The organism is Amycolatopsis sp. NPDC004368, from assembly GCF_053602515.1.
This window is the reverse complement of sequence record NZ_JBSGDT010000044.1, coordinates 1-54,530: the sequence shown is the minus strand read 5'-3', so window position 1 is coordinate 54,530 and position 54,530 is coordinate 1. Positions and strand designations below refer to the sequence as shown.

Sequence of the window (54,530 nt, the reverse complement as noted above, 5' to 3'; positions counted from 1 at the left end):
GTGCCTTCGAAGCTTCTTCGATGGCGCCCTTCGCCTTGCCGGCGCTCTGGGCGAGTTTGTCCAGCTTCTCGACGACCTGAGCGATCCGGGTGCTGATCTTCTCCGCGAGAATCCCTCCCTCGACCACGGTGTCGGCGATGAAGGCCGCGATCGTGCCGCCGAACGTGCACCAGGAGGCTGCGAGCGCGGCGATCGCCTTGACTATCAAGTCGCCCACGAAGGACGAGATCATGTCGCGGATCAAGCCGCGCTCGGTGCCGACCAGAGCGCCGGCGATGTTCATCGCCGTGGACGCGCCCTGGGCCTGGCCCGCGGCACCGCGCAGCGTGGCGACGTAGCCCTTGGCCATGTTCTGGTAGGCCTGGCCCCCGGAGCTGTTGAATTCGGGAGCCACCTTGGCTGCGGCCCGCTCGTACTGACCGGCGCTGGTGGTGAGCTGCTTCGAGATGTTCGTCCAGGTCACCGACTTGGCCGTGATCTCTTCGGGGTTGCCCGCGAGTTTGTCGAGCCCGTCTTTCAGGAAGCTGATGTGCTCGATCAGCCAGCCGACGCCGGCACTCGCGAGCGAACCCAGTGGGTCCATCGCGACACCGAGCAGGTCCAGCGCGTCGGTGGCGACGTCCATGCCCAGGTTGAGCCAGTCTCCGTTGCGAGCATCGGTGATGGTCGAGGCGGCGTCGCTCAGGATGCCGGCGCCCGCACCCTGGGCATTGAGGTTGTCCCACTCGTTGCTCGACGTGCCCATCTGCGTCACGAGCCCACTCGACGGCTCCGTGGTCGCGACCAGCGGGTTTTCCTGGGTCTCCGTCATTGCGGGAGCTCCTTGCCGAACGAGTTGACCTTGTCCTTCGTGCCTTGCTCGTTCGTGTCGTAGTGGTCGTGGGCCTGCTGGAGCTTGTCGGCGATGGTGTCGGCGCACGACGCGACCTGGCCGATGAACTCCGTCGCGGACGACAGGTACAACTGCAACGGGAGGGCGAACGCCTGCCCCACGATGCCGAACGCCCAGTCGTTGAGGGCCTGCCCGGACGAGGTGGCCTCGGCGGCTGTCTTCACACCCGCCCCGATGTCCTGCACCTCACCCTTGTGCGTCTGCAACGCCGTGAGGTTCACCTGCTGCGTACCGGCCATCAGAAGCCCCTCCCCAGGATCGAGCCGCCGTTGTAGTAGTCGTCGTCATCGGAGCCGTCGGCGGGCGGGCGCGTCGGGCGCGAAGGACGCACGGGCGGAGCCGGAGGGGCCGGGGGTGCCGGCGGGCGCGGAGGAGGCGGCGTCCCACCGTCGTCCTCACGATTGAAGAATTGTCGGGTTTCCGCGGGAGCCGGCGGCGTTTCCTCGGGCACTTCCGGCGTCGGAATCTGCTCGTCGAGGAATTTCATCGCGTCGCTGTTTTCGCCGATGAGCGGGGCCATGATGGCGTGCAGCTGCTGGGCCGCCTGGGCCTGGGCGCGGTGGGCGGTGGCGACGACGGCCGCGGCCAGCGCGCTGCGGCTGATCTCGTCGGCGCGGGGGCCGAAGCTGAGCTGCTGCAACGCTCCGCTCGTGTTCACGGTCACGGTGACGGCGCCGTCGGTGCTCGTCGCCGTGGCGGCGACGCGCTTGAGGCGCTCCTGGGCCTCCGCGGCTCGCTGTCCGATTTCGGCGATTTCGGGTGCGCGCCCGTTATTGTCCACAACTACCCTCGGCTCTCGGGGATCCACCACGTTCTTCTGAGGCAGCAAACCGGTTGCCGGTTCCCCTAGCAAGCGAAGATTTCAATTGTCCGGTTTATCGGCATTAAGGGTCTTTTGCCATTCTTTTACCTGCGACCCGCGGCGGCTCCCGGGTGATCCCGGGCGCCGGGACACGCCGGGTTGAGCGCCGGGCACTCAGGCTTCCGTAAACTCGTTGTGAGTAGCGGGTCGAAAGCAGGGAGGTGCCGGTGGCGAACACGGACGAGCGTCGCTTCGAGGTGCTGCGCGCGATCGTGGCCGACTACGTCTCGAACCAGGAGCCGGTGGGGTCCAAGACCATCGTCGAGCGGCACAACCTGGGCGTGTCGAGCGCGACCGTGCGCAACGACATGGCCGCGCTCGAGGAAGAGGGCTACATCACCCAGCCGCACACCAGTGCGGGGCGGATCCCCACGGACAAGGGCTACCGGCTGTTCGTGGACAAGCTCTCGGAGATCAAACCGCTCTCGGCGGCCGAGCGGCGGGCGATCACGACGTTCCTCGACTCGGGCACCGACCTCGACGACGTGCTGCGCCGGTCGGTGCGGCTGCTCGCGCAGCTCACCCGACAGGTCGCGGTGGTGCAGTACCCGATGCTCACCAACGCCGCGGTGCGCCACCTGGAAGTGGTGCCGCTCACGCCGGCGCGGCTGATGCTCGTGCTGATCACCGACTCGGGCCGCGTGGACCAGCGCACGGTCGACCTCGGCGACGTGCTCACCGAGGAGAGCGTGCTGCGGCTGCGGACCGTGCTCAACGGCGCGCTGGCCGGGCGCCGGCTCGCCGAAGCCGCGGCCCGCGTGGCCGAGCTGCCGGAGGTGGCGCCGGGCGAGCTGCGCGACAGCCTCACCCGCATCTGTACGGTGCTGATCGAGTCGCTGGTCGAGCACCCGGAGGAACGCCTGGTGCTGGGCGGCACGGCGAACCTGACCCGCAACGTCGCGGACTTCCCGGGCTCGCTGCGGCAGGTCCTCGAAGCGCTCGAGGAGCAGGTGGTCGTGCTGAAGCTGCTGGCCGCGGCCCGCAACCCCGGTGCGGTCACGGTCCTCATCGGCGAGGAAAATGAAGACGAGCAGATGCGCAGCACCTCGGTCGTGTCGATCGGCTACGGCCGGGACGACATGCTGCTGGGAGGCATGGGCATCGTCGGACCCACCCGGATGGACTACCCGGGCACCATCGCGGCCGTCCGCGCGGTGGCCAACTACGTGGGGCAGATCCTGTCCGGCCGCTGACGGTCGGGGCAGAGCAGAAGGAGAAGGCAGAAAACGTGGCGAGGGACTACTACGGGATCCTCGGGGTGGCCAAGAACGCGTCGGATCAGGAGATCAAGCGCGCGTACCGCAAGCTGGCCCGTGAGCTGCACCCCGACGTGAACCCGTCGGAGGACGCGCAGCACAAGTTCGGCGAGGTGACCACCGCCTACGAGGTGCTCTCCGACCCGCAGAAGCGCAAGATCGTCGACCTCGGCGGCGACCCGATGGACTCGGGCGCCCGCGGCGGCGGGGGCGGCGACCCGTTCGCCGGCTTCGGCGGGCTGGGCGACATCATGGACGCCTTCTTCGGCGCCGCCGGTGGTGGTGGCGGCGGCCGGGGCCGCGGGCCGCGCAGCCGCGTTCAGCCGGGCTCCGACGCGCTGATCCGCCTCGCGCTCACGCTCGAGGAGTGCGCCACGGGTGCCGACCGCGAGATCACCGTCGACACGGCCGTGGTCTGCGACCTGTGCCGCGGCGCCGGTACCGCGGAGGGCACGACCACCAAGACCTGCGACACCTGCGGTGGCGCCGGCGAGGTGCAGTCGGTGCAGCGCTCGTTCCTCGGCCAGGTCGTCACGGCCCGCCCCTGCCCGGTCTGCCGCGGTTTCGGCGAGGTCATCCCCGACCCGTGCCGCCAGTGCGGTGGCGACGGGCGCATCCGCGCGCGCCGCAACGTCACGGCAAAGATCCCACCGGGCGTCGGCGACGGCATGCGCATCCGGCTCTCGAGCCAGGGCGAGGTCGGCCCCGGCGGCGGCCCCGCCGGCGACCTCTACGTGGAGATCGACGAGCTGCCCCACGACGTGTTCGTCCGCGAGGGCAACGAGCTGCACTGCAACTTCCGCATCCCGATGACCACCGCGGCGCTCGGCGCGACCGTGCCGATCACCACCCTCGTCGACGGCGACTACGAGCTCGACGTGGAACCCGGCACGCAGCCCAACACCGAACTCGTGCTCACCGGCAAGGGGATGCCGCGGCTGCGCTCGTCCGGGCGCGTCGACGGCCGCGGCGACCTCCACGTGCACATCGACGTGGTGGTGCCGACCAAGCTCGACGAGGCCCAGCGCGACCTGCTCGTGGAGCTGGCCCAGCAGCGCGGCGAAGAGGTGCCCACCCTGGCGGCCAACGGCAGCAAGCACGGCGGCCTGTTCTCCAAGCTGCGCACGAAGCACCGCTGACCCGTGCCCGACACCACGCTGCCGGTCTTCCTCGCCACCGCCGTACCCGACCGCGGCTCGGCCGTGCTCGACGGCGAGGAAGCCCGGCACGCCGCCACCGTGCGCCGGCTGCGGGTCGGCGAGCAGCTCGTGCTTTCCGACGGTGCCGGCGCCATGGCTCGCTGCGTCGTCGACGCAGTGCAGGCCGGGCGCGACGCGTCGCTCACGCTGAGCGTCGTCGAACGCTGGGACGAGGAGCCGCCGGCGCTGCGCGTGGTCGTCGCGCAGGCCCTGGCCAAGGGCGACCGCGGTGAGCTCGCCGTGGAGCTCGCCACCGAGGCCGGCGCCGATGCGATCGTGCCCTGGCGCGCGGCGCGCAGCGTCGCGAAGTGGGACGACGGCGGACGCGGCGACAAGGCACTCGGGCGCTGGCGCGCCACCGTCCGGGCCGCGGCCAAACAGGCCCGCCGCGCGCACGTGCCCGACGTCACCGAACCCGTCGGCACCCGAGAGCTCGCCCAGCTGGCCGCCACGATGTCGCGCACGCTCGTGCTGGAGTCCGGGGTGACCAGCCGGCTCACCGACGTCGGACTTCCCGACACCGGCGACATCCTCCTCGTCGTCGGCCCCGAAGGCGGCATCACCGACGAAGAACTGAGCACCCTCGAAGCCGCTGGCGCCACCACCGTCCGCCTCGGACCGACTGTGCTGCGCACCTCCACGGCGGCCGCCGTTGCACTGGGCGCACTGGGTGTCCTGACGGGACGGTGGAGGTAGCCGGCGAGGGCACGAATGCGGCCCCTTTTTGCGGCGAGTCATGGCGCGATCACACTCCGAGCAGCTACGCTCGTCACGAACGCGCAACACCAGGACGTTGAGCACAAAGACGTTTGAGCGCGCCACTGGGTGGGTAACCCTGATGCGCGCTACCCGAAAGAACCCCGCCGGGCACCTCCCCCCTCGGTCCGGCGGAGCCGCGGAGGCGCGGTGGGCCGACCCCCAGGGTCCACCGCCCCCCGCGGCGTCTCTTCGCCGTCGGCTGTCGTCGTAGATCCTTCGGATCTCCTTCGCCGTCCGAAGAGACGCGTGTTGCCCGGGGGCCGAGCCCCCGGAGGCCCCACGGTGCGGTGGGCGCGCGGTGGGGGTGGACATCTTCTCGAGAGCCGCCACGGTGCGGTGGGGCCCCTAAGTGCGGTGGGCGCCCGGGTGAAGCCCACGGTGTGGTGGGCGCCCTAGGTGCGGGTGGGCGTCCGGGTGGTGGCGATCTCCGGTGGTGCGTCGTTGTTTGTAGGGTGTGGCGCATGAGTGATGCGGAGACGTTGTTCGAGCGGATCATCGCGGGGGAGATTCCGGCGGACGTCGTGTACGAGGACGACCGGACGTTCGCGTTCCGGGACATCAATCCGCAGGCCCGGGTGCACGTGCTGGTGGTGCCGAAGAAGCGCTACCGCAACGTGGGCGAGCTGGCCGCGGCGGACCCCGAGCTGCTGAGCGCGGTGGTGCTCAGCGCGCGAAAGGTGGCGGAGCTCGAAGGCATCACCGAGTCCGGGTACCGCGTGGTGTTCAACACCGACGGCGACGCGGGGCAGACGGTGTTCCACGTCCACGCCCACGTGCTGGGCGGCGAGCAGCTCGGGCTGTTCGGGCGCCACGCCTGAAACCGACCTGCGTCGGGGACCGGCGAACCAGTAGCATCGACAGCAGTCAGAAGTACGTAGGCGAAGCAGCAGAAAGCAGGCCAGAGGCCACGTGGCCGGAACCGCACAGGGTGGAGCCGCCCGTCCCGACGCCGCCGGCAAGGCAGCGCAGTCGAAGAACGAGGACGCGGCCCCCGTGGCCCAGTCCCGCTTCCCCATCCCCGAAGCCGCCGTGCTGAGCCTGCTCGGCTCGCGTGACGAAAACCTCCGCGTGGCCGAGGAGCTCCTCGCCGCCGACGTGCACGTGCGCGGCAACGAAGTGACCCTCACCGGCGCGCCCGCCGACGTGGCGTTCGCCGAACGCGTCTTCACCGACCTGGTGCAGCTCGCCACCGGCGGTCAGCAGGTCGGCCCCGACACCGTGCGCCGCACCATCGGCATGCTGTCCTCGGGCGACGCGTCGCCGGCGGAGGTCCTGAGCCTCAACATCGTCTCCCGCCGCGGCAAGACGATCCGGCCCAAGACGCTCAACCAGAAGCGCTACGTCGACGCCATCGACAAGCACACCATCGTCTTCGGCATCGGCCCCGCCGGTACCGGCAAGACGTACCTCGCCATGGCGAAGGCCGTGCAGGCGCTGCAGGCCAAGCAGGTCACCCGGATCGTGCTCACGCGCCCGGCCGTCGAGGCGGGCGAGCGGCTCGGCTACCTGCCGGGCACGCTCAACGAGAAGATCGACCCGTACCTGCGCCCCCTCTACGACGCGCTGCACGACATGGTCGAACCCGACTCGATCCCGCGCCTCATGCAGGCCGGCACGATCGAGATCGCGCCGCTGGCCTACATGCGCGGGCGCACGCTCAACGACGCCTTCATCATCCTGGACGAGGCCCAGAACACCACGCCCGAGCAGATGAAGATGTTCCTCACCCGCCTCGGCTTCCAGTCGAAGATCGTGGTCACCGGCGACATCACGCAGGTCGACCTGCCCAACGGCCAGAAGAGCGGCCTGCGGGTGGTCCGTGACATCCTCGACGGGGTCAACGACCTGCACTTCGCCGAGCTGACCAGCCAGGACGTGGTGCGGCACCGCCTCGTCGGCGACATCGTCGACGCGTACGAGAAGTGGCAGGCGGTGCAGGACGCGCAGGAACAACAGCAGGGCGGCTGGAAGGGCAACCGCCGATGAGCATCGAGATCGCCAACGAGTCGGGCGTCGACGTCGACGAGGCGTCGATCGTGTCGGCCGCGCGGTACGCGCTGGACAAGATGGAGGTCAGCCCGCTCGCCGAGCTGTCCATCCTCTGCGTCACGCTCGAAGTGATGGAAGACCTGCACGAACGCTGGATGGACCTGCCCGGGCCCACCGACGTGATGGCCTTCCCGATGGACGAGCTCGACTCGTCGCGCCGCCCCGACGCGCCCGACGCGTCGCCGGCGCTGCTCGGTGACATCGTGCTGTGCCCGGCGTTCGCCAAGGACCAGGCGAAGACCGCGGGCCACGCGCTGATCGACGAGCTGCACCTGCTCACCGTCCACGGCGTGCTGCACCTGCTCGGCTACGACCACGCCGAGCCGGCCGAAGAGCGCGAGATGTTCGGTCTGCAGAAGCGCATCCTCACCGAGTTCCAGTCGGCCGTGGCCGAGCTGAACCGCAAGAACGCGCAGCGCAACGCCGACGACCGCGTGCTCGGCATCGCGGGCCTGGACACGCCGGTCAAGCCGGTGACCTCGACCGCGCCGAACCCGGTCGAGGAAACCCCCTAGGCAGCGATCATGGGCAGTCCCACGGCACAGCTCGTCGTCGCGGTGGCGCTCGTGCTGCTGGCCGGGGTGTTCGCGGCCGCCGACGCGGCCGTCAGCACCGTTTCGCAGGCCCGCACCGAAGGGCTCGTGCGCATCGGCCGGGCCGGTGCGCGCCAGCTCGCCGCCGTCGTCGCCGAACGTCGCCGCCACATCAACCTGCTCCTGCTGCTGCGCCTCGGCTGCGAGCTCACGGCCACGGTGCTGGTCACCGTCTCGTTCCTCGCCTGGTTCGGCAAGCTGTGGCTCGCCGTGCTCACCTCCGCTGTGGTGATGGTGGTGGTGAGCTACGTGCTCATCGGCGTTGGTCCGCGCACCATCGGCCGCCAGCACCCGTACCGCGTCGGCATGATCGTCGCCGGGCCCGTGCGCGTGCTCGGGTCGATCCTCGGCCCGCTGTCGCGGCTGCTGATCGTGATCGGTAACGCGATCACCCCCGGCCAGGGCTTCCGCGAGGGCCCGTTCACCTCGGAGGTCGAGCTGCGGGAGCTCGTCGACCTCGCGCAGGAACGCGGCGTGGTCGAGGACTCCGAGCGCGAGATGATCCACTCGGTGTTCGAGCTGGGCGACACGGTGGCGCGCGAGGTGATGGTGCCGCGCACGGAGATCGTGTGGATCGAGCGCACCAAGACCGTGCGCCAGGCGCTCGCGCTGGCACTGCGCACCGGGTTCACCCGCGTGCCGGTGATCGACGAGTCCGTGGACGACATCGTCGGCGTGGTCAACATCAAGGACCTCATGCCGGCGTACATGGACCCGGACGGGCCGAGCACGGTCGTGGACCAGGTGATGAACCCGGCGAGCTTCGTGCCCGACTCGAAGCGGCTCGACGACCTGCTCAAGGAAATGCAGCTCACCCACAACCACATGGCGATCGCGGTCGACGAGTACGGCGGCACCGCGGGCCTGCTGACCATCGAGGACGTGCTGGAGGAGATCGTCGGCGAGATCACCGACGAGTCCGACACCGACGAGCGCCCCGACGTCGAGGAGCTCGAAGGCGGCGCGGTGCGCGTGTCGTCGCGGCTGAGCGTCGACGACCTCGGCGAGCTGTTCGGGCTCGACCTCGACGACCACGACGTGGAGACCGTGGGCGGCCTGCTCGCCCAACGACTGGGTAGGGTCCCTCTTCCGGGGGCCGAAGCCGAGGTCGCCGGCCTTCGGCTGTTCGCCGAGGGGGGCAAGGACCGCCGTGGCCGCATGCGGATCACGTCGGTCGTCGTCCACCCGGCCGATGCCGACGCCGTGACCGAGTCCGGCACGCGCCGGCGCACGCGGGTGCCCCAGCCCGAAGAACGCGACAGGAGAGTCGAACATGCCTGACCTCGAGGCCGAGGACCAGAAGCTCGTCACGCTGGCCCGGTCGGCACGCGCCCGCGTCGGCGCCGAGGAGGGCGCGGCCGTGCGCGACACCGACGGCCGGACGTATGCCGCGGTGACCGTGGACCAGCCGTCGTTCAAGCTCACGGCCGTGCAGGCCGCCGTGGCCGCCGCGCTCGCGAGCGGCGCCGAAGGGCTCGAGGCCGCCGTGGTGGTGAGTGCCGACGCGCTGATCAAGGAGGCCTCGGTGCACGCCGTGCGGGACATCGCGAAGACCGCGCCGATCGTCCTGGCCGATCCGAAGGGTGAAGTCGTCGAGGTGCTGCGCTGATGGCCGACGCGCACCGCTCCGGCTTCGCCTGCTTCGTCGGCCGGCCCAACGCCGGCAAGTCGACGCTGACCAACGCGCTCGTGGGCTCGAAGGTCGCCATCACCTCCAGCAAGCCGCAGACGACCCGGCACGCCATCCGCGGCATCGTGCACCGCGAGGACGCGCAGCTGGTCATCATCGACACACCCGGCCTGCACCGCCCGCGCACGCTGCTCGGGCAGCGGCTCAACGACGTGGTGCACGAGACGTGGTCCGAAGTGGACGTGGTCGGGTTCTGCGTGCCGGCCAACGAGAAGATCGGCCCCGGCGACAAGTTCATCGCCGCGGAGCTCACGAAGATCGCGCGCCGCACCCCGGTGATCGGCGTGGTCACCAAGACCGACCTGGTGAAGCCCGAGCAGGTGGCCGAGCAGCTGCTGGCCCTGCAGGGCGTGATGGAGTTCGCCGACCTCGTGCCGGTGTCCGCTGTGGACGGTTTCCAGGTGCAGACCGTGGCCGACCTGCTCGTGGCGCGGCTGCCGGAGGGCCCGCAGCTCTACCCGGGCGGTGAGCTCACCGACGAACCCGAGATGACGCTCGTGGCCGAGCTGATCCGCGAGGCCGCGCTGGAGGGCGTGCGCGACGAGCTGCCGCACTCCATCGCGGTGACCGTGGAGGAGATGCTGCCGCGCGAAGGCCGCGACGACCTCGTGGACGTCCACGCGTTCCTCTACGTCGAGCGTCCCAGCCAGAAGGGCATCATCCTCGGGCACAAGGGCGAGCGGCTGCGGGAGGTCGGCGCCACGGCGCGCAGGCAGATCGAGGGTCTGCTGGGCTCGAAGGTCTACCTCGACCTGCACATCAAGGTCGCCAAGGACTGGCAGCGCGACCCGAAGCAGCTGCGCCGCCTCGGCTTTTGACCGGCGGCCGTCCAGCGACCGCCGTTGCGACGACGCCGGGCGGTGCCGGCCCGGGTGCGCAGACCGCGGGGCTTGCTCGCCCGCGCGCCGGTCGTGCTGTCGCTCCTGGCCCCGACGACCCACCGCGGTCCGGGGTTCCCGGCCGCCGGGACGCTGGTCCGCTCGCGGCGGTAGCGTCGACACCGAGCGACGCGACCCCAGGGAGACACGATGACCGGCCCGTACCCGCCCCCGGGCGGGCAGTACCCGCCGCCGCCGGGCGGCCCGTACTACTACGGCGTCCCGCAGCCGGTGTACCCGCCACCGCCGGACAACCGGCTCGTGTGGGGGATCCTCACCACGATCTTCCGCTGCCTGCCGCTCGGGATCGTCTCGATCGTGAAGGCCGCCGAGGTCGACTCGCTGTGGTACCAGGGCCGCTTCGCCGAGGCGCAGCGCGCCGCGAGCCTGGCGGGCAAGTGGGCGATGTGGTCGGCGCCGGCGATCCCGATCGGGCTCGCGGCGTACTTCCTGGTGGTGTTGTTCGTGCTCCTGATCGCGGGCCCCTCGGCCGGGGTGTGGCCGTCGTGAGCACCGTCTACACAGGACTCCCGGCGCGGGGCCTGCGGGCCACGGCCCGCGCGTTGTCGGGCCCGGCGGCCGCGGTGGGGGCGCTCGGCGTGTGCTGTGCGGCCGTGTGGCTCGGTGATCCGACGACGCCGGGCGGCCCCTTGCCGGTGTGCCCGACCAAGTTCCTGTTCGGCATCGACTGTCCCGGCTGCGGTGGCATGCGGATGGCCTACAGCCTGATGCACGGCGACCTCGCCGGCGCGGTGCACTACAACGCGGTGGCGCTGGTTTTCGTGGTGCTGTTCGCGTGGAGCGGCGTCGCGTGGACGGTCGGGCGGCTGCGCGGGCGGGCGGTGCGGTCGTGGCTGCACTGGCGGCGCACGCCGCTCGTGGTGGCGGTGGTGTTCGCCGTCTGGTTCGTGGTGCGCAACCTGCCCTTCGCGCCGTTCACCGGCTTGTCGGTCTGAGTTTCCCTTTTCCCGGAAGGGTCTTCACGCCCGCTCGGGCGCGGCGCGGGGTGACCCGGTACGCTCCCGCGCACCGGCCTGTCCACGTTGGACTCGGCCGGTTCTCGCGTGTCCGTCGCACGCGGGCCACCACGACGAGGGGGAGCACCCGATGACCGATCCCTACGGGCAGCCGCAGGGACAGCCACCCTTCGGACATACCGGCGGCTTCGGCCAGCAGCCGCCCACGGGCGGGTTCCCCCAGCAGCCCGGCGGTTTCGGCCAGCAGCCCGGGTTCGGCCAGCCGGGGTTCGGCCAGCAGCCACCGGGGTTCGGCGCCCAGCCCGGGTTCGGGCAGCCGGGCTACGGCGCGCCGAACCCGTACGGCCCGCCGGGCGGCGGGAGGTACGCGAACTGGGGCCAGCGCGCACTGGCGTACCTGATCGACATCGGTCCGTACGTCGCCGGCATCATCATCGCCGCGCTGGTCGGGATCGCGTCGTGGACCGTCGCGGGGATCCTCTACGGCCTGGTGATCCTCGGGTTCATCGGCTGGCAGATCTACAACCGCTGGATCACGGCCGGGAACACCGGGCAGTCGCTCGGCAAGCGCGTGGTCGGCATCAAGCTCGTCAACGAGGCCACCGGGCAGCCCATCGGCGCCGGCATGGCGTTCCTGCGCGATCTCGCGCACTTCGTCGACGGCATCACGTGCTCGATCGGCTATCTGTGGCCGCTGTGGGACGAGAAGGCGCAGACGTTCTCGGACAAGATCGTCGGCACGATCGTCGTGCCCGTGGACGCCGCACCCGGCGGACAGCCCGGGCAGCCGGGCTTCGGTCAGCAGCAGCCCTTCGGTGGCGGCTTCCCGCCCGCCGGCCCTCAGCCGAGCGGGTTCGGTCAGCAGCCGGCCGGGTTCGGCGCCCAGCCCGGGTTCGGTCAGCAGGCTCCCGGCGGCTTCGGCCAGCCGGTGCAGCCGATGCAGCCGGGCCAGCCGCACCCGGGCGGTTTCGGCCAGCCGGGCCAGCAGCCCTCGGGTGGCTTCGGCCAGCCGGTGACCCCGGGCAACGGCGGGTTCGGCCGGCCGGCCCCGGCCAACGGTGGCTTCGGCCAGGCAGCCCCGGTCAGCGGCGGTTTCGCCCAGCCGGCCGCCGAATCGCCGGGCGCCACCGCGTTCGAGCAGGCCGAGCCCACACAGATGCTGAAGCCGGGTGCGCCGCAGCCGAGCACGCCCGCCGAACCCGAGGCGACGCAGAAGATCCAGCCGGGCCAGCTCCCGCCGCCGCAGCGCTGACTCGCCGGCAGAGTGGCGGCCACCACCGCTCGAACCAGGGTGTCTCCGCCCCGGCACCGCCCGAAGGTGGGACGATGTCGGGGTGGTGAACCTCTACCGCGACACCGGAGTGGTGCTGCGCACGCACAAGCTAGGTGAGGCCGACCGGATCGTCACCCTGCTGACCCGCCGCCACGGCAAGGTCCGTGCCGTGGCCAAGGGCGTGCGCCGCACCTCGTCGCGGTTCGGGGCGCGGCTGGAGCCGTTCGGCCACGTCGACGTGCAGTTCTACACCGGCCGCACGCTCGACGTGATCACCCAGGTGGAGACCGTGGACGCGTTCGCGCTGCCGCTGGTCGCCGACTACCAGCGCTACACCGCGGCCAGCGCCATCGCCGAGACGGCCGACCGGCTCTCGGCCGAAGAGGGCGAGCCGGTGCTGAAGCTGTACCTGCTGGTCGTGGGCGCGTTGCGGGCGCTCGCGGCGGGTGAGCGGGACGCGTCGCTGGTCCTCGACGCCTTTTTCCTGCGGGCCATGGCCTACGCCGGCTGGGCGCCCGCCATCACCGAGTGCGCTCGCTGCGGCCTGCCCGGCCCGCACGCCGCGTTCAACGTCGCCGCCGGCGGGTCGATGTGCCCGGACTGCCGCATCGCGGGGTCCGTGCACCCCGCGCCGGAGGTGCTCACCCTGCTCGAGGCCCTGCTGCACGGCGAATGGCCGGTGGCGGAGGCCTCGCACGGAGTGACCCGGCGGGACGCGTCGGGCCTGGTCGCGGCCCACCTGCAGTGGCACCTCGAACGCCAGCTGCGCTCGCTGCCGCTGGTCGAGCGGCGTGCCCGGGAGGTCGCCGCGCCGGGCAAGTAGGGTCTTGCGCGTACGAGATTTTCACTCTTCCAGGAGGCGTGAAGTGCTGCGCAGGGGACGCGAGGTCCGGGCGTCGGGGTACGAGCTGCGGGCACCGGATCCGCACCCGTCGGGAGCCAAGCCGCCGGAGATCCCGAAGGAACTGGTGCCGAAGCACGTGGCGCTGGTCATGGACGGCAACGGCCGCTGGGCCAACCAGCGCGGCCTGCCGCGCATCGAGGGCCACAAGCGCGGCGAGGCCGTGATGATCGACGTCGCGAGCGGCGCCGTCGAGCTGGGCGTGAAATGGCTTTCGGTCTACGCGTTCTCCACCGAGAACTGGAAGCGCAGCCCCGAAGAGGTGCGCTTCCTCATGGGCTTCAACCGCGACACCATCCGGCGCCAGGTCGACTACCTGGGCTCGATCGGCGTGCGCATCCGCTGGGCCGGGCGCCGGCCGAAGCTGTGGGCCAGCGTGATCAAGGAACTGCAGGTCGCGGAAGAGAAGACCAAGAACAACACCGCGCTGAACATGACGATGTGCGTCAACTACGGCGGGCGTGCGGAGCTGGGTGACGCGATGCGCCGGATCGCCCAGGACGTGGTCGAGGGCAAGCTCAAGGCCGACAAGATCGACGAGCGCACGATCGCGAAGTACCTGTACCAGCCGGAAATGCCCGACGTCGATCTGTTCCTGCGGCCCTCGGGCGAGCAGCGGACGTCGAACTTCATGTTGTGGCAGTCGGCGTACGCGGAGATGGTCTTCCAGGACACGCTCTTCCCCGACTTCGACCGCACGCACCTGTGGAACGCGTGCCTCGAGTTCGCCAAGCGCGACCGCCGCTTCGGCGGCGCGATCGACCAGGCCGAGGCCGACCGCGGGGCGGGGGAGGCTTCGTGAGCGGCTCGGAGGCCGCCGAGACGGCCGCGCTGCTCGGGCTCGCGCGCGAGGCCCTCGAGCGCTACCTCGACGTGAACGTGGACGACGACGGCGCCATCACCTTCCGCCACGCCGAGGTCCCGTGCGTCATCCAGGCCACGCGGCTGGCCGACGGGCTCACGGTTCTGAGCCTCACCTGCGTGGTCGCGTGGGACCTGCCGGACAACCCGGCGATCGCGGTCGCCGTGGCCGAACGCGCGGGGCAGGGGTTGTTCGGCACGCTCGGCGTCGGGCACACCGACAGCGGGGTCGACGTGACGCTTCGTTATGCGTTCCCGGCCGAAGGCATGGACCCGACGGCGCTGGGCACGCTGCTGATGCTCGTCGTCTCGACCGCGTCGCAGCTGCGCACGGAGCTGCCAGGCCTCGGCTGACGCCCGGTTCGCCCGGTTCCCGGCGGGGCGAACGGCGGATTCGGGCCGAAACCGGTCCGAGCGGTCCGCTCGTGCCGTGTCCGGGTGTGATCAGGTCGGTGCCGGCTGGCATCATCGGGCCTCGTGAAAACCGTTGCCGAAAACGCGCCCGAAGAGAAGCGACGCGCGCGGCGGATCCGGGTCAGTTCGATCGAGATCCTCTGCGCGGTGCTGCTCGTCGCGATCCTCGCGCAGGGCCGGTTGCAGGAGCTGTTCGACGTGCCCGCGCTGCGCACCGGGTCCACGGTGTTCGTGGCCGTGTGCGTGCAGGCGCTGCCGTTCCTCGTGCTGGGTGTGCTGATCAGCGGGGCGATCGCCGCGTTCGTGCCCGCGCGGGTGCTGCAACGTGTGCTGCCCCGGCGCGCCGGCGCGGCCGTGGGTGTCGCGGGGCTGGCGGGCGTGGCGCTGCCGGGGTGCGAGTGCGCGTCGGTGCCGGTGGCGCGGCGCCTGATCGGCCAGGGGGTGGCGCCGGCCGCGGCGCTCACGTTCCTGCTGGCGGCGCCCGCCGTGAACCCGGTGGTGCTGGTGGCCACGGCAGTCGCGTTCCCGGGCCGGCCGGAGATGGTGCTGGCGCGGTTCCTGGGGTCGCTCGCGACGTCGATGGTGATGGGCTGGATCTGGGCCCGCTGGGGCAAGCTCTCGTGGATCACCGAGCGCGCGCTGCGGCGGCTGCCCGACGTCGAGCCGGGGCAGCGGTGGAAGGTCTTCGCGGAGACGGCGCGCACGGACCTGGTCGAGGCCGGCGGGTTCCTCGTGCTGGGTGCGCTGATCTCGGCGACGCTCAACGTGCTCGTGCCCGCGAAGTGGTTCGGGGTGCTGGCGGACCAGGTCGTCCTCGGCGTGGTCGTGATGGCGGTGCTGGCCGTGGTGCTCGCGCTGTGCAGCGAGGCCGACGCGTTCGTGGCCGCGTCGCTGACGGCGGTGCCGCTGCTGCCGAAGCTGGTGTTCCTCGTGGTCGGCCCGGCGATCGACGTGAAGCTGTTCGCCCTGCAGGCCGGCACGTTCGGCAGGTCGTTCGCCGTGCGGTTCGCGCCGGTGACGTTCGTGGTCGCCCTCGCGTGCGCCACGGTGGTGGGCGCGCTGCTGCTCGGGGGTGCGCGATGAGGCGCGAGACGCAGAACGTGCTGCTGATCCTGCTCGGCGGGGCGCTGGTGAAGATCGCGGTCAACGGCGACTACCTGCGCTACGTGAAGCCCGCGCAGCAGCCGTGGATCATCGCGGGCGGCGTGGTGATGCTGGTGCTCGGTGTGGTCGCGATCCTTCGCGACCTCGTGGCGGCACGGGCCGCGGCGAAGGAGGCCGCGCGGGACGATCAGGTCGACGATGGTCACGGTCACGGTCATGGTCATGGTCACGGCCACGCGCATCCGGCGCGGTCGGCCTGGCTGCTCGTGGTGCCCGTGCTCGCGGTGTTCCTGGTGGCGCCGCCCGCGCTCGGCGCCGACTCGGTCACGCGCTCCGCCGCACGCGTGTCGCCGAGCGCCGCGACGACGTCGGCCGCCGCGTTCCCGCCGCTGCCGGCCGGGAAGGTCGTGGACCTGCCGGTGAACGAGGTCGTCACGCGCGCGGGCTGGGACGCCAACGGCACGATGAACGGCCGCACGATCGGCATGACCGGCTTCGTGGTCCACGAGGGCACCAGCACGCTGCTGGCGCGCCTGGTGATCAGCTGCTGCGCCGCGGACGCCGCGCCCGTCACCGTGCACCTCAAGGGCGGCGCGGCCGACCGGTTCCCGAGCGACACGTGGCTGCGGGTCTCCGGCACGGTCGTGCCCGGCACAGCGAACGAGAACAACGGGTACACACCCGATTTCGTGCCCGCGACCGTCGAGCGGATCACCGCGCCGAAGGACCCCTACGAGTACTGAGCGTGCGTCAGCCGGCGTGCTCGGCGCAGGTGCCGGTGATCTCCACGGTGTGGTTGATGTCGGAGAACCCGTGCTCCGACGCGATCTTCTCGGCCCAGCGCTCCACGGCGGGGCCCTCGACCTCCACCGTGCGCCCGCACACGCGGCACACGAGGTGATGGTGGTGGTGCGTGGAGCAGCGGCGGTAGATCGCCTCGCCGGAGTCGGTGCGCAGCACGTCGATCTCGCCGGCCTCCGACAGCGACTGCAGCGTGCGGTACACGGTGGTCAGGCCGATGCCGTCACCGCGTTTGCGCAGCTCGTCGTGCAGCTCTTGCGCCGAACGGAAGTCGTCGACCGTGCTGAGCAGGTCGACCACCGCCGCCCGCTGCCTGGTCGAACGGCGGCCGGGCACCGGGGCCGAGGGGGGCGGCGCCGAGTGGGGAGCCGAGGTCATGGTCACTTCCCTTCCTGCACGTGGGCGACCGCGTCGACGACGATGTGGGCCAGGTGGTCGTCCACCAGGCGGTACACGACTTCCCGGCCCCGGCGTTCGCCCTGCACCACGCCCGCCGTCTTCAGCACCCGCAGGTGCTGGCTGATCAGCGGCTGCGCGACGTCGAGGGCGTCCACCAGCTCGTGCACGCACCGGTCGGCCTCGCGCAGCTGCAGCACGATGGCGATCCGGACGGGGGCGGCGAGCGCGCGCAGCAGGTCACCGGCGTCGGCGAGCGCGCCGGCCGAATGACCGAGCGGGACGGCCGGGGCCGTGGCCGGCTCGGTCGCCGGCTCACCGGACGTGCCGGTGCCGCTCGAAAGAGCGCCGGTGCTGGCCGGTGCCATCGTTGCCTCCCCGCTGGTGCCGCGACCGGCCGTGGCCGGTGAAAATCCGAAGTCGGATGTCATTGTCGACAACGGTCACCGTCATCGTAGTGTTCCCCTCAGTGGCGCCCGGTGGTCACCGGTCCCTCACACCGGTCTAACCCGATCGGGTGAGTTCGTGAGTAATCGGCACTTCGGCTTCGCAACCGGTGGGCGACGGTGCAAGGTTGTCGCGGGGCGTTTCGTCGCTTCTCGTACGCTGACGACTCGCTGGGTGTGAGGCGAAGGCAGTGGGGAGACAATGACTCGTTTCGTGACGAAGGCGGCGATCCTGGCGGTGGCGGCGCTGCCCGCGCTGGCCCCGGTGGCCGCCGCGCAGACGACGCCGACCGTGAAGGCTGTGGACGAGAAGAGCGGCCCGGTGTCGTTCGCCAACGTGGCGTCTGTGCGGCTGGGTTCCGACCCGCAGCACGGCGGCTCGCTGATCACCGAGACGCAGCGCTCGCCGCTCACCCCCGGCCAGTCGAAGCTCTCGACCGACCGCGTGGCCGTGCCGAAGAACGACGGCGAGCGCTCGACGTTCGGCGGCAACTGGGAGATCGACCTCGGCAAGTTCGCCGACGCGAGCAAGAGCCCGTACCCGACCGGGATCGCGAGCCGGGACCACAACGTGGTCGCGGCGCTGCAGGCCACGAACGTGCCCACGGCCGTCGCCGAGACCAACTACGCGCTGCGCGACACCGCCCGCGCGAAGAACCGTCCGGTCGACGACACGATGCTGGTGCTCGAGAGCGCCCGCAGTGCGGCCGACTGCTCGGCCCCGAACAAGGTCACCGGCACCACCACGCTCACGCGGCTCTGGGTGCGCGGCGAGGACGACACGCTCAAGCAGGTCACGATGCCCGCGGGCGCGGCTTCGCTGAGCGTGAAGAACCTGCGCATGGGCGCGCCCCGGATCATCGACGGCTCCGATCCCACGAAGTCGCTGTCGGACGTGGTGGTGTCGCGGGTGTCCTCGTTCAACCAGCTGATCAAGCAGGACGGCTGGCGCAGCGGCGAGGCCACGGCCCAAGCCGGCTGGAACATCGACGTGACCACGCACCTGCGCAACGCCGACGACGTGGCGCTGCCCGACGTGCACACCACGCTGGTCCTCGGTGGCGTGAGCTGCTCGATCCCGCGGAACTTCGTTCCCGTGTCCGGGGGCAGCGGCAACGGCGCCACCGCGACGCAGCCGCCGGTGCCCACCGAGGTCCCGGCCGGCTACCTCGGCACCGCGGCCGCACCGCAGAGCGACTACCGGCTGCCGCTGGGCCTGGGGCTGCTCGTCGCGGGTCTGGCGTTCGGCGGGCTCGCGATCGGGCTGGGCCGCCGGCGCTTGGCGCGCTCGCGCGGCGAGTAGGTCCCCGTGGTGCGCACCGTGCTGACCGTCGTGTCGGCGGTGGTCGCCGTGCTCGCGCTGGCCGCGGGCGTGGTCGTGCTGACCTGGGGTCCCGCGCCCGTGCCCGCCGCCGCGGCGGAGCCACCGCCCGGCTCCCTGCCGGGGGAGGACGGCGCGCCCGCCGAACTGCCCTCCGATGGCGCGGCCGTCGGCGTGCAGCGGCCCGGCAGCGTGCGGCTGCCCGACGGGTCGGAGGCCCGGCTCGTGCGCACCGAGGTGACCCAGGACGGGATCCTGCCGATCCCGCGCGGCCTCGCCGATGCCGCGTGGTGGGGCGCTCGCCTCGGCGCGCCGCAGGGAGCGGCGGTGCTGTCCGGGCACGTGAACTGGGCCGGCACGAAGGGACCGTTCGACGCTCTGTGGCGCGTGCGCACCGGCGACAACGTGAGCATCGTCGACTCCTCCGGCGGCCGCTGGATCTACCGGGTGACCGGCGCGGCGACCCTGCGCAAGGAGCAGCTGCCCGCGCAGGCACCGCAGTGGTTCGCGCAGACCGGCCCGCACCGGCTCGTGCTCGTGACCTGCGGCGGCGACTACGTGGGTGGCACCGAGGGCTACGACGAGAACCGCATCGTCACGGCGGACCTGGTGGTCCGGCCCACCTGAGCGCGATCGCGTGCAACCCCCGCCGCGTCCCGCGGCATGTCTTCCTGCGCACGACACACCGGAGCAGGGAGCACGATGCAAGGGACACAGGAACGGCCCGCGAGGACGAAGTGGGTATGGGCCGCCGTCGGGGCCGTGGTGGTGGCGGCGCTCGTCGCCGTCCTCCTGATCTTCACCGGAAGGGATGAACCGAGTCTCGCGGGCGGGCCGGCCTCGGTGCCCGTGCCTGCGGCACCGTCGTCGGTTGCGGAGGGCCGGCAGGCGGACCCGGGGCGGCAACCCGGCACCGTGCTGCTGCCCGGCGGCGGCACCGCGAAGCTCGTGCAGGAACCGGTGGGCGACGACGGTGCCCTGGTGATCCCGCAGAGCCTCGCCGAAGCCGCGTGGTGGGGCTCGGGCCTGGGCGCCGACCACGGCGTCACGCTCTTCTCCGGCCACGTGAACTGGAAGGGCCGCACCGGGCCGTTCGACCAGCTGTGGCGGGTGAAGCAGGGCCAGACGGTGACGGTCACCGACACCTCCGGCGGCAGGTGGAGCTACCGCGTGGAGGAGGTCCGCACGATCCACAAGTCCGGGCTCGCCACCGAGTCGGCGAAGCTGTTTTCCCCGGACGGGCCCCACAAACTGGTGCTCGTGACGTGCGGCGGCGACTACGTCGGCCCCACCGTGGGCTACGACGACAACCGGGTCGTCACGGCGTCGCTGACCGGCCGGCCCTGAGCCCTGCTCACCTCGCCGGAAGCGTCGCGGGGGTGGCCGGATACGCTGAACCACCTAGTCCAACCGTCCCCGCATGCTTCCGGAGCGTGGAGTGCCCGCCAACACCATCGAAACCGTCGTCAGTCTGTGCAAGCAACGTGGCTTCGTCTTCCCGTCGGGAGAGATCTACGGCGGCACCAGGTCGGCGTGGGACTACGGGCCTCTCGGCGTGGAGCTGAAGGACAACATCAAGCGCCAGTGGTGGAAGACCATGGTGCAGGGCCGTGACGACGTGGTCGGTCTCGACTCGTCGGTGATCCTGCCGCGCCAGGTCTGGGTCGCGTCCGGGCACGTGAACGTGTTCACCGACCCGCTGATCGAGTGCCTGCACTGCCACAAGCGCTTCCGCGCCGACCAGCTCGCGGAGGAGTACCAGGCGCGCACCGGCAAGGAGACGTCGGAGCACGACCTGTCCGACGTGCCGTGCCCCAACTGCGGCACCCGCGGCCGCTACACCGCGCCGCGCGACTTCAACATGATGCTGAAGACCTACCTCGGCCCGGTCGAGTCCGAGGAGGGCCTGCACTACCTCCGCCCGGAGACCGCGCAGGGCATCTTCGTGAACTTCCTCAACGTGCAGAAGGCGACGCGCAAGAAGCCGCCGTTCGGCATCGGCCAGGTCGGCAAGTCGTTCCGCAACGAGATCACGCCGGGCAACTTCATCTTCCGCACGCGTGAGTTCGAGCAGATGGAGATGGAGTTCTTCGTCGAGCCGGGCGAGGACGAGACCTGGCACCAGTACTGGATCGACGAGCGCACCAAGTGGTACACGGACCTCGGCATCAAGCCGGAGAACCTGCGCCACTTCGAACACCCCAAGGAAAAGCTCTCGCACTACGCGAAGCGCACCGTCGACATCGAGTACCGGTTCGACTTCAACGCCGGCCAGGAGTGGGGCGAGCTCGAGGGCATCGCGAACCGCACCGACTTCGACCTCACCACGCACTCGAACCACTCGGGCGTGGACCTGTCGTTCTTCGACCAGGCCTCGGGCCAGCGCTACCGCCCGTTCGTGATCGAGCCGGCGGCGGGTGTGGGCCGCTCGATGATGGCCTTCCTCGTGGACGCCTACGACGAGGAACAGGTCCCCAACGCCAAGGGCGGCACCGACAAGCGCACCGTGCTCCACCTCGACCCGCGGCTCGCGCCGTTCAAGGCCGCGGTGCTGCCGCTCTCGCGCAACGCCGACCTCTCGCCCAAGGCGCGCGACCTCGCGGCCACCCTGCGCAAGCACTGGAACGTCGATTTCGACGACGCCCAGGCCATCGGCCGCCGCTACCGCCGCCAGGACGAGATCGGCACCCCGTACTGCGTCACCGTGGACTTCGACTCGCTCGAGGACCAGGCCGTCACGGTCCGCGAACGCGACACCATGACCCAGGAACGCATCGCGATCGACAAGGTCGAGGAGTACCTGGCGCCTCGCTTGCTGGGCTGCTGATTTTCTCTCTCGCGAACGGCCCTTCTCCGGTGATCGGGGAGGGGCCGTTTCGCGTTTGCGACGGACTTCCCCCCGCACTCACCCCTGACACCTGTCACGGTCACCTCGTGACGCTCGGCCTGCGAACGAAAGCCCCGCCGGCGGCAGGCTCAATCCCATGGAAACCACACAGGCCACCCGCGGAGCGCGGGACGTCGCGGCGGGGGCCGCCGTTCGGTTGAGCGGGTTGAGAAAGCACTACGGAGCCGTGAAGGCCGTGGACGGGGTCGAGCTGACGATCGCGCCGGGGGAGGTGGTGGCGTTGCTCGGGCCGAACGGCGCGGGCAAGTCGACCGCCGTCGACATGATCCTGGGGCTCAGCAAGCCCGACGCGGGGGAGGTCACGGTGTTCGGCAAGACGCCGGGCGACGCCGTGCGCGCCGGGATGATCGGGGCGATGCTGCAGGGCGGGGCGCTGCTGGAGGACCTGACCGTGCGCGAGACCGTGCGCATGGTCGCCAAGCTGCACCGCACGCCGATGCCGCTGGTGCAGGCGTTGCAGCGCGCGGGTGTCGAGGACATCGCCGACCGGCGGGCCAACAAGCTCTCCGGCGGGCAGAAGCAGCGGGTGCGCTTCGCCGTCGCGCTGGTGTCGGATCCCGATCTGCTCGTGCTGGACGAGCCGACGGCCGCGATGGACGTGGGGACGCGGCGCGAGTTCTGGAAGTCCATGTACTCCTTCACCGACAGCGGGCGCACCGTCCTCTTCGCGACGCACTACCTCGAAGAGGCCGAGGAGTTCGCGGACCGCGTGGTGCTCATGCGGTCGGGGCGCGTGGTCGCCGACGGGTCCGTGGCTCAGGTGCGCGCGCTGGCCGGCGGGCGCACCATCCGGGCCGTGCTGCCGGGCGCCACCGAACTGACCGAACGGCTCGTGGCGACGCTGCCGGCGGTCACCGAGTTCGAGCTGCGCGGCGAGCGCGTGGCGATCTCCAGCAGCGAGTCGGACGCCACGCTGCGTGCGTTGATGGCCGCCGTACCGGGGGTGCGCGACATCGAGATCAGCGCCGTCGGCCTGGAAGGTGCGTTCCTTTCCCTGACCGCAGAAGACAACCAGGAAGAAGCAGCCCGATGAACGCCTCCTACCTCGCCGTCGAGATCCGGCGGCTGTTCCGCTCGATGCGGTTCCTGATCTTCGTGGTCGCCTTCCCGGTGGTGATGTTCCTGTTGCAGGCAGGCGTCTTCACCAAAGCGAGCGACCCCGACCACGCCGCGGTGGTGGCCGTGGTGATGGTCAACATGATGGCGTTCGGCCTCTTCGCCGCGGCGACGACCAACGGCACGCGCCTGGCCGTCGAACGCGCCAGCGGCTGGCAAAGGCAGCTGCGCCTGACGCCGTTGTCGGGCGCCTCCTACCTCGGCGGCAAGGCGCTGGCCGGCCTGCTCGTGGGGCTGCCCGCGCTGCTGCTGGTGTCACTCGTCGCGATCTGGGTCGAGGGTGTGCACCTGGGCGGCGGCGACTGGTTGCGCGTGATCCTGGGCCTGTGGGTCGGCACCATCCCGCTCGTGCTGCTGGGCCTGCTGATCGGCCAGCTCGCGACGCCGGAGTCGATGCAGCCGATCTCCATGATCGTGATGCTGGGCATGGGCTTCCTCGGCGGCCTGTGGATCCCGCTGGAGGGCATGCCGGCGTGGATGCAGGACGTGTCGCAGCTGCTGCCCACCTACTGGCTGATCGGGCTGGTGCGCCCGGCCGTGACCAACGAGCTGCTCGTGAGCCTCCCGACCGCGATCGCGGTGCTGGCGGGCTGGACTGTGGTGCTCGGGGCGCTCGTGATCAGGCGTTACCGTAAGGACAGCGCCCGGGTCTGACCGGGACGGGAGGGAACCACGGTGCAGCGCACGAACGAAGAGCCCGCGTCGATCGCGGCCACGCGGTTCCGGTTCGCGTTGAACGACCGGGCCTCCTGGTGGGACGACCCGATGGTCGGCCACCGCGGCGGGCCCAACCGGATCGGCTGGCCGATCTTCGCGGTGCTCTTCCTGCTGCCGTTCCTGATCCCGGCCACGCGCGGGCTGGCCGGGAACTCCGACCCGATGTGGGCGCGGGTGCCGATGGGGGCGCTGTTCTACGGCTACGGCGCCTGCTACGTGGTGTTCCCGATCGTGTTCGGCAAGCCGACCCGGATCAAGCTCGTCTTCGGCACGGTGATGCTCGCCCTGGGCCTGCTCTCGACGCTGCTCACCGACGTCAGCCCCTACATCCTGCTCTACGCCACCGCCACACTCGCGTTCCTCTTCCCGGCCGGCTGGGCGGCGCTCCTCGACGCGCTCGCGTTCGGTGCCGTGGCGATCGTGCTGCTCGCCGGCGGCAAGATGAGCGCCGACGGCGGCGACCTGATCTCCGTCGCCTCGATCACGCTGGCGATGTTCTTCATGGCCAACCTGATCCGGGCCATCCGCCGGCTGGAGATGGCCAACAAGGAGATCGCCACCCTCGCCGTGGCCAACGAGCGCCAGCGCGTGGCCCGCGACCTGCACGACCTGCTGGGCCACAGCCTCACCACGATCACCGTGAAGGCCGGGCTGGCGCGCCGGGTGCTGGAGAGCTCCGGCGACGTCGGGCGCGCGGTCGAGGAGATCCGCGAGGTGGAGGGCCTCACCCGCAGCGCGCTGTCGGACGTGCGGCTGACCGTGTCGGAGTACCGCGAGGTGTCGCTGGCCGCTGAGCTGGCGGGGGCGCGCGCGGCGCTGCGGGCGGCGGAGATCGAGGCGGACCTGCCCTACGCCGTGGACAACGTGGCACCACAGCTGCAGAGCACGTTCGGCTACGTGCTGCGCGAGGCGATCACCAACGTGCTGCGGCATTCCGGCGCCGGGCGCGTGCGCGTGCGGCTGGGCCGCGACTGGCTCGAGATCGACGACGACGGCACGGGCGCCGAGGCCCAGCCGGGCAACGGGCTGCGCGGGCTCACCGAACGCCTCGCCGCGGCCGGGGGCACGCTGCGCAGCGGGCCGCGGCCCGGGGAAGGATGGGTGGTCCGGGCCGAGATCCCGGATCCCGAGCCGACGGCCGTCCCGGTCGCGCGGACCGAACCCGCCGGAGGACTCGCGTGATCCGCGTACTGCTGGCCGACGACCAGGCGATGGTGCGCGGCGCGCTCGCGACCGTGCTGGGGCTCGAATCCGACATCGAGGTCGTCGCGCAGGTCGGGTCGGGCGACGAGGTGCTGGCGGCGGCGAAGGAGTCGGCGCCCGACGTCGCCCTGCTCGACGTGCAGATGCCCGGCAAGGACGGCCTCGCCGCGGCCGCCGAGCTGCACACCGCGTTGCCCTCGTGCCGCGTGATCATCTGCACGACGTTCGGCCGGCCCGGGTACCTTGCGCGCGCGATGGCCGCGGGGGCTTCGGGGTTCGTGGTGAAGGACGCGCCGCCGGAGCAGCTCGTGGAGGCCGTCCGTCGCGTCCACAGTGGACTGCGCGTGGTGGATCCGGCGCTGGCGGCCGAATCGCTGGCCACCGGGGCGAGCCCGCTCACCGGGCGCGAGCGCGAAGTGCTGTCGACGGCTCGCGACGGCAGCACCGTGGCCGACATCGCGAAGGCGCTGTTCCTCTCGGAAGGCACTGTGCGCAACCACCTTTCGGCCGCGATCGGCAAGACGGGCGCCCGCACGCGCGCCGAGGCCGTGCGGCTGGCGGAGGAGCGAGGCTGGCTGTGACCCGGGGTGTGCGGTTCTGAAAAGATGGCGGGCATGAGGACACCACCGACGGCGGCGAACTGGCTGCGCCGCATCGCGTTCGGCGCGGTGCTCGTGGTGCTCGCCGTGGTCGGGGGCACGGCGTTTCGCGTGTGGCAGGTGGCGCGGGAGAACGACCGCACGCCGGCCGACGTGATCGTGGTGCTGGGGGCCGCGCAGTACAACGGCAAGCCGTCGGACATTTTCTCGGCGCGGCTGGAGAAGGCGCGCCAGCTCTACGACGCGGGCGTCGCGAAGACGATCGTCACGGCGGGGGGCAAGCGGGCGGCCGACAACTTCACCGAGGCGGCCGCCGGGGCGCGCTGGCTGACGCAGCACGGCGTGCCGGCGTCGGCGACGCTGGCGGTGGGCGAGGGCAGCGACACGCTGCGGAGTCTGCGGGCCGTCGCCGACAAGGTGCAGGCGCGCGGCTGGCACACGGCGGTGCTCGTGAGCGACCCGTGGCACTCCTACCGCGCGCGGACGATGGCGGCCGACCTCGGGCTCGACGCGTGGACCGCGCCGACGCACAGCGGCCCGATCGTGCAGGAACGCGTGACCCAGGTCCGCTACATCTTCCGCGAGACGGGTGCGCTGCTGTTCTACGAGCTCACGAACTCGCCGGCCGACGAGCTGTTCGACACCTTCATGGGCTGATCTTTCCGTCGGTTCTGTCGGGGGTCGCGTTTAGGCTGGGCCTCGTGAGCGACGGGTACTCCGAGTACGACCGCGCCCGGGTGCTGGCCGAGCCACCCAAGGGTGCGGCGCTGGCCGGCGCGCGGCCCGACGGGCGCAGCGATTTCGCGCGCGACCGCGCCCGCGTGCTGCATTCGGCCGCGCTGCGCCGGCTGGCGGGCAAGACGCAAGTGGTGGGCCCCGGCGAAGGCGCCGAGGTCAGCGGCGTGCCGCGCACGCGGCTCACGCATTCGCTGGAGGTCGCGCAGATCGGCCGCGGGATCGCCGAGGAGCTGGGCGCCGACCCGGACCTCGTCGACACGGCCGGGCTCGCGCACGACATCGGGCATCCGCCGTTCGGGCACAACGGCGAGCGCGCGCTCGACGAGGTGGCCCAGGCGTGTGGCGGGTTCGAGGGCAACGCGCAGACGTTGCGCATCCTCACCCGCCTCGAACCCAAGGCCCTGGACGACACCGGCGCGGTGGTGGGCCTGAACCTCACGCGTGCGTGCCTCGACGCGACCACGAAGTACCCCTGGCCGCGCCGTCCGGGGCAGCAGAAGTACGGCGTCTACCCCGACGACGTGCCGGTGTTCGACTGGGTGCGCGCCGGCGCCCCCGGCGAGCGGCGGTGCCTTGAGGCCCAGATCATGGACTGGTCCGACGACGTGGCGTACTCCGTCCACGACGTCGAGGACGGTGTCCTGGCGGGCCGCATCTCGCTGAGCGTGCTGGCCGACTCGGAGGAACGCGCCGCCGTCGCCGAAGCCGCCGCGCGCCACTTCTCCACCTTGTCGGCGTCCACTTTGGAGGGCGCGGCCAAGGAGCTGCTCGACCTGCCCGTGGTTTCGTCCCTGGTGCGCACCGCTCCGGACGGCTCGCTGCGTGCCCAGGTGGCGTTGAAGCGCCTCACGAGCGAACTGGTGGGCCGCTTCGCCTCCGCTGCGGTCACCGGCACCCGCGGCGTCTACGGCGAGGGCCCGCTCCTCCGCTACGGCGCCCGCTTGGCCGTCCCGGATCAGGTCGCGGCCGAGGTCGCGCTCCTCAAGGCCCTGGCCCTGCGCTACGTCATGAGCGACCGCCGCCGCCTCGCGATGCAGGACGGGCAGCGGGAGCTGATCGCGCAGCTGGTGGCCGCCTTGGGGCGGCGGGCGCCGGAGTCCCTGGATCCGCTGTTCGTGCCGCCGTGGGAGGCCGCGGGTGACGACGCGGCTCGGTTGCGGGTGGTGGTGGATCAGGTCGCGTCGCTGACGGACGCGCAGGCGCATGAATGGCACCGGTGGCATGTGGGGCGGCACGCCTGAGGGCCGGCGTCCGCATCCGCCCCGCTCAGCGCCACCCTCGACCTCCGGGCGCGGCCGCGCGAACCTCGCGGGCCGTCTTCGGGAGGTGCGCTGAACCTTCGGGTGATCGGTTCCGTGCCGCGTGGACCACTCGGTCGGGTACGGTCGCCGCATGGCGGTGGACAGCCACTTGGACTTCATGCTTGCCCTGGGGCGCGTTGCGGCGGCCGGCGGGGGTGACGCGTGTTTTTCGCCGTACTCGGCGGCCAGCGCGTTGGGGATGGCGGCGAGGGCGGCCCGCGGGGCGACCGCGGAGGAGCTGCGCGAGCTCCTGGCAGGTGCACGCGATCTCGACGAGCACGCGACCGTGCTGCGCGAAGCCGCCCAGCTCGGCGACGAAGCGGAACTCGCCGTGGCCAACACGTTGTGGGCGTCGGACGAGATCGAAGTCGAGGGCGGTTTTCTCGGGGAGCTCGTGGCGTGGCCCGGGGGCAAAGCCGAGACCGCGCCGTTCGCCACCGATCCCGAGGCGGCGCGCGGGCTGATCAACAGCGACGTCGACCGGACGACGAACGGGCTGATCCCGGAGCTGCTCGCGGCCGGGGCGATCAGCGCCGACACCCGCGCGAGCCTCGTCAACGCGCTCTACCTCAAGACCGCCTGGCGCCACCCGTTCCCGGCCGGCGCCACCGCCGACGCGGACTTCCACAGCCCGGACGGCACCCGCCGCGTCAAGACCATGCGGCTGGAAGAGACCGTCGGCTACCACCACGCCGACGGGTGGCAGGTCGTGAGCCTCGCGGCGCAGGGTGGCGTCGAGGCCGTGGTGCTGCTGCCCGACGGCGACCTCGGCCCCGCCGAGGCGGCGCTCGACACCACGCGCCTCAAGCACCTCCTCGACGGCCCGAGCCGCCGCAAGGTCAGGCTCAGCCTGCCGAAGATCGAGCTCGACCTGCGCACCGACCTCGACGGGGCGCTCCAGACGCTGGGCGTGCGCGAGCTGTTCACCCCCGACGCCGACCTCACCGGCCTCACGGACACGCGCCCGCTGTGGGTCGACAGCGTGGTGCACCAGGCTGTGCTGCGCCTCGACGAGCAAGGGCTCGAAGGCGCGGCCGCCACGGCGATCCAGATGCGCACGATGTCCATGGCCACGGAAAAGCCGCTGGAAGTCGCCGTGGATCGGCCGTTCCTCCTGCTCGTGCGGCACGCCGGCACCGGCGCGGTGTACTTCTTCGCGCGGGTGGTGCGCCCGTAGTGAGCCTTTTCCAACCGGACGCGAGGACTGAGCTCATCCCCGTCGTCCCCGGTCCGGACGTGCCCGCCGCACCGCCGCGGATGCGCCGGTCCTGGTCGGACGCCGGCATCGTCGCCGCGTACCTCGCGTTCGCCTTCGTCCTCTACAGCGGCCTGTGGGCGGACCTCGGCACGGGGTACCTGTGGAACAGCGCGTCGGACCAGAACCTGTGGGAGTGGTTCTTCGACGTCACCGCGAACTCCGTGTTGCACCTGCAGAACCCGCTGAACTCTGGCCTGCAGAACCACCCGCTCGGCGTGAACATGATGGCCAACACGGCCATGCTCGGCGTCGGGATCCCGCTCACGCCGATCACACTCGCGTTCGGGCCCACGGTGACCTGGGCGATCGTGCTCACCGGCAGCCTCGCCGGCACCGCGGCCGCCTGGTACTGGGTGTTCTCGCGCCACCTGGTGCGCTACCGCGCCGCGGCGGCGATCGGGGGCGCGGTCGCCGGCTTCGCCCCCTCGATGATCTCGCACGGCAACGCGCACCCGAACTTCGTCGCGTGGTTCGTGATGCCGTTCCTGGCGCTCAAGGTGATCCACCTGGCGCAGGGCCGCAAGGTCGTGCGCAACGGGATCTGGCTCGGCGTGCTCACCGCGTACCAGATCTTCCTCGGTGAAGAGCCGCTGCTGATCTTCGCGCTGGGTTTCGTGATCTTCGCCGTGGCCTACCTCGTGTCCCGTCCGCGGGAGATCAAGGCGATGGTGCGCCCGCTGCTGCTCGGCGGCGGGCTGGCCGTGGTGATCACCGGTGTGCTGGTGGCGTTCCCGCTGTGGTGGCAGTTCTTCGGGCCGCAGAGCTACTCCGGGCTGGCACACGGCCAGGCCGGCAACGACCTCGCCGCGTTCACGCGCTTCGCCACGCAGTCGATCGCCGGGCAGCCCGAGGCGGCCGCCGACGTGTCGATCAACCGCACCGAGGAGAACGCGTTCTTCGGCTGGCCGCTCATCGTGCTCATGGTCGTGGTCACGGTCTGGCTGTGGCGCGAGGTCGTGGCGCGCTCGCTCGCGATCTCGATGTTCCTCATGGCGTGGCTGTCGATGGGCGTCGAGCTCGTGGCGGTGCACGTGGACACCGGCGTGGCCGGGCCGTGGAAGCTGTTGGCCGACCTGCCGCTGTTCGAGTCGCTGCTGGAGTCGCGCCTGGCGATGGCGTGCGTGCCCGCGATCGGCGCGCTGCTGGCGATCGCGACCGAGCGCGTGTTCACCACCGCCGAGACGCTGCCCGAACCCGCCGACGGCAAGCACCGGTTGCCCCTGCGCCTGCTGTGGGTGGGCGCGGTGATCGCCGTGCTCCTCCCGATCGCCCCGACGCAGCTGCTGGTCAAGGACCGCCCCCCGACGCCGGCCTTCTTCGCCGACGGCACCTGGCGCACCTACGTGGCCCCCGGCGGCACCGTCGTGCCCGTGCCGTTGCCCGGCTCGGGCGAGTCCGAGCCGCTGCACTGGCAGATGGACGCCGGCCTGGGCTACGCGATGCCCGAGGGCTACTTCGTGGGCCCGAGCGGCCCCGACGACGACCGCGGTCGCTACGGCTCCTACCAGATGCCGACCTCGACCCTGCTCGACCGCGTCCGCGACTCGGGCCAGACCCAGACCGTCACCGACGCCGACCGCGACCAGACGATCAAGGACCTGCGCTACTGGAACGCGAGCGTGCTCGTCCTGATCCCCCGCGAGCACGCGGACGCCTACCGCGCCACCGTGGAGCTGCTGCTGCGCAAACCGGCGCAGTTCGTGGACGGCGTGTGGATCTGGGACGTGCGGGCGATCACCGGGCGCCGCTGACGTGCGTTGCCCGTGCCCGTGCCCGTGCTGCGGGCACCTCGTGTTCGAGGAAGGGCCGGGCTCGCACGCGGTCTGCCGAGTGTGCTTCTGGGAGGACGACGCGGTCCAGCTGCGATGGCCCGACCGGACCGGCGGGGCGAACCGCCCGTCGCTGATCGAGGCACAGCGCACGTACGCCGAACTCGGCGCGACGGAGTCCCGTTTCACCCGACTGGTGCGCGTGGCCGGCGCGGCCGGACCGCTCGACGACGGCTGGCGTCCGATCGACCTCGCCGTCGACGACTTCGAGCCGCGGGACGACCGCGGGGCGCCCTGGCCGGCCGACGGCACCGCGCTCTACTGGTGGCGACCGACCTTCTGGCGGCGCCGGTAGCCGTCACGGCATCGGCACCCGGCAGGCGTCGCCCGAGGTGAAGCCCTGGTCGGCGATGCCGAGGGCGCTGTTCATCCGCGCCCGGGAGTTCTCCAGCGCGATCTGGTAGGTGAGTTCGAGCACGCCGGCGCGGCCGAACTCGGCCTCCAGCTCGGCGACCTGCTCGTCGGTCACGCTCACCCGTGCGCCCGACATCGCGTCGGCGTAGGCGACGGCCAGCCGCTCGGCGCGGGTGAAGGCGGGGGAGGTCGCGTAGTCGTCGATGTCGCGCAGGCGCTCGATGTCCAGGCCTTCGTGGCGCTGCAGCATCGTGCCGAAGTCCACGCACCACGAGCAGCCGATGCGCGTGGCCACCCGGTACACCGCCAGCTCCCGCACGTTGGCCGGCAGCCGCTTCGAGGCCCTTTCGGCCAGCAGCTCGTGCACGACGGTCGTGCGCAGCAGCCCGGGGTGGTGCGCCACCACGGCCATCGGCTCGGGCACGGCGCCGAACCGCCGCCCGGCGAACCGGTAGAACAGCTTCAGCAGCGGACCGGACTCACTCGTGCGCTTGGCCGGGATGCGGGGCATGGTCGTCTCCTGTTCGTCGGTGCTGACGGAGGAACGAGGCGGCGCCCGCGGGTGTGACAGCTACGCGGGACGCGTGATGCGGGTGAGCTTGTCGGGGTTCACGATGTCGTAGATGGCCACGATGCGGCCGTCGCGCACGCTCATCGACTGCACGTGCTCGTCCACGGACAGGAACCCCGCGCGGCCCGGCATCGGCGGCAGCCACAGGCCGAGGTCGCCGTTGACGAGGATGGGCGCGCCGCGGGTCATCACGCCCGGTTCGTACTTCGAGATCAAGCCCAGGAAGAAGCGCGACAGCTTGTCGGCGCCCACCATGATCTGGCGCGTGGTGCGGCCCTTGCCGTCGGAGTCGCCGATGAGCACGACGTCGGGGTGCAGCACCTCGGCCATCGCCCGGATGTCGCCGGCGAGCAGGGCGGTCACGAAGCGCTCGAGCACCTGCTGCTGCTCGGCCAGCTCGGCGCGCGGCGGTGGGTCGGCGTGGTCGACGGTGCGCCGCGCCCGCGAGGCGTGCTGGCGGGCGGCTTCGGCCGTGACGCCGAGGATCTCGGCGATCTCGGCGAAGGGCAGCGAGAACGCGTCGTGCAGCACGAACGCCACGCGTTGCTCCGGCGTGAGCTTGTCGAGTACCACGAGCGCGGCCATGCGGATGCCGTCGTCGCGCACGGCGGCCTCCAGCGGGTCCTCGCTCACCGGCGCGCCGAGCGGCGTCACGATGGGTTCGGGCAGCCACTGGCCCACGTATTGTTCGCGCCGCGCCGGCGCCGAGCGCAGCCGGTCGAGGCAGATGCGGCCGACGACGGTGGTCAGCCAGGCCCGCAGGTCGCGGATGCCGGCGCGCCCGGCGTCGTCGAGCGCGGCCAGGCGCAGCCACGCCTCCTGCACGGCGTCCTCGGCGTCCGAGCGCGTGCTGGTGAGCCGGTAGGCCACCCCGATCAGGTGGCCGCGGCAGGCGGCGAACTCGTCCGCGAGGTCGTCGAGGGCGGTCGGTGTGCGCATGAGGCCGAGTGTGCCGCAAAGCCACCGGGGAGGGAGAACTATTGTGGATACCGTGGCAGGACGGATTCGGGAGAGCGACATCGCGGAGGTGCGTGAGCGCAACCGGATCGACGAGGTCGTGGGGGAGTACGTCGCGCTGCGGCGCGCCGGGGGCGGCAGCCTGAAGGGGCTGTGCCCGTTCCACAACGAGAAGACCCCGTCGTTCAACGTGCGCCCCACCCACGGCACGTTCCACTGCTTCGGCTGTGGCGAGGGCGGCGACGTCATCAAGTTCATCCAGAAGATCGACCTCGTCTCGTTCGTCGAGGCGGTCGAGCGGCTGGCGGACCGCGTCGGCATCCGGCTGAACTACGAGGGCGGCGGCGGGAGCGTGCAGCGCGACCGCGGCACCCGTTCGCGGCTGATCGAGGCGCACCGGGCGGCGAGCGAGTTCTACATCGAGCAGCTGGTCACCGACGAAGCGCGCCCGGCGCGCGACTTCCTGTCCGGGCGCGGCTTCGACGCCGCCGCGGCCAAGCAGTTCGGCTGCGGCTACGCCCCGGGCGGCTGGGACAAGCTGACGAAGCACCTGCTCAACCGCGGCTTCGAGGTCAAGGAGCTGATCGCTTCGGGGCTGTCCAAGGAGGGCCAGCGCGGCCCGATGGACCGCTTCCACCGGCGGCTGGTGTGGCCGATCCGCGACGTCGGCAACGACGTGGTGGGCTTCGGCGCGCGGCGGTTGTTCGACGACGACCGCATCGAGGCGAAGTACCTCAACACCGCCGAAACCCAGATCTACAAGAAGTCGCAGGTCATGTTCGGCCTCGACCAGGCCAAGCGCGAGATCGCGAAGCGCCACCAGGTCGTGGTGGTCGAGGGCTACACCGACGTGATGGCGATGCACGCCGCCGGGGTGCCCACGGCCGTGGCGTCGTCGGGCACGGCGTTCGGCGAGGACCACATGAAGGTGCTGCGCCGGCTGATGATGGACGACGACGCGTTCCGCGGCGAGATCATCTTCACCTTCGACGGTGACGAGGCGGGCCAGAAGGCCGCGCTGAAGGCGTTCGAGGGTGACCAGACCTTCGCCGGGCAGACCTACATCGCGGTGGCGCCCGACGGCATGGACCCGTGCGACCTGCGTATCGCGAAGGGCGACGCGGCGGTGAAGGACCTCGTAGCGCGCCGCACGCCGCTGTTCGAGTTCGTGATCAAGAGCACGCTCAAGCAGTTCGACCTCGACTCCGTCGACGGCCAGGTCGCCGCGCTGCAGAAGACGGTGCCGATGGTCGCGGCCATCAAGGACCGCGCGAGCCGCGACGGGTACGCCTCGAAGCTCGCCTGGTGGGTCGGCTGGCAGGACGTGGCACAGGTCGTGAACCGCGTGCGCGGCGCGGCCGGGGCGACGGCCAAGCGCGGCGGCCCGACGCCGCAGCTGCGTCAGCCCGCTTCGCGGCAGGCCGCCAATCCGGAGCCGGCCGCCGCCGACAAGCAGGACCTGCCGAGGCCCGCCCCGAACGACCCGCGGTTCATCGGGCAGCGCGAGGCGCTCAAGGCCGCGCTGCAGCAGCCCGCGATCGCCGGGCCCGAGTACGACTCGCTGCCGGAGGAGGCGTTCACGCACCCCGTGTACGTCGCCGTGCACCTGGCGCTGCTGAAGGCCGGCGGCGCCGCTTCGGGGCTCACCGGCTCGGCCCTGCTCGACGCGGCCACGCAGCACTGTCCGGAAGGGACGGTGCGGCGGGTGCTGAGCGAGCTGGCCGTGGAACCGTTGCGCGCCTTGGGGGAAGTGGACTCGCGCTACATCTCCGGTGTGCTCGCGGGTGTGCAGGAAAGCCTCGTGGGCCGGCAGATCGCCGAGATCAAGTCGAAGCTGCAACGGCTGTCGCCGGTCGAGGCGCCCGACGACTACCGCGCGCTCTTCGGCGACCTCGTGGCACTGGAGCAGTACCGCAAGTCGCTGCGCGAGCAGGCCGCGTCCGGATGGGACTGACATGGGCTGGCTGAACCGTTTCCTCGGCACCGGGCTCCCCGCGGGCTTCCCTGGCGAGCTGGCCGCGGGCGAAAACGTGATCGCGGTCGCGCCCGTGGAAGGCGGCGGCCACCTCGTGGTGACGAGCCTGGGCCTGTGGTTCCCCGAGGCCGGCGGCACCCGCCGCGTCGGTTGGCACCTGGTGGCCAAGGCGGCGTGGGACGAGAAGGTGTTCGAGCTCACGGAGTCCGAGGAGACGGGCGAGGCGGGCCCGGTGGTCGTCGTCACCGACCGCGAGCCCGTGCGGTTCCGGCTGCCCCAGCCCGGCAAGGTGCCCCCGCAGGTGCGCCTGCGCGTCGACGGCTCGGTGCGCTCCCGCCACCGCCACGACTTCGGCACCGGCGGCGGCGCCTGGTTCGTGCAGCGCAAGGTCCCCGGCCGCGACGGCACCGTGCTCCAGGTGCGCCCCGACCCGGGCACCGACCAGGCCCTGGTCGAGGCGATCGCGGGCGAAGTCGCCGAGAAGCTGGCCAACCCGGGCACCTGAGCAGTACGCTCGTACTCAGTACGGGCGTACTGTTTATCTCGGGAGGCTCGCCATGTGGGACCCGGCCAAATACCTCGACTACGCGGACCTGCGGGCCCGCCCGTTCTACGACCTGATCGCGCGCATCTCCGCCGACGCGCCCCGCCGCGTCGTCGACCTGGGCTGCGGCCCCGGCAACCTCACGCTCGACCTGGGACGGCGCTGGCCCGGTGCCGTGCTCGAGGCCCTGGACAGCTCGCCGGAGATGGTGGCCGCCGCCCGTTCTCGGGGGGTCGACGCGGCTGTGGCGGACGTGCGCACGTGGGAGCCGCGGCCGGACACCGACGTGGTCGTGTCGAACGCCGTGCTCCAGTGGGTGCCGGGCCACGACGAGCTGCTGCGGCGCTGGGCCGGGCAGCTGCCCTCGGGGGCCGTGCTGGCGGTGCAGGTGCCGGGCAACTTCGACGCGCCGTCGCACGACATCACGCGCACGCTGGCGGCCTCGCCCGCTTGGTCGTCCCGGCTCGCGTCGCTGGAGCTGCGCCACGACGAGGCGGTTTCCTCGCCGCTGGAGTACGCGACACTGCTCGCCGACGCCGGGTGCCTGGTGGACGCCTGGGAGACCACCTACCTGCAGCGGCTGGGCGGCGAGAACGCCGTGCTGGAGTGGATCACCGGCACCGCGCTGCGGCCCATCCGCGCGGCGCTGTCGGACGCCGATTGGGCTGCGTTCCGCACCGAGCTGGCGCCGCTGCTCGACGAGGCCTACCCGCCGCGCGCCGACGGGACGACGTGGTTCGAGTTCCGCCGGATCTTCTTCGTGGCGCGGGTGCCCTGACCCGCGGCCGTGTGTTTTCGGGCGCGCTCACGGCCCCCTCGGCGGTACGCGTGCGGCTCAGCCGCGACCCCGGCCGAACCTCTCGCCGACCTTGGCCCGCGCGACGCCCGCGGCGCCCTGGACCATCGGGTGGTCGGTCACCTTGCGGTAGGTGCGCACGATCTGCTCGTACCGTCCCCGGCCGGCCTTGGTCCCCAGCACGTAACCCAGACCCACGCCCAGCAGGAACTTCTTCATCAGCGGCCACACCTCTCGTTCGTCGGACTCCCGACTCTCCATTGTCCAGCAATCCGGCGCCCGCCGGGGGTGATCCGCGAAGAGGGGCCCCCTGTTCGGGTGGTGGGGGCCGTAGGCTAAAGTTCTCTCATCGCACCGGAGAGATCCGGTGCACAACTGAATACGATCCCCTGTAGCTCAACTGGCAGAGCATTCGGCTGTTAACCGGAGGGTTCTTGGTTCGAGTCCAAGCGGGGGAGCGCAAAGCCCAGGTCGATGGCCTGGGCTTTTTGTTACCCGAAAGTAGGGGCGATTTAGACGTCGTTTCTTATGGTGGGGCTTAGGGACCAAACTCTAGGATACTTCCGCGGTGCTGCTGACATGGATCGCCGAGGTGGCGGACGAACCCTTGGTCCTGGAGCCCGCTGACCGGCGGGCGGAGTGGAAGACCAACACCTGGTGGCTGAGTGCGGAGGACGAGGACAGGAGGTCGCTGTCCGCCTCCGACGTAGTGGCCGCTTTTGAGCGGACAGCTTCAACCATCCGGGGCCGCATCCGGGAGCTGGGCTTTCCCGGTGTGGCAACGTTCTATGTGTGGCATGACGAGCATGCCGGGCAGCTCAGGTGCTCGACCGGGTCTGTGGCCTCGGATGAGTTGCCGTTCGGCGGCGCCTACGTCCCGTCTGACGATCTTGGGCCGATCGTGGAGGCGTTCCTGACGGACAGCCAGCCCGGCGTCATTGCTTGGGCTGACCTGGGCGATGTGCAGGAGTGGGCGGAGCAGACCGGGGCCGAGCCGGAGGTTGTGCCCTTCCGTGTCTGGGTGAGCAGCGTGGGAGTGGCCTCACATTGACAGGTTCTGCCCGTCCGCACGGACGAGTCAGCGGTGGCAGATCAGGGCTCCGGCTATGCCGGCGAAGGCGAGGAAGTGTTCCGCCTTGCGTTCGTAGCGGCGGTGTAGTCTGCGGCATCCGGCCAGCCAGGACACCGTCCTTTCGACGACCCAGCGGTGGCGTCCCAGCCGTGTCGATGACTCGATGCCTTTGCGGGCGATGCGGTGGCGGATGCCTCGATGGCTGAGCCATCGGCGCAGGTGGTCGTAGTCGTAGCCTTTGTCGGCGTGGAGCTTGGCCGGGCGCCGGTGGCGCGGCCCGCGCCGGGAGCGGATGGGTGGGATGCCCCGGACGAGCGGTTGCAGGCCGAGGCTCTCGTGCATATTGGCACCGGAGATGCCGAGCGACAGTGGCAGTCCATTCCGGTCGGTGATCAGGTGGATCTTCGATCCGTTCTTGCCACGCCACAGTCCCCGATGCTGCCCATCGATGGCACGGGCCCGGAGTCCTTCGCGCGCTTGGTGAAGCCCCACGATCCATATTGGACTCCTTGGTCGGAACGGATGATCGTGCCAGACTGCGGTGCCCGGTTGTCGATGGCCATGCCGAGCGCGTTCGTCACCAGGGCCGCGGTGGGCGAGGAATCGATAGACCAGCCCACTACGCGACGAGAGTAGACATCGAGCACGACCGCGCAGTAGACCTTGCGCTCGCGGGTGCGATGCTCCCGATCAGGAACCCGTCCTGGTTGACCGCCACGTACCGCTGGCCTTGCCCGGGGTGAAGCCGGCGAAGGTGTTCACCCCGAAGTCGCTGAGCGGCCGGAGTGCGTCCGGGGCCCAGAGGTGAGGTCGGTCATGGGGTGCGACTGGTCCAGCAGCGCGCCGGAGGTCCGCCAGGCCTGCTGCTGCGAGCGCTCTGCCACCGCATTCGGCCGCGCGCGCGGGCGTAGACAGAGCGAGCTTCACCCAGGGAGTGGCGGTCCCTGGCTGACCACGTGCTCCGGTCGCGCGCTTATGCAGGGAAGAACCGTCCCTGGCTAGCTCTGCCGTCCGTCGAAACGCTGGAAGCACAGCCGTGGACGAGAACGGCACGACAAGGAGGGGACTCGCGTGATCAAGACCTATGGGCTGCTTCCCCGCAGCCGAAAGATCTCTCGCCAGCACTTTCACCTGCACCTGGCCATCGTGCACCGGCGTGAGGTGGAGCCGATCACGGCGATCAAGAAGTACATGCAGTTCCACATGGTCGAGGACAACGTCGCGCCGTTCAAGCGCTCGGTCTACGACGGCTTGGTGGAGTGCTGGTTCGACAGCCAGGAGTCGTTCGCGGAGCTGACCCGCCAGGACCCGTTCTACACCGAGAAGATCCAGAAGGAGGAGTACCCGTACTACATCGACCTCGACGGCCCGTACAACACGCTCGCCACCGAGGAGGAAATCCCGCTCGCCGGGCCGACCCTGACCCCGCACCGGGCGTTCACGAAGGGCACGCTGTTCGTCCACCGGCGGCCGGACGTCACGCGCGAGGAGTTCGTCACCTGGTACCGCCAAGAGCTGCCCGAGCTGGCGCAGCGCACCGTTCCCGGTCTGTCGCGCTACACCCAGAACCTCCCGATCGACGAGTTCTACGGCGGCGACGTGCTCTACGACGCCGTGGTGGAGCTGTGGCGCGGAAACCCCGCGTCGCAGGACAACGCCCCGCTCGACCTGACGGGCTTCGCCGCCGCGCTGGAGAAGGACTCGCCCGTCGACGTGGCGAACACCTCGTCGGCGACGGGCCAGGAGTACTTCATTCGCTGACCCCTGCCGGAAGGACCGGTCGTGCCGCCGCCATCCCCGGTGCACGACCGGCCCTGTCCGCACGACAGGCCCCGAACGTCCCCATGCCGGCGCTGCCCCGCTTCCGATCGTGTCTGAGAGGACCCTGACCACCATGCCCCGCACCGTTCACGAGCACCTCGCCGCGGTCGTTCCGCTGCTGCCCGACGCGCCGTTCAGCGACCTGGCCGCGACCCGGGAAATGGTCCGGCTGGCCTACGAATCCGTCCGCCCCGACCTGACCGGCGTCGAGCTCACCGAGCGCACCGTCGCGCCCGGCGTCGCGGTGCGGATCTTCCGCCCGGCCACCCCGGCCACGACGACGGTGGCGGCCCTGCTCGACATCCACGGCGGCGGCTTCGCCACCGGCAGCGCCGCCCTCGACGACAGCTTCAACGCCCACCTCGTGCGCACCCTCGGCATCGTGGTCGTGTCCGTCGACTACCGCCTCGCCCCCGAACACCCCTTTCCCACCCCGGTCGAAGACTGCTACAGCGCCCTGAGCTGGCTCGCCGCCAACGCCGCCGAACTCGGCGCCGACCCGGCCCGCATCGGCGTCCTCGGCGACAGCGCCGGCGCCGGCCTCGCCGCCGGTGTGGCCTTGCTGGCTCGCGACCGCGGTGGCCCGCGCCTGGTCTTCCAGGCGCTCATCGAACCCGTCCTCGACGACCGGCTCACCACCACCTCGATGAACGACCCCGAATTCACCACCACCTGGTCCCGCGAACAGGCCGTCCTGAGCTGGCAGTACTACCTCGGCGACCAGGCCGCCGACCCCTCTCCCTACGCCGCCCCGGCCCGCGCGGACGTCACCGGCCTCCCGCCGACCTACCTGGCCGTCAACGAACTCGACGTCCTGCGAGACGAAGGCCTCGACTACGCCCGCCGTCTCCTCGAAGCCGGCGTCCCCACCGAACTCCACTGCTGGCCCGCAACCTTCCACGGCTCCCACAACATCGCCCCCGACGCCCCCATCTCGCAACGCACGCGGCACAGCCTCGTCGAAGCCCTGCTGCGCGGCCTCAACCCGGCGCAACAGCAGCACGATCGTCTCCGCCCACCGGCCGCATCCGACACCGGGGGTCGCGCAGCGGCGCACGCCCCCGCTCCGGATTCGCCCGATCACGCGGGACCGGCTGCGGACGTGTCGTGGTGGGGTTCGCCGAGCTAGCTGTAGTGGCCATGGACGTGGTGACGGTTGACCGGCACGTCGTTTGTTCATGACGAAGACCTCCGTGTGTGGTGCTGGTGTCTGACGCCATCACCGATCACAACGGAGGTCTTCGTGTGTCGCACCGCAACGCCCGGCTGACCCTGCACGGCCGGCGCTTGCTGGTCCAGCGTGTCACCGCGGGACGACCGGTCGCGCACGTGAGCGCCGAACCGGGAATCTCCCGCGCGACCGGACACAAGTGGGTCCGCCGCTACCGCCGCGAAGGCGACGCCAGCCTGACGGACCGACCCGATGGCCTGGGCTTTTGTTACCCGTTGGTAGGGGTGGATCGATTCGATGCTGGTGCCGCAGGTGCGGGTGCGGCCGGTCTCCGTCCTCAAATTGCACGATCAGCAACGGGGTTGTACCAGGTCGAGCAAGGATCGCCGCCCAGCACGTCCGGCCTGCGTGCCTTCGGTTGCACAAGCATTCACCTTTGTCGTGCGGTGCGGTGGCCTCAGCCGGCGTGCGACGGTGGAAGGTCAGTCCGAGCCGGGGTGAGGAGCAGCTGTGATGTGGTCACCGAAGCGGGTCCTGACGCGCAGAAGACTTGCGCTCGCGCTGATGGCGGGGGTCGTCGCCGGCGGCTGTTCGTCGCCGGGGGAGGAGCCGCCCGAGCCGAACGTGCAGGTGGTGGACGGTCAGGTGGCTCAGCAGCTGAAGGGTTCCGTCAGTGCCACCGGAGCCTTCCTTCACCTCGAGGCGTTGCAGAAGATCGCCGACGAGCACGGTGGCAATCGGGCTTCGCCTGGCCCCGGTTACGACGCGAGCGTCGAGTACGTCGCCGGTGTTCTTCGCGCCGCCGGTTACGAAGTGGCCACCCCGAGTTACGAGATGTCCGGGCGGCGCGGTCAGGAGGGGGCCAGAGCACGCAACGTCATCACGCAGACCCGCACCGGGGACCCCGATCACGTGGTGATGATCGGGGCTCACCTGGATTCGGTGGAAGATGGACCCGGGATCGTCGACAACGGTTCCGGTGTTGCCGCGCTGTTGGAAATCGCCCGTCACCTCGGTCCTTCGGCGCAGCTGCACAACACGGTCCGGTTCGCGTTCTTCGGCTCGGAGGAGAATGGTTCCGAGGGCTCGAAGTCGTACGTCAACGGCGTTTCCCCGGTGGACCGCGACAAGATCATGCTCTACCTGAATGTGGACATGGTCGCTTCCCCCAATGGCGGCTACTTCGCCCAGGGCGGCGTGGGTGACGACCAGTCCGAGACGGGCCCGCCCGGTTCGGCCGTCGTGGCCGGCATCCTCGCCGGCCAGCTGGCGAAGACGGGGGTGAAACCGGAAATCATCAAGTTCGTCGGGGACGATGAAGCACCGTTTGTCGAAGCCGGCATCCCGTCCGGTGGTGCGGAAAACGGTGACCGCCGGGAAAAGTCCGGGGCGCAGGCCCAGGCGTGGGGCGGTCAGGCGGACGAGCGGTACGACCCCTGCTACCACAAGCCCTGCGACCGCCTCGAGAACGTCAACCGCGTGGTGCTGGACCATTACCTCTCGGCGATCGCCGGGACGGTCGCCCACTTCGCGACCTCGGACGAGTCACAGCTTCGCTGAGCAGCGAATCTCGACGCGGTCCACGCGGTGGACCGCGTCTGCTCCGCGGCCCGGCCGAGGGTGGCCGTCGCGTGGGGGTGGGCGCTGTCCGCCGGATCTCGTCAACGCGGCCGACATGGCGATGCGCAGCCCAGACCTCGTTAGGATCTGGCGGTGCTGGATACGGGGGATGATCCATTCGCCTGGGCTGATGATCCGGCCGTGGTGATGGTGTGCTTGACGTTCGCCGAGGGAATCACCCCGGGAGAGGTCTTCGGCATCCTCTCTGCCGAAGAACTTGCCGCTCCGAGGAAACCTGGCCCGCTGAGCGTGCTCGCGGGTGGTGACCGAAGCGGCATTCGTGTCGCGCAGGTCGGCGGCTGGGCGGTGGTCGTGGAGTTGGAGTCGCTGGTTGCGGCGAAGCCGGACGTGCTCGCCGGGCTGTCCGCGAGCGGAAAGCGCGCCGTCCAGGTCGCGCGGACGGGCTCGGGGTTGGAGGGCTTTGCCTACTGGCGCGACGGCGAACTCCGGTGTCGGTTCGATCCGATCGATCCCACAACGCGAACGGGAAGCAACCCCGACGGGCTGGTGACACAGATGCGTGCCGCGGGCATTGATCCGTCACGCGGCAAAGCGTTGCAGGGCAACGAGATGTTCAGGTTGGCCGCCGCGGTGTCCGGTGTGGTCGCCGATGCGGATCTGGTGCTCGGGGCGGAGCTCGCGGCGGGCCTGGTGGCTCGCCGGCGTCGACGGTTCTCGTGAAGGAACTCCGCAGGTTCGGCGGGTCCAGGAGCAGCCGGTGCCCATCCACGCGGCTCCGGTCCCGGTAGCGAATCGGATGGTGCTTCGCCCGCAGCCCGGCGGAGGTGGTCGACGACTGCACCAGTCGCGCAGAAGTCAGACCGTCAGCCCGGCCTCGACGGTGAACCCGACGAGTTGTGCGCGGTCCCGGGCATTGAGCTTGCTCATCGCCCGCCCGATGTGGGTGCGTAGCGTGGCGGGGCTGAGCACGAGTTCGGCGGCCACCCTCGTCGTTGGAGGCACCGGTCGCGGCCCAGGCCGCGATCTGCCGTTCGCGGGCGGTCAGCAGATGCCGGTGGGGGTGCGATCGGGATGGGGGTTGGGCGGCCACGCGGTCGATGACCCGGCGGGTGACCGATGGTGAGAGCGGCGATTCGCCGGAGGCGACGACGCGGATGGCGTGGAGCAGGTCACGGGCGCCGCTGTCTTTGAGGACGAACCCGCCGGCGCCCGAACGCAGGGCTGCGAGGATGTAGTCGTCCCTCTCGAACGTGGTGAGCATGACCACGCGCACCGGGGCCAGTTCGGGGTCGGCGGTGATGCGGCGCAGGACCTCGAGACCATCCCAGCCTGGCATCCGGATGTCGAGCAACACGACGTCCGGTCGCTGGCGGCGGATGAGGCGGAAGCCGCTCTCGCCGTCGTCGGCCTGGCCCACGAGCGTGATGTCGTCCTCGACCGAGAACCGGGTTTCCGGGCCCACCCGGATCAGGCTCTGGTCGTCCACGACGACGAAGCGGATCACGGGAGCTTCGCCGGTACGGCCGCGGGCAACGTGAGCGCCTCCTGGGTGATCCGGTACGCGGCGTGATCGGTGTCGACGGGCACGGATCGGTGATCCAGTCGCGGGTCCACGTCGAGAACCACGGGAATCCCGCCGCCGCGAATCCGCTCGACCAGACGTGGCAGGGCGGCGACGCCGTCGCCCGGGGTGAGCCGGCCGGCACCATCGCTGTTCGCCGCCAAGTCGTCTGTCGTCGTCGGATCGTCCGTGTGCAGGTTCGCGACCTCTGCGCGCAGCCGTCGAGTGCGGCGCGGGCGGTGTCCTCGATCGCCGCCAGGGCCTGCCCCGCCCGTCCCGGATCACGGTCCAGCACGTGCTGTCCGGCGCCGGCCTGCATCGCGATCACAGCGAGACCATGACCGACGGTGTCGTGGAGCTCCTGCGCGGTCCGCAACTGCTCCTCGGCCGCGGCCCGGCGAGCCCGCTCGGCTCTGACTGAACGTCCGCAGGATCCGCGCGGACCAGTCAGCGGCGCACCTGATAGCGCAGGTGAAGCACCCGGTTGCCCTGGATCATCGCGTCGGGATCCTCCAACAGGTGCAACGCGTCGACCGACCCGAAGTAGCGCTTGCCGGCCCCGAAGACGACGGGTACGACGTCCATGCGCACCTCGTCGACCAAACCCGCGGCGAGCACCTGGCCACCGACGTCACCGGCGGCGACCTCGACGATGCGGTCACCCGCGAGCTCCTGCGCCTTGGCCACGGCTGCCTCGACGCCGTCGACGAAGTGAAACGGCGCCGCGGGGTCCCAGCCCTCGGGCGCCGGGCGGTGCGTCACGACGACCACGTGGTCGACGCCGCCCGGAGGCTCCCCGTCCCAGCCGTCGGTCAGGTCGAAGACGTGGCGGCCGACGATGGTCGTCCCGATCCGGTCCCAGTACGGCCGGGTGTAGTCGTAGGACGTCTGCGACACCTTCAGCACGCCGCTCTCGTCCAACGGGACGTCACCGTTGGACAACCAGTCGAACAGCGGCCCGGGCTGGTCGTTCTCGTCCGCGACGAAGCCGTCCACCGACACCGAGCTGTACATGACCACCTTGCCCACAGCGCTCTCCTCTGGTTGGGGGTATCCCCAAACTAGCGGGTGGTGAGCTGTCGCTGTTGTTGCCGCAGGCCGGGCAGGTCGAGCAGGAAGGCCACGCCCCAGGCCGCGGTCACCGTGCGCACCGCCGAGCGGAACCGACGCCTTCGGTGCCCACCAGCAGGTCACCGCGTTCCTCGCCGCCGTCGGCGAAGCGCTCGACGACTTCGTCGCCGGTGTCCTTCGCGTGGATGACCGTCCGTCCGAATCGGACGTCCACACCGGACCTCAAGATCTCTCCCCACAGCAAGCGGTCACGTCGGCGAAGTCGGACTTGTGGGTGGTGATCTTGCCGCGGCCGGGCTGCGCCGAGGTGGCGCGTTCGCGGCGGAACAACTCATCGGGCGGGCACCGGCGCAACGCCTCGTCGCCGTTGCCGTCGATGTGCAAGCGGTAGCCGTGGCCGCGGGTCCCGGCGTCGGGGTCTCGTTCGAAGACGGTGGCCCGCAGCCCCGCTGCGCATACCCACGGGGTGCTCATACTTGCGCGAGACAAACAAATGGTTTGCAACAGATCTCGGGTGAACCCGGAGACAGTTCACCGTGCTTGCGGTGCAGCCTTCGTGTGTGCAGTCGCCGGGTTGGTGTTGGGGGCTCGGCATCGTGCCGGCGCATGCCTCGGGCACGAGGGTATTCCGGCCACGGCGATGCGGCATGGGGCGACCAGGCTCTGCCTGGTTTCGCGTGACCTGAGTCGGCGCTGGGCGATGGCGCGTTCGCGGGCAGGATCGCGTCCACGCCGGGCAGAGCGCGAAGGTGCCGGAGGCGGTGTTCACCGCCTCCGGCACGGCCGCTCACGCCTCGGAGTTCGCCCTTCTCCGGCCCGCCGTCGGGCGCCGGCCGGTCGAGGAACCGTACGGAGGAACGCGGCCGCAGGTTTCCACCTTCCCGAACGAGGTCACACGGCCGAAGCCGGCGCAGACTCGGCAAGATGAGGCGTGAGCACCTGACGAGGTCGTATCCCGCGGTCCGCGCGCTGCGCAGTCGAGCGAAGGCCGCCGCGCGGATCGTCGCCGAGGATCAGTTGCCCGATCGTGCCGCGGCGCTGACCTACTTCGGGTTGCTGGCGATTTTTCCCGCGCTCATCGTGCTGATCGGAATTCTCGAGCTGACCCTGCGCTCCACGCCGGACACCGACGCCGTCGTCGACGGGTTCGTGGAACTGCTGCCGGCCGGTGCCGCCGGGGTCGGGCCGGTTCTGCGTGATGCCCTGCACGAGCGCACCGCGGCCGGAACGGTCGTGGGGGTCGGGCTGGTCGCGAGCGTGTGGGCGGTGTCGGGTTACGTCGCTGCCTGCCAACGTGCGATCGGCGGGATCCGAGGTGTGCCGGACACCCGGCTGCCCTGGGTCGCCAAGGTGTCGCGGCTGCCGCTGACTCTCCTGATGCTCGCGATGCTGGCGGGAATCACGTTCGCGCTGCTGGCCGGCGGTCCGCTCGGCGCCGCCCTCGAGCGGGCGGTCGGGTTGCCCGACCTGGTCGCCGGCGTTTGGCACGTGCTGCGTTGGCCGCTGTTGGCCGTGGTGCTCCTCGTCTTCTTCGGGCTGCTGCACCGAGGGCTGCCGGGCGCCCCGCGCGGGCGGGCGGCGTGGGTGAGCCGGGGCGGCGTCGTCAGCGTGCTGCTCTGGCTCGCCGGTTCCGGCGCGTTTTCCTGGTACAACGCGACCTTCGCCACGGGCTACGGCGCGCTCGGCACCGCGGTGGTGTTTCTCGCGTGGCTCTGGGTCGGCCACTTCGCGCTACTGGTCGGCGTGGAGATCGACCTCCGGTCGGTCAGGGGCGCGATCGAGTAGCGAGCCGCCGTCGGCGTGACCGCCGGACGCACGGAGTAGCCCTGTCATTTGTGCAACCGATGGTTGCTCAAGCTGACCACGTCCGCTAACGTGCAACCATTGGTTGCCTACAGGGAGGACGGTCATGGAGTACGGCACGATCGAGCGGGACATCCGGATCGCCGCGATACCGGAGGTGGTGTACGAGGTCGTCACGCGGCCGGAGCACATCGCGGCGTGGTGGGGGTTCCAGGTGGACTTCGCGGCGTCGGCGGGTGCGGCCGGGCGGATGAGCCGGGAGCGGCGCGACGGGAGTGGCCAGCTCGTCGTCAAGGTGTGTGTGGTCGAGGCGGACCCGCCCCGGCGGTTCGCGTTCCGCTGGATGCAGCCGGACGGGCAGCCGGCGACGGCGGGGAACTCGTTCCTGGTGACGTTCGAGCTGAGGCCGGACGGCGGGGAAACGGTGCTGCGGCTGACGGAGGAAGGTTTCCGGGAAATCGGCTGGGAGGCGGCGAAGCTGGAGGCGTACCACCGCGACCACAGCTCGGGCTGGGATCACCACCTGGGCAACCTGGTGTCGTACGCGCAGCGGTTGGTGCGCGCGTGACCCGGGTGGTGGACGACGAGCTGTGGGCGGCACTCGGTGACCCGACCCGGCGCCGGCTGCTGGACGTGCTGCTGGCCGACGGCTCGGGCACGGCGACCGGGTTGAGCGCGGAGCTGCCGGTGACACGCCAAGCTGTGGCGAAGCACCTCGGTGTGCTGGAACGGGCGGAACTCGTGGTGCCGCACAAGGACGGACGTGAGGTCCGCTACGTGGTCAACGAAGCGCAGTTCGCGCGCGCCGTCGCCCAGCTGACCACGGTCGGCACGGCTTGGGACGCGCGCCTGCACCGCATCAAGGCGATCGCCGAGTCGATCGAGCGCGCGGGGGAGGGAAAATGAGCGGGCCGGTGGTGGTGTTCGGCAACCACGCCGCCGTGCGGGTGCGGCGCGCGGACCGGGAACGGATCCGCGCCTTCTACCGTGGCGTCCTGGGTGCCCGGCTCACGAGGGAGCTCGCCGACAAGGACGACTTCCGCCTCGGCGCGGACTACTGCCTAGCCTTCCTCTACGCGGGCGGCGACGGCAGCCCGGCCGACGAGGGTGTGCCCTACGCCGCGGCGAACCCGTTGAGCGACAACGACTTCGCGAGATCGATCTTCCTGGAGCTGAAGGCGGACGACGTCGACCGGGTGCGGCGCGAGATCGTCGCGTTCGGCGTGACCGTGCTCGACGTGCCCGACCCGCACCTGTACTTCCAGGCGCCCGGCGGCCAGGTGTACCGGCTGGTGGGCACGGACGAGGATCTCTCGGTCTACGAGGGCTGAGGCACGTCGGAGGGGATCACGGATTCCTGGCCGCACAATGCCGCCGCGGGCGAAGAGCGGGGCGGGCGCAGGAGCGAGGCTGCCGCACCGACGCGAGGAACGCGCCGCCGTCGTTGCAGCCACAGCACGGGCTCGGGCGGCTCGGACGTCCTGCTGCCGCTGCGCCGATCCGGCCCGTCGTACGCGCTGAGCCCCACCGCGTTGTTCCGGCAGCCGCTGATCACCTCCGGCGCCGGCGAACAGTTCGACCGGCAGCCAGTGGCCGCGCTCCTGCGCCATCTCGTCCGCGGTCTGCCGGGTGTGGTCGTTCGCCGGCCGCAGGGGCTGCGCGCCGCGCGCGAGCAGGTACGCCGTCGTGTCCTCGCCGGTCTGCGTGTGCCCGACTCATCTCGAACACCGTGCACATCTGCGGGTCGTGCTGCGCTGATCAAGCCCGCGGCGACCCGGGCGGGTTCGCGGTGTCCAGGTCCAGACCGGTGCGCTGAAGCTTCTGCCACGGCAGCTGCACCCCCGCGAGCGCGGTCACCACGGACTGCACGACGACGAGGTACATCAGCTGCCGGTACACGAACTGCTGCAGCGGGAGCAGCAGCAGCGAACGCAGCCGCTCACCGTCGAGCCGGAAGGCGATCACCGCGGGAATCGCCTGCAGCACCAGGAAAACCAGCCAGTACGCGCACACGGTGAGCGCGTCGCTGGTGAGGATCCCGAAGAGGGCGGCGGCGTCGACGAGCGGAGCCAGCACCGGGAGCAGCACCTGGAACAGCAGCAGGTACGGCAGGCCACGCCGGCCGAGGTGGCCGGCGGCGCCGCGTTCGACCACGGCGCGGCGGTGTTTCCAGACGGCCTGCAGAGTGCCGTAACACCACCGGTACCGCTGCTTCCACAGCTGGCCGAGCGTGGCCGGTGCCTCCGTCCAGGCCCGTGCCTCCTGCTCGTAGACGACCCGCCAGCCGGCGCGTTCCATGGCCATGGTCAGGTCGGTGTCCTCGGCGAGGGTGTCGACGGGGATGCCGCCGAGCCGCAGGACCGCGGACCGGCGGAAGGCGCCGATCGCACCCGGCACGGTCGGCATGCACTGCAGCACGTCGTAGAGCCGGCGGTCGAGGTTGAACCCGATGACGTACTCGATGTGCTGCCACTGTCCGAGCAGACCGCGACGGTTGCCGACCTTCGCGTTGCCGGAGACCGCGCCGATCCCGGGGTCGGCGAAGTGCCGGACCAAGGTGCGCACGGTGCCGGGTTCCAGCACCGTGTCGCCGTCGACGAGCACCACGAGCTCGGTGGGCGCGGCGGCGATGCCGGTGTTGAGCGCGGCGGCCTTGCCCGCGTTCTCCTGCCGGATCAAGCGGACGCGCCGGCCGACGTACTTCTCGACGAGTTCGGCGGTGCCGTCGGTCGACCCGTCGTCGACGACGATCACCAGGACGTGGTGGTCGGAGGCGAGGATCGACCGGATCGTGGCTTCGATCCCGGCGCGCTCGTTGTAGGCGGGGACGATCACGGTCACGGGTTCGGTGACGGTGCGCAGCCGCAGCGAGCGGCGCCGCCGCAGGTGCACCGCGGTGGTGATCAGCGTGACCAAGGTGCGCAGTCCGGCCAGCACACTGGCGACGATCAGCAGCACGGTCAGCGAACTCGCCACCACGCCACTGGCCTGCACGGCCCCGATCAGCAGCCAGCCGGCGACCCGCTCGCCCGAACCGGCCGGCGCGCCGGCCGAACCGAGGCCCACCGCGGAGCTGACCGGGCCCAGCCGCCACCCCTTGGCCTGCAACGCCGGGATCAGCCGGTCGAGCGCCGCCACGGTCTGCGAACGGTCGCCGCCCGCGTCGTGCATCAGCAGGACGGTTCCGCGCTCGTCCTTCGGGGTCGCGTTCGCCACGATCGTGGCGATGCCGGGCCGTTGCCAGTCTTCGGAGTCGGTGTCGGAGACCACGGTGATCTTGCCGTCGGCGCCGATCCGCTGAATGGACGCCCAGGCCGGGTCGTCGATCGAAGCGGGTGTCGCCGAATACGGCGGACGGACCAGCGCCGGCGACATCCCGGCCGCACCGGCCACCGCGAGGTCGGTGAAGCGCAGTTCGAGTTGGGTGCGCAGCTCGCCGACCGACCGGAGGTCGACGTGGGTGGCGGTGTGGTTGCCGATGTCGTGGCCGTGGGCCGCGATGTCGCGCACCAGCCCCGGGTACTCGGCCGCGTGCGCTCCGGTGACGAAGAACGTGGCTTTGACGTGGTAGCGGTCGAGCACGGCGAGGATCGCCGGGGTCCAGGTCGGGTCGGGGCCGTCGTCGAAGGTCAGGGCGAGGGTCTTGTCCGGCGGACGCCGCACGTCGGGCGATCCGTTGCGGGTGTCGATCAGGGAGCCCCCGGTGCGCACCCCGGAGGGGACGCCGGACGCGGTGGTCTCGGGCGCGGACTCGTCGCTGTGGAACTCACCCAGGACCACGGCGTGCAGCGCGAGCAGGCCGACGACAGCCGCCAGCACGGCGAGCAGCAGGAACCAATGCGCACGCGGGGCCGGAGCGCCTCTCCGGGGCCGGTGGCGGCCGGTCGCCATCAGGGCCGCGGCTTCTTGCTGGTGTCGGCTTTGCCCGGCGGCGTGTCCGGGGCATGGGAATTGCGGTGCTCGGCCCCGGAAACGGTCGTGGCAGTCGTGGCCGGCGGCTGCGCCGCAGTCGTCGTGACGGACCGCTCGGGGGCGCCCACGCGCACGGACGTCGGGTCGGTGCCGGCTTCGCGCGTCGGCGGGGCGTCGGTCGTGGTGCTCGGGTCCGGCGGGTCCGCGGGAGTGGTCGTGACGTCGGTGTGCCCAGCGCCGAACTGCGTGATCGGCACGAGCAGCGGCGAGGGCACCGGGGCACCCAGCAAGGCGGCGACCAGGACCACGACGTACCCGACGGTCAGGACGCCGCCACCGATCGCCGCCCGCCGGAAGAGCTTGCGCCGCCGCCCCGTGGCGTCCACGAACACAGGTGCAGCTGCGGCCTCGTCTTCCACGAGATCACCACGGTCGGGCATGCGTCACTCCATCGGCGGGGAGAGCTCACCCAAGCACACCACGGACCGTGAGCGAACCCCGATCCGCCTTGGGACCGGCAATCTCACACACCGATCAAGCCGAAACCTTGGTATGGCGGCGAGTTCGGGTACCGGGCAGTGGTGTCCGTTGTGGATCTTCAGGGCCGCGGGTGTCAATCCCGCACGGCGGCCAGCACTTCGTTGAACGCTTCGGTCGACGACGGGTGCGTGTAGATCCCGTCGCGCAGATCCGCCGCGGTGACGTCGTGGCGCATGGCCAGCGTGACCAGGTTGATCAGCTCCTGGGCGTCGACGCTCAGCAGCGCGGCGCCGAGGATCCGGTCGGTCCTCGCGTCGATCACGAACTTCATCAGTCCTCGCGTCTCGCCGAGGATCTTCGCCTTGGGCATCGCCACGATGTCCGCGACGGCTTTTTCCGCAACCTCCACGGCGTACCCCTGCTCGCGCGCTTCGCGTTCGGTGAGGCCCACGCGGGCCAGCGGCGGCGTCAAGAACAGCGTGGAGGGGATGTGCACGCGGTCGGCGGTGGATCGGGTGCCGCGGCCGGTGAGCTGGTCGGCGACGATCCTGCTGTCGTCGAGGGAGACGTAGGTGAACTGCGGGCCGCCCTTGACGTCGCCGACCGCGTAGATGTGCGGCTGGCTGGTGCGCAGCCGGTCGTCCACTGCGACGGCACCGTCAGGCGTGGTCGCCACGCCCGCGAGGTCCAGGCGGAGGCCGTCCGTGGCGGGCTTGCGGCCGGCCGCGACCAGGACCGCGTCGACGACGATCGAGCCGGCGTCGGTGCCCCGGCGGAAGTCGAGCCGGGCGCCCTCGGGCGTTTCGGACAGCTGCGTGACCTCAGCGCCGAGGACGAACGCGACGCCGGTGTCGGCCAGCACCTGGTGCGCGGCCGCCGCGACGTCGTCGTCCTCGCGGCCCAGGATGCGCGGCGCCCGGTCGAGCACCGTCACCTCGCTGCCGAACTGCGCGAACATCGACGCGAACTCGATGCCGACGTGCCCGCCGCCGAGCACGGCCAGCCTGCGCGGGAGGTTGTCGCGCCCGATGAGGTCGGTGCTGGTGTGGACGCGGGAGCTGCCGGCGAAGCCGGGGATGGCGGGCAGCACGGGCTCGGCGCCCGTGCTGATGACGATGGTGTCACCGGACACGGTCAGGCGTTCGTCGCCGGCGCTGACCGCCACGGTCTTGGCGTCGACGAACGCGGCCTGTCCGGTGAGGACGGTGACGGAGTCGATCGAGTCGAGGGTGGAGAAGTTGATGCCGCGCAGCCTCGTGGTCAGGGTCCGCGTCTTGCCGACGGCTTCGCCGTGCTCGGTACCGGTTTCGGCGTGGTGGATCAGCGACTTCGTGGGCACGCACCCGACGTTGGGACAGGTGCCGCCGTACATCTGCGCCGACCGCTCGATCAGGGCGACGCGCTTGCCGCGCCGGCCCAGCGCGGCGGCCAGGGTCTTGCCGCCTCTGCCGAAGCCGATCACGACGAGATCGAAGTGGGTGGCGTCCACAGTGGACATGGTTCTCCTCCTGGCTGGGCTGTGCGTAGGGGCGCACTCAAATGTACGTACATTTGAATATAGGCCGACGCGGGCGCTGTGGGGCCGGGTGTGGTGGGGGCGACAGCCCGGACGACGTGACCGTCACCTCAAGGGACACAGGGACTTTGACAACCGACCACACAGGACACCCGATCAGCCGGCCGGCGCCACGCGGTGGTTGACCCGGGACGTGTTGCCCGGGTCGTGCGGACCATGACTCGCGGTCAGGAAGCGTCCTGGACACCACCGTGGTCGGCCCCGTAACGGACGTGCGGCAGTTCGTCGTCGAGCCAGTACGCGGTGTCCTCGGTCACGACGAGGACCTCGCCCCATTTCGCGCCGACTTCGCCGCGGCCGAGGTGCGGTTCGAACGCCCACAACCCCGGCTCGCACGGCCGGTCGGAGCCCGGTTTCCAGAAGGGCGCGGAACGAAGGTCCAGGCGCAGAGCCGATCCGACGACGTCGCCGGCCAGGTACCCGACCGTCTGCGGGCTGAACCCGCGCACGTTGAACGTCGGCAACCGCAGGCCCGGCACCCGGCCGACGCGGTGCGCGATCGCGGACCCGGGGTACATCGAGTGGATGGTCACACAACCGTGGTCCTGGGCGTACTCGTCCACCGCTTTGTCGATCCGGGCCTGGGAATCGCCGTTGCGCACCAGGTCCAGGATGATCGGTCGCAGGGCGGCGAGTGCCATTCGGGTTTCGTGGAAGCCCTCGGGCTGCTCGCCGAACGCGCACGAGTACCCGATGTCGGCGGCACCACCTCGATGGATGGGGCCGATGTCGAGGATGACCGCGTCACCGTGGGCGAGCCGACGGCCACCCGGCCGGTAATGTCCCGTGCCCCGCGCGGCTTTGGCCTCGAAGAGGTCTCGGACCCGGCGGGGCAGCGGTGGGAAGTCCAGGAACCGGGTACGGTCGCCGAACCAGACGAAACCGTAGTGGAAGAAGTGGGAAACGCCGCGGGCCCGCAGCCAGCGTTCGAGCTTGCCGGCCGCCTCCCGCTCGGTGATTCCTTCGTGCAGTTCGGTTTCGACCGCGAGAACCGCGTCGAAGGCGAGGCGTTGAGCCGCCTTGAACGCGACGAGTTCGTCGTCGGTGAACAGTTCGCGGGTCAAGGTCGGGTGCCTCCGGTGGTGGCTGGGATGTCGATCAGCACCAGCGTCTGCGGGGCGTGAGTGGTGCTGAAGGGCAGATGCTGACCAGAATCCCTCGGATCCGGACGGCCGCCCGGTCGCGTCCGGATTTGTGGGCCGCAGGTCACCCGCCGCCTGGCGGGGGCCTTCCCGACCGCGAAGACTGGAGGCCGGCAGCCCCCGTCCCACTGGAGTCTTCGTATACGCAAGCCGTGGCGCAGCAAGCCGGTCGATCTCGTCGTCCACGATGGCCAGCTACGACTGGGTCTGTGAAACGAACGGTGTGCTGACTCGCGCCGAGCGCTCCGCCGTGCGCGCCGGCATGCGGAAGTTCCTCTTCGAGACGATCGGCGGATTCCTCACAGCGCCGTCGATCCGCTCGACGGAAGCCCTCGTTGCCGAGTTTCCCGACACGAAGGTCGCGGCCACGGCCGTCGAGATCGCCAAGAAGCAGGGCACCACGCTGCTGTTCCACGGCTACCGGACCTGGCTGCTCGGAACAGCCTTGGCCCAGGTGGACCAGACCGACGTCGACGCGGAACTCCTCTTCGTGACGTCGCTGCTGCACGACTCGGGAATGCTCCTCAGCGTGCCCGGGGAGGATTTCACCCGGCGTTCGGCGGACGCCGTTCTCGAGGTTTTCGACCGCGCCGGCGCGCCGCGTGGCAGAGCCCTCGACGCCGCCGATGCCGTGGTCGCGCACGCGACTCCCGGCCTTGACCGGTCGGCGGACCCGGTCGCGTACTACGTGCAGGGTGGTGCCATGGCCGATCTCGCCGGTATCCGCAGGTGGCACCTGCCGCCCGGGGCGATCGGTCAGGCCTATGCCCGGTACCCGTCGCACGACATCCGCCGTACGCTTTCGGCGCTGGCTCGCCGCAACGCCGAAGAACTCCCCGGCGGCCGGATGTCACTGCTGATTCCCACACCACTGGGCAAGGCGGTGCGCTGGGCGCTGAATTTCTCGGCCGGTTGACCGGCCCGGTGCTACGGCCTGCCTGTGGTGTTGAACCGGTGGCGGTACTGGCTCGGCGAGAGCCCGAGGCGGGCGACGAAGGTGCGGCGCATCGTCTCCGGGCTGCCGAATCCCGCGCCCGCCGCGGCTTCTTCGACGTTGTGTCCTGAGTCCAGCAGCGATTTGGCGTGATCAAGCCGGACTTTTTCGACGTACCGCGCCGGTGGCATGTCGAACTCGGCCTGGAAGAGCCGGATGAGGTGCCGGGTGCTCACCCCGACCCGGTCGGCCAGCCGGGCGGCGCTGTGATCGAGACCGGGGTCCGCGGAGATGAGGTTGACGACGTCGCGCAGCGTCGGTGTCCGGGCGGGTTTGATCTCCAGGGGGGCGGAGAACTGCGACTGGCCGCCGGGCCGTTGCATGAACACGACGAGGTTGCGGGCGACGGCACGTGCGAGGTCGGGGCCGTTGTCGGCCTCCACGAGGGCGAGGGCGAGGTCGATCCCGGCGGACACGCCCGCCGACGTGAACACCCCGCGGTCCTCCACGAAGAGGGCATCGGGGAGCACCTGAACGTCGGGGAACGCCCGGGCGAACAGCGGCGCGTGACGCCAATGCGTGGTGGCTCGCCGCCCGGCCAGCACACCGGCCGTGGCCAGGGCGAAGGACCCCGTGCAGATGGAGACGAGGCGGCGGGTCCGCTCGCGAAGCACCCGGATGGCGGCCACGAGCTCGGGATCGATCGGCGCGCCGACGAGGACGTCGCCGCCGCAGACCACGACGGTGTCCGCGCGCGTGACGCTGTCGGCGGGGCCGTCGACGGGCATGGTCGACCCGGTGGAGGTGGCCACGGCCGCACCCGAGGGGGACACGAAGGACAGCGAGTACTCCGCGCCGAAGAGGTTCG

Annotated in this window: 62 protein-coding genes, 1 tRNA gene and 3 pseudogenes (1 of these 66 running past the window's edge); 45 read left to right on the top strand and 21 right to left on the bottom strand. The window is 71.0% G+C overall.

Annotated features, from left to right (window positions below):
* The 3 genes in view from ACWEOE_RS37235 to ACWEOE_RS37225 are tightly spaced (each overlapping or abutting the next) and all read right to left on the bottom strand, a layout consistent with a single transcriptional unit that may run on beyond the window.
* On the bottom strand, positions 1–811 hold the 5' portion of the coding sequence (locus tag ACWEOE_RS37235; protein ID WP_452017704.1) for a hypothetical protein. The gene continues 431 nt to the left of window position 1, outside the view; 811 of the gene's 1,242 nt are visible here — the first part of the coding sequence; its start codon is at positions 809–811; its stop codon lies beyond the left edge, outside the window.
* On the bottom strand, positions 808–1,131 hold the full coding sequence (locus ACWEOE_RS37230) for a type VII secretion target (RefSeq protein ID WP_452017702.1): 324 nt from the start codon (positions 1,129–1,131) through the stop codon (positions 808–810). Before ACWEOE_RS37230 ends, ACWEOE_RS37235 begins: the two co-directional genes overlap by 4 nt.
* Positions 1,131–1,673, bottom strand: a complete 543-nt coding sequence (locus ACWEOE_RS37225) for a YbaB/EbfC family nucleoid-associated protein (protein ID WP_452017700.1) — start codon at positions 1,671–1,673, stop codon at positions 1,131–1,133. Before ACWEOE_RS37225 ends, ACWEOE_RS37230 begins: the two co-directional genes overlap by 1 nt.
* A 248-nt stretch (positions 1,674–1,921) precedes the next feature.
* Here ACWEOE_RS37225 and hrcA point away from each other — a divergent pair, with 248 nt between their 5' ends.
* From hrcA to ACWEOE_RS37140, 17 genes are all read left to right on the top strand, one after another.
* A complete protein-coding gene (hrcA, locus tag ACWEOE_RS37220; protein WP_452017698.1) occupies positions 1,922–2,947 on the top strand; it encodes a heat-inducible transcriptional repressor HrcA in 1,026 nt (341 codons plus the stop codon).
* A 35-nt stretch (positions 2,948–2,982) separates the two neighbouring features.
* Positions 2,983–4,149, top strand: coding sequence for a molecular chaperone DnaJ (gene dnaJ / locus ACWEOE_RS37215; protein WP_452017696.1), 1,167 nt, complete (start codon positions 2,983–2,985; stop codon positions 4,147–4,149).
* Between the two features lie 3 nt (positions 4,150–4,152).
* Positions 4,153–4,905 (top strand): 16S rRNA (uracil(1498)-N(3))-methyltransferase, encoded by a 753-nt coding sequence (locus ACWEOE_RS37210; RefSeq protein ID WP_452017694.1) that lies wholly within the window; start codon positions 4,153–4,155, stop codon positions 4,903–4,905.
* 524 nt (positions 4,906–5,429) lie between these two features.
* Positions 5,430–5,786, top strand: coding sequence for a histidine triad nucleotide-binding protein (locus ACWEOE_RS37205; protein ID WP_452017692.1), 357 nt, complete (start codon positions 5,430–5,432; stop codon positions 5,784–5,786).
* A 91-nt stretch (positions 5,787–5,877) separates the two neighbouring features.
* Positions 5,878–6,954, top strand: a complete 1,077-nt coding sequence (locus ACWEOE_RS37200) for a PhoH family protein (protein ID WP_452017690.1) — start codon at positions 5,878–5,880, stop codon at positions 6,952–6,954.
* Positions 6,951–7,532 (top strand): rRNA maturation RNase YbeY, encoded by a 582-nt coding sequence (gene ybeY, locus ACWEOE_RS37195; RefSeq protein ID WP_452017688.1) that lies wholly within the window; start codon positions 6,951–6,953, stop codon positions 7,530–7,532. Before ACWEOE_RS37200 ends, ybeY begins: the two co-directional genes overlap by 4 nt.
* 9 nt (positions 7,533–7,541) lie before the next feature.
* Positions 7,542–8,891 carry a CNNM domain-containing protein gene (locus tag ACWEOE_RS37190; RefSeq protein WP_452017686.1) on the top strand — a complete coding sequence of 450 codons (1,350 nt, stop codon included), beginning with the start codon at positions 7,542–7,544 and terminating at the stop codon, positions 8,889–8,891.
* Positions 8,884–9,219, top strand: a complete 336-nt coding sequence (locus tag ACWEOE_RS37185) for a cytidine deaminase (protein ID WP_452017684.1) — start codon at positions 8,884–8,886, stop codon at positions 9,217–9,219. The genes ACWEOE_RS37190 and ACWEOE_RS37185 overlap by 8 nt, the downstream gene beginning before the upstream one ends.
* Positions 9,219–10,118: a GTPase Era gene (era, locus tag ACWEOE_RS37180; RefSeq protein ID WP_452017682.1), complete on the top strand. Its 900-nt coding sequence runs from the start codon at positions 9,219–9,221 to the stop codon at positions 10,116–10,118. The genes ACWEOE_RS37185 and era overlap by 1 nt, the downstream gene beginning before the upstream one ends.
* 210 nt (positions 10,119–10,328) lie before the next feature.
* Positions 10,329–10,688 (top strand): CD225/dispanin family protein, encoded by a 360-nt coding sequence (locus ACWEOE_RS37175; protein WP_452017680.1) that lies wholly within the window; start codon positions 10,329–10,331, stop codon positions 10,686–10,688.
* On the top strand, positions 10,685–11,134 hold the full coding sequence (locus ACWEOE_RS37170; RefSeq protein WP_452017678.1) for a DUF2752 domain-containing protein: 450 nt from the start codon (positions 10,685–10,687) through the stop codon (positions 11,132–11,134). The genes ACWEOE_RS37175 and ACWEOE_RS37170 overlap by 4 nt, the downstream gene beginning before the upstream one ends.
* A gap of 151 nt (positions 11,135–11,285) precedes the next feature.
* Positions 11,286–12,407, top strand: coding sequence for an RDD family protein (locus ACWEOE_RS37165; protein WP_452017676.1), 1,122 nt, complete (start codon positions 11,286–11,288; stop codon positions 12,405–12,407).
* 82 nt (positions 12,408–12,489) lie between these two features.
* Positions 12,490–13,251 carry a DNA repair protein RecO gene (gene recO, locus ACWEOE_RS37160; protein ID WP_452017674.1) on the top strand — a complete coding sequence of 254 codons (762 nt, stop codon included), beginning with the start codon at positions 12,490–12,492 and terminating at the stop codon, positions 13,249–13,251.
* Between the two features lie 43 nt (positions 13,252–13,294).
* Positions 13,295–14,131, top strand: coding sequence for an isoprenyl transferase (locus tag ACWEOE_RS37155; RefSeq protein WP_452017672.1), 837 nt, complete (start codon positions 13,295–13,297; stop codon positions 14,129–14,131).
* On the top strand, positions 14,128–14,544 hold the full coding sequence (locus tag ACWEOE_RS37150) for a hypothetical protein (RefSeq protein ID WP_452017670.1): 417 nt from the start codon (positions 14,128–14,130) through the stop codon (positions 14,542–14,544). The genes ACWEOE_RS37155 and ACWEOE_RS37150 overlap by 4 nt, the downstream gene beginning before the upstream one ends.
* Before the next feature lie 123 nt (positions 14,545–14,667).
* Entirely contained in the window at positions 14,668–15,687 is a 1,020-nt protein-coding gene (locus ACWEOE_RS37145; protein ID WP_452017668.1) for a permease, read from the top strand.
* Positions 15,684–16,451 (top strand): TIGR03943 family putative permease subunit, encoded by a 768-nt coding sequence (locus tag ACWEOE_RS37140; RefSeq protein ID WP_452017666.1) that lies wholly within the window; start codon positions 15,684–15,686, stop codon positions 16,449–16,451. Before ACWEOE_RS37145 ends, ACWEOE_RS37140 begins: the two co-directional genes overlap by 4 nt.
* Positions 16,452–16,458: 7 nt before the next feature.
* Here the strand turns inward: ACWEOE_RS37140 and ACWEOE_RS37135 are convergent, their stop codons facing one another.
* Positions 16,459–16,887, bottom strand: a complete 429-nt coding sequence (locus tag ACWEOE_RS37135) for a Fur family transcriptional regulator (RefSeq protein ID WP_452017664.1) — start codon at positions 16,885–16,887, stop codon at positions 16,459–16,461.
* 2 nt (positions 16,888–16,889) lie between these two features.
* Positions 16,890–17,273 (bottom strand): ArsR/SmtB family transcription factor, encoded by a 384-nt coding sequence (locus ACWEOE_RS37130; protein WP_452017662.1) that lies wholly within the window; start codon positions 17,271–17,273, stop codon positions 16,890–16,892.
* 280 nt (positions 17,274–17,553) lie between these two features.
* Here ACWEOE_RS37130 and ACWEOE_RS37125 point away from each other — a divergent pair, with 280 nt between their 5' ends.
* The 13 genes from ACWEOE_RS37125 to ACWEOE_RS37065 all read left to right on the top strand — a co-directional run bounded on the left by ACWEOE_RS37125 (position 17,554) and on the right by ACWEOE_RS37065 (position 30,636).
* A complete protein-coding gene (locus ACWEOE_RS37125) occupies positions 17,554–18,654 on the top strand; it encodes a hypothetical protein (protein WP_452017660.1) in 1,101 nt (366 codons plus the stop codon).
* 6 nt (positions 18,655–18,660) lie between these two features.
* Positions 18,661–19,299: a class F sortase gene (locus ACWEOE_RS37120; protein WP_452017658.1), complete on the top strand. Its 639-nt coding sequence runs from the start codon at positions 18,661–18,663 to the stop codon at positions 19,297–19,299.
* A gap of 75 nt (positions 19,300–19,374) precedes the next feature.
* Positions 19,375–20,019, top strand: coding sequence for a class F sortase (locus ACWEOE_RS37115; RefSeq protein ID WP_452017656.1), 645 nt, complete (start codon positions 19,375–19,377; stop codon positions 20,017–20,019).
* Positions 20,020–20,110: 91 nt separating this feature from the next.
* The gene (locus ACWEOE_RS37110; protein ID WP_452017724.1) at positions 20,111–21,499 is read left to right on the top strand and encodes a glycine--tRNA ligase; all 1,389 of its coding nucleotides are present in this window, start codon (positions 20,111–20,113) and stop codon (positions 21,497–21,499) included.
* 157 nt (positions 21,500–21,656) lie between these two features.
* Positions 21,657–22,613, top strand: a complete 957-nt coding sequence (locus ACWEOE_RS37105) for an ABC transporter ATP-binding protein (RefSeq protein ID WP_452017654.1) — start codon at positions 21,657–21,659, stop codon at positions 22,611–22,613.
* On the top strand, positions 22,610–23,350 hold the full coding sequence (locus ACWEOE_RS37100; RefSeq protein ID WP_452017652.1) for an ABC transporter permease: 741 nt from the start codon (positions 22,610–22,612) through the stop codon (positions 23,348–23,350). Before ACWEOE_RS37105 ends, ACWEOE_RS37100 begins: the two co-directional genes overlap by 4 nt.
* Positions 23,351–23,461: 111 nt before the next feature.
* The gene (locus ACWEOE_RS37095) at positions 23,462–24,595 is read left to right on the top strand and encodes a sensor histidine kinase (protein WP_452017722.1); all 1,134 of its coding nucleotides are present in this window, start codon (positions 23,462–23,464) and stop codon (positions 24,593–24,595) included.
* On the top strand, positions 24,592–25,197 hold the full coding sequence (locus tag ACWEOE_RS37090; protein WP_452017650.1) for a response regulator: 606 nt from the start codon (positions 24,592–24,594) through the stop codon (positions 25,195–25,197). Before ACWEOE_RS37095 ends, ACWEOE_RS37090 begins: the two co-directional genes overlap by 4 nt.
* Positions 25,198–25,230: 33 nt before the next feature.
* A complete protein-coding gene (locus ACWEOE_RS37085) occupies positions 25,231–25,872 on the top strand; it encodes a YdcF family protein (RefSeq protein ID WP_452017648.1) in 642 nt (213 codons plus the stop codon).
* Positions 25,873–25,916: 44 nt separating this feature from the next.
* The gene (locus tag ACWEOE_RS37080; RefSeq protein WP_452017646.1) at positions 25,917–27,194 is read left to right on the top strand and encodes a deoxyguanosinetriphosphate triphosphohydrolase; all 1,278 of its coding nucleotides are present in this window, start codon (positions 25,917–25,919) and stop codon (positions 27,192–27,194) included.
* A gap of 151 nt (positions 27,195–27,345) precedes the next feature.
* Positions 27,346–28,431, top strand: a complete 1,086-nt coding sequence (locus tag ACWEOE_RS37075; RefSeq protein WP_452017644.1) for a serpin family protein — start codon at positions 27,346–27,348, stop codon at positions 28,429–28,431.
* Complete coding sequence (locus tag ACWEOE_RS37070; protein WP_452017642.1) at positions 28,431–30,263, top strand: glycosyl transferase; 1,833 nt, start codon at positions 28,431–28,433, stop codon at positions 30,261–30,263. Before ACWEOE_RS37075 ends, ACWEOE_RS37070 begins: the two co-directional genes overlap by 1 nt.
* 1 nt (position 30,264) lies before the next feature.
* Positions 30,265–30,636, top strand: coding sequence for a CPCC family cysteine-rich protein (locus tag ACWEOE_RS37065; protein WP_452017640.1), 372 nt, complete (start codon positions 30,265–30,267; stop codon positions 30,634–30,636).
* Between the two features lie 3 nt (positions 30,637–30,639).
* Here the strand turns inward: ACWEOE_RS37065 and ACWEOE_RS37060 are convergent, their stop codons facing one another.
* Both ACWEOE_RS37060 and sigJ read right to left on the bottom strand, forming a co-directional pair.
* The gene (locus ACWEOE_RS37060; protein ID WP_452017638.1) at positions 30,640–31,206 is read right to left on the bottom strand and encodes a carboxymuconolactone decarboxylase family protein; all 567 of its coding nucleotides are present in this window, start codon (positions 31,204–31,206) and stop codon (positions 30,640–30,642) included.
* 60 nt (positions 31,207–31,266) lie between these two features.
* Positions 31,267–32,205 (bottom strand): RNA polymerase sigma factor SigJ, encoded by a 939-nt coding sequence (gene sigJ, locus ACWEOE_RS37055; RefSeq protein ID WP_452017636.1) that lies wholly within the window; start codon positions 32,203–32,205, stop codon positions 31,267–31,269.
* Here sigJ and dnaG point away from each other — a divergent pair.
* Genes dnaG through ACWEOE_RS37040 form a run of 3 tightly spaced genes read left to right on the top strand, consistent with a single transcriptional unit; the run spans position 32,204 to position 35,520 of the window.
* Positions 32,204–34,177, top strand: a complete 1,974-nt coding sequence (gene dnaG, locus ACWEOE_RS37050; RefSeq protein WP_452017634.1) for a DNA primase — start codon at positions 32,204–32,206, stop codon at positions 34,175–34,177. The genes sigJ and dnaG overlap by 2 nt on opposite strands.
* Position 34,178: 1 nt before the next feature.
* Positions 34,179–34,703: a hypothetical protein gene (locus ACWEOE_RS37045; protein ID WP_452017632.1), complete on the top strand. Its 525-nt coding sequence runs from the start codon at positions 34,179–34,181 to the stop codon at positions 34,701–34,703.
* 52 nt (positions 34,704–34,755) lie between these two features.
* Positions 34,756–35,520, top strand: coding sequence for a trans-aconitate 2-methyltransferase (locus ACWEOE_RS37040; RefSeq protein WP_452017630.1), 765 nt, complete (start codon positions 34,756–34,758; stop codon positions 35,518–35,520).
* Between the two features lie 57 nt (positions 35,521–35,577).
* On the opposite strand, the gene ACWEOE_RS37035 is transcribed toward ACWEOE_RS37040, so the two are convergent.
* Complete coding sequence (locus ACWEOE_RS37035; RefSeq protein ID WP_452017628.1) at positions 35,578–35,757, bottom strand: hypothetical protein; 180 nt, start codon at positions 35,755–35,757, stop codon at positions 35,578–35,580.
* Between the two features lie 166 nt (positions 35,758–35,923).
* On the opposite strand from ACWEOE_RS37035, the gene ACWEOE_RS37030 reads away from it, so the two are divergent.
* Positions 35,924–35,996: transfer RNA gene (locus ACWEOE_RS37030), tRNA-Asn, on the top strand.
* Positions 35,997–36,106: 110 nt separating this feature from the next.
* Positions 36,107–36,589 (top strand): hypothetical protein, encoded by a 483-nt coding sequence (locus ACWEOE_RS37025; RefSeq protein WP_452017626.1) that lies wholly within the window; start codon positions 36,107–36,109, stop codon positions 36,587–36,589.
* Positions 36,590–36,616: 27 nt separating this feature from the next.
* Here the strand turns inward: ACWEOE_RS37025 and ACWEOE_RS37020 are convergent, their stop codons facing one another.
* Together ACWEOE_RS37020 and ACWEOE_RS37015 are read right to left on the bottom strand one after the other, a co-directional pair.
* Positions 36,617–37,111, bottom strand: coding sequence for an IS5 family transposase (locus ACWEOE_RS37020; RefSeq protein WP_452017720.1), 495 nt, complete (start codon positions 37,109–37,111; stop codon positions 36,617–36,619).
* Positions 37,003–37,230: a DDE-type integrase/transposase/recombinase gene (locus ACWEOE_RS37015; RefSeq protein WP_452017718.1), complete on the bottom strand. Its 228-nt coding sequence runs from the start codon at positions 37,228–37,230 to the stop codon at positions 37,003–37,005. Before ACWEOE_RS37015 ends, ACWEOE_RS37020 begins: the two co-directional genes overlap by 109 nt.
* A gap of 451 nt (positions 37,231–37,681) precedes the next feature.
* Between ACWEOE_RS37015 and ACWEOE_RS37010 the strand changes: the two genes are divergently transcribed.
* The 5 genes and pseudogenes from ACWEOE_RS37010 (at position 37,682) to ACWEOE_RS36990 (ending at position 41,903) form a co-directional block, all read left to right on the top strand.
* Entirely contained in the window at positions 37,682–38,371 is a 690-nt protein-coding gene (locus ACWEOE_RS37010) for an EthD domain-containing protein (protein WP_452017624.1), read from the top strand.
* Between the two features lie 133 nt (positions 38,372–38,504).
* Positions 38,505–39,560: an alpha/beta hydrolase gene (locus ACWEOE_RS37005; protein WP_452017622.1), complete on the top strand. Its 1,056-nt coding sequence runs from the start codon at positions 38,505–38,507 to the stop codon at positions 39,558–39,560.
* 116 nt (positions 39,561–39,676) lie between these two features.
* Positions 39,677–39,850 (top strand): annotated as a pseudogene (locus ACWEOE_RS37000) (leucine zipper domain-containing protein); the annotation flags it as partial.
* A gap of 265 nt (positions 39,851–40,115) precedes the next feature.
* Complete coding sequence (locus tag ACWEOE_RS36995) at positions 40,116–41,162, top strand: M20/M25/M40 family metallo-hydrolase (RefSeq protein WP_452017620.1); 1,047 nt, start codon at positions 40,116–40,118, stop codon at positions 41,160–41,162.
* A 153-nt stretch (positions 41,163–41,315) separates the two neighbouring features.
* A complete protein-coding gene (locus ACWEOE_RS36990; RefSeq protein ID WP_452017618.1) occupies positions 41,316–41,903 on the top strand; it encodes a DUF6461 domain-containing protein in 588 nt (195 codons plus the stop codon).
* A gap of 135 nt (positions 41,904–42,038) precedes the next feature.
* Here the strand turns inward: ACWEOE_RS36990 and ACWEOE_RS36985 are convergent, their stop codons facing one another.
* The 6 genes and pseudogenes from ACWEOE_RS36985 to ACWEOE_RS36960 form a co-directional block, all read right to left on the bottom strand.
* Positions 42,039–42,167: a LuxR C-terminal-related transcriptional regulator gene (locus tag ACWEOE_RS36985; protein ID WP_452017616.1), complete on the bottom strand. Its 129-nt coding sequence runs from the start codon at positions 42,165–42,167 to the stop codon at positions 42,039–42,041.
* Positions 42,168–42,393: 226 nt separating this feature from the next.
* Positions 42,394–42,645, bottom strand: a pseudogene (locus tag ACWEOE_RS36980) (response regulator); the annotation flags it as partial.
* Between the two features lie 379 nt (positions 42,646–43,024).
* A pseudogene (locus tag ACWEOE_RS36975) lies at positions 43,025–43,072 on the bottom strand (hypothetical protein); the annotation flags it as partial.
* 119 nt (positions 43,073–43,191) lie between these two features.
* Positions 43,192–43,773: a dihydrofolate reductase family protein gene (locus ACWEOE_RS36970; protein WP_452017614.1), complete on the bottom strand. Its 582-nt coding sequence runs from the start codon at positions 43,771–43,773 to the stop codon at positions 43,192–43,194.
* A 109-nt stretch (positions 43,774–43,882) separates the two neighbouring features.
* Entirely contained in the window at positions 43,883–44,029 is a 147-nt protein-coding gene (locus tag ACWEOE_RS36965) for a hypothetical protein (RefSeq protein ID WP_452017612.1), read from the bottom strand.
* Positions 44,030–44,037: 8 nt separating this feature from the next.
* Positions 44,038–44,289 (bottom strand): hypothetical protein, encoded by a 252-nt coding sequence (locus ACWEOE_RS36960; RefSeq protein WP_452017610.1) that lies wholly within the window; start codon positions 44,287–44,289, stop codon positions 44,038–44,040.
* A 450-nt stretch (positions 44,290–44,739) separates the two neighbouring features.
* Here ACWEOE_RS36960 and ACWEOE_RS36955 point away from each other — a divergent pair, with 450 nt between their 5' ends.
* The 4 genes from ACWEOE_RS36955 (at position 44,740) to ACWEOE_RS36940 (ending at position 46,949) form a co-directional block, all read left to right on the top strand.
* Positions 44,740–45,600, top strand: coding sequence for a YihY/virulence factor BrkB family protein (locus ACWEOE_RS36955; protein WP_452017608.1), 861 nt, complete (start codon positions 44,740–44,742; stop codon positions 45,598–45,600).
* A gap of 124 nt (positions 45,601–45,724) precedes the next feature.
* Positions 45,725–46,186 (top strand): SRPBCC domain-containing protein, encoded by a 462-nt coding sequence (locus ACWEOE_RS36950; RefSeq protein ID WP_452017606.1) that lies wholly within the window; start codon positions 45,725–45,727, stop codon positions 46,184–46,186.
* On the top strand, positions 46,183–46,524 hold the full coding sequence (locus tag ACWEOE_RS36945; RefSeq protein ID WP_452017604.1) for an ArsR/SmtB family transcription factor: 342 nt from the start codon (positions 46,183–46,185) through the stop codon (positions 46,522–46,524). The genes ACWEOE_RS36950 and ACWEOE_RS36945 overlap by 4 nt, the downstream gene beginning before the upstream one ends.
* Positions 46,521–46,949: a VOC family protein gene (locus ACWEOE_RS36940; protein ID WP_452017602.1), complete on the top strand. Its 429-nt coding sequence runs from the start codon at positions 46,521–46,523 to the stop codon at positions 46,947–46,949. Before ACWEOE_RS36945 ends, ACWEOE_RS36940 begins: the two co-directional genes overlap by 4 nt.
* A 427-nt stretch (positions 46,950–47,376) precedes the next feature.
* On the opposite strand, the gene ACWEOE_RS36935 is transcribed toward ACWEOE_RS36940, so the two are convergent.
* The 4 genes from ACWEOE_RS36935 to ACWEOE_RS36920 form a co-directional block, all read right to left on the bottom strand.
* On the bottom strand, positions 47,377–49,509 hold the full coding sequence (locus ACWEOE_RS36935) for a bifunctional polysaccharide deacetylase/glycosyltransferase family 2 protein (RefSeq protein WP_452017600.1): 2,133 nt from the start codon (positions 49,507–49,509) through the stop codon (positions 47,377–47,379).
* Entirely contained in the window at positions 49,509–49,970 is a 462-nt protein-coding gene (locus ACWEOE_RS36930; RefSeq protein WP_452017598.1) for a hypothetical protein, read from the bottom strand. The genes ACWEOE_RS36935 and ACWEOE_RS36930 overlap by 1 nt, the downstream gene beginning before the upstream one ends.
* A gap of 173 nt (positions 49,971–50,143) precedes the next feature.
* Positions 50,144–51,508, bottom strand: a complete 1,365-nt coding sequence (locus ACWEOE_RS36925; protein WP_452017596.1) for an FAD-dependent oxidoreductase — start codon at positions 51,506–51,508, stop codon at positions 50,144–50,146.
* A gap of 245 nt (positions 51,509–51,753) precedes the next feature.
* Positions 51,754–52,650: a M24 family metallopeptidase gene (locus ACWEOE_RS36920; protein ID WP_452017594.1), complete on the bottom strand. Its 897-nt coding sequence runs from the start codon at positions 52,648–52,650 to the stop codon at positions 51,754–51,756.
* A 265-nt stretch (positions 52,651–52,915) separates the two neighbouring features.
* Here ACWEOE_RS36920 and ACWEOE_RS36915 point away from each other — a divergent pair, with 265 nt between their 5' ends.
* Positions 52,916–53,644, top strand: a complete 729-nt coding sequence (locus ACWEOE_RS36915; protein WP_452017592.1) for a hypothetical protein — start codon at positions 52,916–52,918, stop codon at positions 53,642–53,644.
* Positions 53,645–53,655: 11 nt separating this feature from the next.
* On the opposite strand, the gene ACWEOE_RS36910 is transcribed toward ACWEOE_RS36915, so the two are convergent.
* On the bottom strand, positions 53,656–54,530 hold an 875-nt coding region (locus ACWEOE_RS36910; RefSeq protein WP_452017590.1), incomplete at its 5' end, for a GlxA family transcriptional regulator.

Bases quoted from the DNA above. Each gene is read 5' to 3' on its own strand.
- ACWEOE_RS37230 (WP_452017702.1), bottom strand. From the start codon at position 1,131: ATGGCCGGTACGCAGCAGGTGAACCTCACGGCGTTGCAGACGCACAAG.
- ACWEOE_RS37205 (WP_452017692.1), top strand. From the start codon at position 5,430: ATGAGTGATGCGGAGACGTTGTTCGAGCGGATCATCGCGGGGGAGATT.
- ybeY (WP_452017688.1), top strand. From the start codon at position 6,951: ATGAGCATCGAGATCGCCAACGAGTCGGGCGTCGACGTCGACGAGGCG.
- ACWEOE_RS37190 (WP_452017686.1), top strand. From the start codon at position 7,542: ATGGGCAGTCCCACGGCACAGCTCGTCGTCGCGGTGGCGCTCGTGCTG.
- ACWEOE_RS37185 (WP_452017684.1), top strand. From the start codon at position 8,884: ATGCCTGACCTCGAGGCCGAGGACCAGAAGCTCGTCACGCTGGCCCGG.
- era (WP_452017682.1), top strand. From the start codon at position 9,219: ATGGCCGACGCGCACCGCTCCGGCTTCGCCTGCTTCGTCGGCCGGCCC.
- ACWEOE_RS37175 (WP_452017680.1), top strand. From the start codon at position 10,329: ATGACCGGCCCGTACCCGCCCCCGGGCGGGCAGTACCCGCCGCCGCCG.
- ACWEOE_RS37165 (WP_452017676.1), top strand. From the start codon at position 11,286: ATGACCGATCCCTACGGGCAGCCGCAGGGACAGCCACCCTTCGGACAT.
- ACWEOE_RS37140 (WP_452017666.1), top strand. From the start codon at position 15,684: ATGAGGCGCGAGACGCAGAACGTGCTGCTGATCCTGCTCGGCGGGGCG.
- ACWEOE_RS37135 (WP_452017664.1), bottom strand. From the start codon at position 16,887: ATGACCTCGGCTCCCCACTCGGCGCCGCCCCCCTCGGCCCCGGTGCCC.
- ACWEOE_RS37130 (WP_452017662.1), bottom strand. From the start codon at position 17,273: ATGGCACCGGCCAGCACCGGCGCTCTTTCGAGCGGCACCGGCACGTCC.
- ACWEOE_RS37125 (WP_452017660.1), top strand. From the start codon at position 17,554: ATGACTCGTTTCGTGACGAAGGCGGCGATCCTGGCGGTGGCGGCGCTG.
- ACWEOE_RS37115 (WP_452017656.1), top strand. From the start codon at position 19,375: ATGCAAGGGACACAGGAACGGCCCGCGAGGACGAAGTGGGTATGGGCC.
- ACWEOE_RS37105 (WP_452017654.1), top strand. From the start codon at position 21,657: ATGGAAACCACACAGGCCACCCGCGGAGCGCGGGACGTCGCGGCGGGG.
- ACWEOE_RS37100 (WP_452017652.1), top strand. From the start codon at position 22,610: ATGAACGCCTCCTACCTCGCCGTCGAGATCCGGCGGCTGTTCCGCTCG.
- ACWEOE_RS37095 (WP_452017722.1), top strand. From the start codon at position 23,462: ATGGTCGGCCACCGCGGCGGGCCCAACCGGATCGGCTGGCCGATCTTC.
- ACWEOE_RS37085 (WP_452017648.1), top strand. From the start codon at position 25,231: ATGAGGACACCACCGACGGCGGCGAACTGGCTGCGCCGCATCGCGTTC.
- ACWEOE_RS37075 (WP_452017644.1), top strand. From the start codon at position 27,346: ATGGCGGTGGACAGCCACTTGGACTTCATGCTTGCCCTGGGGCGCGTT.
- ACWEOE_RS37060 (WP_452017638.1), bottom strand. From the start codon at position 31,206: ATGCCCCGCATCCCGGCCAAGCGCACGAGTGAGTCCGGTCCGCTGCTG.
- dnaG (WP_452017634.1), top strand. From the start codon at position 32,204: ATGAGGCCGAGTGTGCCGCAAAGCCACCGGGGAGGGAGAACTATTGTG.
- sigJ (WP_452017636.1), bottom strand. From the start codon at position 32,205: ATGCGCACACCGACCGCCCTCGACGACCTCGCGGACGAGTTCGCCGCC.
- ACWEOE_RS37045 (WP_452017632.1), top strand. From the start codon at position 34,179: ATGGGCTGGCTGAACCGTTTCCTCGGCACCGGGCTCCCCGCGGGCTTC.
- ACWEOE_RS37040 (WP_452017630.1), top strand. From the start codon at position 34,756: ATGTGGGACCCGGCCAAATACCTCGACTACGCGGACCTGCGGGCCCGC.
- ACWEOE_RS37035 (WP_452017628.1), bottom strand. From the start codon at position 35,757: ATGAAGAAGTTCCTGCTGGGCGTGGGTCTGGGTTACGTGCTGGGGACC.
- ACWEOE_RS37005 (WP_452017622.1), top strand. From the start codon at position 38,505: ATGCCCCGCACCGTTCACGAGCACCTCGCCGCGGTCGTTCCGCTGCTG.
- ACWEOE_RS36995 (WP_452017620.1), top strand. From the start codon at position 40,116: ATGTGGTCACCGAAGCGGGTCCTGACGCGCAGAAGACTTGCGCTCGCG.
- ACWEOE_RS36960 (WP_452017610.1), bottom strand. From the start codon at position 44,289: ATGAGCACCCCGTGGGTATGCGCAGCGGGGCTGCGGGCCACCGTCTTC.
- ACWEOE_RS36955 (WP_452017608.1), top strand. From the start codon at position 44,740: ATGAGGCGTGAGCACCTGACGAGGTCGTATCCCGCGGTCCGCGCGCTG.
- ACWEOE_RS36950 (WP_452017606.1), top strand. From the start codon at position 45,725: ATGGAGTACGGCACGATCGAGCGGGACATCCGGATCGCCGCGATACCG.
- ACWEOE_RS36940 (WP_452017602.1), top strand. From the start codon at position 46,521: ATGAGCGGGCCGGTGGTGGTGTTCGGCAACCACGCCGCCGTGCGGGTG.
- ACWEOE_RS36935 (WP_452017600.1), bottom strand. From the start codon at position 49,509: ATGGCGACCGGCCGCCACCGGCCCCGGAGAGGCGCTCCGGCCCCGCGT.
- ACWEOE_RS36930 (WP_452017598.1), bottom strand. From the start codon at position 49,970: ATGCCCGACCGTGGTGATCTCGTGGAAGACGAGGCCGCAGCTGCACCT.
- ACWEOE_RS36925 (WP_452017596.1), bottom strand. From the start codon at position 51,508: ATGTCCACTGTGGACGCCACCCACTTCGATCTCGTCGTGATCGGCTTC.
- ACWEOE_RS36915 (WP_452017592.1), top strand. From the start codon at position 52,916: ATGGCCAGCTACGACTGGGTCTGTGAAACGAACGGTGTGCTGACTCGC.